This is a genomic window from Kocuria sp. CPCC 205258, assembly GCF_040981005.1.
Taxonomy (GTDB): Bacteria; Actinomycetota; Actinomycetes; order Actinomycetales; family Micrococcaceae; genus Kocuria; species Kocuria rosea.
In genome coordinates, this window is the sequence record NZ_JAVKPS010000003.1 from 280,885 (window position 1) to 334,777 (window position 53,893).

Sequence of the window (53,893 nt, forward strand, 5' to 3'; positions counted from 1 at the left end):
CACCCTGTGGGCCAGAGCCACGGAGAACGCGCCGGGAGGTTCCCGGCCGTCTCCGCGAAAGTTCCGCGCCCAGCAAGAGCAGCCTCTTCCGGCACAAGGACACGATCATGAGCGCATCCACCACCCTCACCTCGGATCGGAGCGATCCAGCCCGATCCCCCGGTCCGCACCGCAGGGTGCGCTCCTGCCTGGGACCTGAGGAGGGGTTCCCCGATGAGCTGGGTGGCCTGAGCCTGGCCGAGCTGCAGGTGCTGCACTCCCGGATCTGCCGCCAGCTCGACAGGGAGTACCTCACCACACCGCACGGACCGCACCCCTGCACCACCGACCGGCTCCACGACGTCCTGGGCGAACTCGACGCCCGCGACAACGCCTGAGCCGGCAGCCGTGCCGCACGGCACGTGTCAGCTGATCTCCTGCGTGCCGAGGACGGAGAGCAGTTGCAGCTTGTCGTAGCTCTCGGTGCCCGGCACCGCGGTGTACACCAGCAGCAGGTGTGACTGCTGCGGGTCCAACAGCGTCTGGCAGTTCAGCTCCAGCGCCCCGACCTGCGGATGGACGAAGCGCTTGACCTCCTCGGGCCGGACACCGACCTCGTGCGCTTCCCACAGGTCCCGCAGCTCCTCGCTGCGCGCCAGGGCCAGCTCGGCCAGCTGCGCCGCCCGGGAGGCGGGCCCGCGCCGGGTGACGAGCGTGCGTAGGTGCGAGGCGTACAGGCGGGAGAGAAACGCATGGTCCTCGGGCGCGTACAGCGCCCGGGCGCCAGGGTCGGTGAACCAGCGGTAGCCCAGACTGCGGGCCGGGCCGGTGTATCCGGTGGCGTCGCCGGTGAGCGCGACGCCCATCGGGGTCTGGCGCAGCGTCTCGCCCAGCTCGGTGACGATCTCGGCAGGGGTGTCGACCAGACGGTCGAGGATGCGCAGCAGGCCAGGGCTGATGTGCTCGCTGAGCGCTCCGCGCGCGGGCGGGTGGTGCCCGGCGAGGCGGAAGAGGTGATCGCGCTCGTCCAGATTCAGGTGCAGGCCCTGCGCGATGGCGGCGATCATCTGCTCGGAGGGGCGCGGGCCGCGCTCACGCTCCAGGCGGGCGTAGTAGTCGGTCGACATGTGGCACAGCGCCGCGACCTCTTCACGGCGCAGGCCGCGGGTCCGCCGGCGCCGCCCCCGCGGCAGACCCACGTCCTCCGGCTGCAGCGCCTCGCGCCGCCGGCGCAGGAACTCCGCCAGCCCCGCCCGATCAATCACTGCTCTGTCGATTCCTGCCCGGTCGGTCATCGGCCCACCTCTCCGTCGACTCAGGGCTCCTCGTCCCTCCCGCTCATTCGTACAGCACAGAACCACCCCTCAGCCACGGCCCGCCGATCCCACCTTGAGCCGGCACAGCGAACGGCACCACCACACCGGGCGCGGCGGGTTCGCGCCAGGGGTGGATCGACAGGCCCTGGTTGGGGTCGGCGCCTCGGCCGAGGCTGGAGGCACATACCGACCCATCCAGGAGGACACCGTGGCCGATCCATCGCCCGTCGACGCCCGCCGGCCTCAGGACCCCCGGCCCGGCAAGGAGCCGTTCAGCCACACCCGTCCCGGCGAGGCAGCGCCCAGTGCCAGCGCGCGAGCGCGCCGCGTGCTCGCGCTGCCGGAGCCCGTGGAGCGCTCCGCGGGACGCGCCGTCGCACACCGGAGCCTGGACCGCTTGGGCGGACCGGTCGGTCTGGCAGTGGCCGCGGCCCCGACCATCGCTTTCGTGGCCGCCGAGGCCGTCGCCGGGCTCGGCACGGCACTCGTCGCACTGGCCGTGACCGCGGTGCTGGCCTGCGCGGTGCGCCTGGCGCGCCGCGAGCCGCCCGGGGTCGCGGTCGCCGGGGTGCTGGTCGCGGCCGTCTGCGCGGGCGTGGCGGCCCTCGCGGGCGAGGCGCGTGCCTTCTTCCTGCCCACCACGCTCCTGCCGGCGGTCTTCGTCGCGGCCCACGTCCTCTCGCTGATCGCGCGGTGGCCGCTGATGGGCATCGTCGTCAACCCGCTGGTCGGCGGGCCCAGGGCTTGGCGCGAGCACCGCGAGCTGCGCCGTGTGTACACCGTGAGCACGCTGGTCATCCTGGTCATGGCCGGCGCGAACCTGCTCGTGCGGGTGCTGTTCTACCTCGAGAACCAGCTCGCGGTCCTGGCCGCGATCCAGGTCGGCGTCCCGGCGCTGTTCGCCGTCCACTTCGCCGTCACCGTGGTCCTCGCCCGCCGCGCGGCGGGCAGGCCCACCACCGGGTCCACGCCGGCACCCTCCGCCCCGCTCGCCCCTGACACCATCCGACCCTGATGCCGTCCACGCCCGCTCACCACGATCACAGGAGCAACGTCATGCCTCGCACACCCCAGTTCACCGTGCCCGATCTGCCCGGGCGGCGCGCCGTCGTCACCGGAGCCAGCGACGGGATCGGCTTCGGCATCGCGCGCCGGCTCGCCGCCGCCGGCTCCGAGGTGGTCCTGCCGGTCCGCAACCGCGCCAAGGGCGAAGCCGCCGTCGCCCGCATCCGTACCGAGCACCCGACCGCCCGGGTGTCACTGCGCGAGATGGACCTGTCCTCGCTGCGCTCGGTGGCCGCCCTGGGCGAGCAGCTGCACGGTGAGGGGCGCCCCATCCACCTGTTGATCAACAACGCGGGGGTGATGACCCCGCCGGAGCGGCAGGTCACCGCGGACGGGATCGAGCTGCAGCTGGGCACCAACCACCTCGGGCACGTTGCGCTGGTGGCGCACCTGCTGCCGCTGCTCGTCGCGGGCCGGGCCCGGGTCACCTCACAGATCAGCATCGCGGCCAGAAGCGGGGAGGTGAACTGGAGCGACCTGAACTGGGAGACCTCCTACGCCGGCATGCGCGCCTACAGCCAGTCGAAGATCGCCCTGGGCCTCTTCGGGCTCGAGCTGGACCGGCGCAGCAGCGCCGGCGGCTGGGGCATCACCAGCAACCTCTCACACCCTGGTGTCGCCCCGACGAGCCTGATGGCGGCGCGGCCGGAGATCGGCAGGGAGCGGGACACCCCCCACATCGCCGTGATCCGCCGCCTGTCCCGCGCGGGGATCCTGGTGGGTACCGTCGACAGTGCGCAGCTGCCGGCGCTGATGGCAGCCACCTCGCCGCTGGCACGCGGCGGGCTGTTGTACGGGCCGAAGGGACCGGGGAACCTCGGCGGCGGCCCGGGCGAGCACGCCCTGTTCCGCCCCCTGCGCGATCTGCAGGCGGCCGAGCGCATCTGGAGGGTCTCCGAGGAGCTCGCCGGGGTCTCGCTCGCCACTTTCGCGCCGGCGTCGTGGTGAGCACTGACGTCGGAGCCGACACCACAGTTGTGGGCATCAATGAGTGATGAGCCCGCCTCGAACCCCGAGCGTGCGTTCTACCGTCCGTGCCCAGAGGATCCTCGGGGAGAGGGAAGGCGGTCCTTCACCCACGTGACGTCGTGCGGCTCATCGAGTAGACGATGGGACCTGCCGGGATCGCAGTGATGGCGGTGGTGGCAAATCCAAGACGTCGGTAGAGGTGCACGTTTCGTTCGTCCGAGGTCTCCAGGGCGACGGGCTCACCGGGCCGGTCAATCATGGACAGGCCCGCCGCGATGACCGCTGTTCCCAGAGCGGCGCCTTGCTGGGCAGGGTGAACGCCGACCGTCTCGAGAGTCCATGAGCCCACCGGGGCGGCAGGCAGGTCCAGGCCTGCGAGGGCAGTCAGACGTGCCCCGAGGAGTTCTGCGATCCGACGCTGTGTCGGTGCAGGTGGGTCCGCCGCATCCGCCGGGGGGAAAGCGGCGACCGCGCTCACCTGCTCGTCCACGAGCACGATGCCGTGCTCGAGGGTGTGCGACAGATACAGTCGCTGGATCTCCTCCAGACGCGTGCGGCAGCCGTCTGCGGGAACGGTCCACCGCGTCCACGAGTACGTCCCGAAGGCTGCGGCGAGGACCCGTGCCGCGGCGTCCAGGTCAGAAGTCGCAGCGGGGCGGATGCGGGGACTCATGGCTGGTTCTTCTGGACGTCGAAGGGTGGTGCCAACAGCCGGCCGACCCCACAGCACAGGTCAGCGGATCTCATGATCGTCACGGGCACATCCGCGGCTGGGCACCCAGGCTCGTCGGCTGCTCCCCTCCCCAGAACCTGGTGACCACCGGTTGTGCCGCGGTCCCCGGCGTCAGTACACGACGCCTTCAAGGAGTTCGGAGAGTCTGCGAGCCGCCCGTCTGAGTTCCGGCACCTGGGCACGCAGGTCTTCCTGGGGGTAGGCCTCGACGGGAGTGGTGAGGGCGATGGATTCGGTGACGACGCTTGTGGGGCGGGGGACAGCCACTGCGGCGGACATCACGCCACTGGCGCGTTCGTCCACGGAGAAGGCGTAGCCCTCCTCAGGGTCAGGCAGTCGGGACTTGAGCACTTCCAGGTCGAAGGAGGCTTCTTCCTGGCGTCGGTCCACGGCGGCTTCGGCGATGTGCTGGAGCTCCTCGTCGGGCAGATCAGCGATCAGGATCTTTCCTGCCGCCCCCCGGGTCAGAGGCAACCGCTTGCCCAGGGGCAGGTCGTAGCGCAGCGGGTTGTCACCGTCGACGCGGGCCACGAGGATGCGCTCCAGCCCCAGGCGGGAGTACAGAGATGCAGTGAGGTGGGTCTGTGTGGCCAGTTGCAGCAGGATCGGCCGGGCCGCCAGGAGCAGCGGGTCGTTCTCGAGGAAACTGCGGGCGGCCGGCAGCACGGCCGGGCCGATCCGGTAGTTCTTCTCGGTCTGGCTGACCAGCCCGTAGTCCTGCAGCACGCGCAGCAATCGCAGGGTGGTGGGCAGGGTGATGCCGCAGCTGCGGGCCAGCTCGCTCAGGCGCTGGGGACGGTCCGAACGCTGCAGCTGCTCGAACACGTCGAGGGCCCTGGACAGGGACCGCATCGTGGTGGCGGCTTTGCCGGCCACAGATCCGGGTGGGGCAGAAGGGTCATCAACCGTCGACATTCTTTCATTGTATGGAAGTCCGGTTCACATCGGAGACCCTTCGCCGGCCCAACCGCACTGATCCCCGACATGAGCGAACCCCTCCCCTGTGGTTGACGTCACTGCGTGAGCCGTGTCACCATTCCTTCTACGCAATAGTCTTCCACACAATGAAACTATATTTCAGCCAATGAAGGAGTGCGGGTATCCGATGACGACCGAGTCACCGACGACCGAGATTGCGCCGACACGGTCCCGCCCACGGCCGGCGCGCTCGGTGCTGATCGCCCAGGCCGCCTTCCTGCTGCTGGGCCTCTACGTGCTGTACAGCTCCCTGGAACTGGGGCTGTGGACCACGCTGGGTCCGGGCGCGGGACTGTTCCCGTTCGCGATGGGCGCCGTGCTGACCCTGATGTCGCTGATCTGGATCCTCCAGGAGCAGCGCGCTCCCTCCACCCCGCGGGAGGAGGTCGAGCTGTCGCAGGTCGCCGCCGTGATCGGCAGCCTCCTGGTGCTGGCCGCGGTGCTGCCCTTCCTGGGGTTCCAGGTCGCGTTGCTGCTGTTCCTGATGTACCACCTGCGGATCCGCGCCCGGCTGGACTGGGTGAAGTCCCTGGTCATCTCGGTGGCCGGCAGCGTCGGGGTCTTCTACCTCTTCACCCTGGGCTTGAAGGTCTCCCTTCCCGTGGCCTCCATCCCGCCCTTCAGCCTGATCGGACTGTGACCATGGATGTTCTCAACGACCTCATGGGTGGCTTTGCCACCGCCCTGACCTGGCAGAACCTGCTCTTCGCGTTCATCGGATGCCTGCTGGGCACCATGATCGGGGTGCTGCCCGGCATCGGCCCGGTGGCCGGAGTGGCCCTGCTGATCCCGCTGACGCTGAACATGGACGCCACCGGCTCGATCATCATGCTCTGCGCGATCTTCTACGGCACCACCTACGGCGGGACGATCACCAGCGTTCTGCTCAACACCCCCGGTGAAGCCGCCTCGGCGGTGACCACCTTCGACGGCTACGCCATGACCAAACTCGGCCGGGCCGGGGCCGCACTGACCATCGCCGCGGTGGGGTCCTTCGTCGGCGGCACCATCGCCACCGTCGGGCTGGTCGCCGCCGCCAGACCCCTCGGCGAACTGGGCCTGCTCATCGGCCCGCCGGAGTTCTTCGCCCTGGTCACCGTGGGCATCACACTGCTGGTCGCCCTGGCGGGCCGCTCCATCGTCCGGGCCCTGATCTCCGGATCGCTGGGCCTGCTCATCGCCATGGTCGGCATCGACCCCGTCGCCGGCGCCCCGCGCTTCACCTTCGGCTCCGAGCGGCTGCTGGACGGGGTCAGCTTCGTGGCCGTGATCGTCGGGGTGTTCGGCCTGTCCGAGATCCTGGCCTACCGCGCCGGCAAGACCCCCGAGGCCATCCACGCCCCGAACCTGCGCTCGCTGCTGCCCAACCGGACCGAATGGCGCCGCAGCGCCCCGGCCATGGCCAGGGGCACCGGCATCGGCTTCGGCCTGGGCCTGATCCCGGGCATGACCGGATCGGTGTCCTCCCTGCTGTCCTACGGGGCGGAGCGGAAGTTCTCCCGCTACCGCAGCGAACTCGGCCACGGCGCCGTGGAAGGCGTGGCCGGACCAGAGACCGCCAACAACGCCCACGCCAACGGTGCCCTGATCCCGCTGTTCACCCTGGGCATCCCCGCCTCCCCGACCATCGCGGTGCTCATGGGAGCGTTCCTGCAGCAGGGCCTGACCCCGGGACCGACCCTGTTCGCGGAGAACTCCGAGATCGCCTGGGCCATCATCGCCAGCCTGTTCATCGGCAACGTGCTGCTGATCATCCTCAACGTGCCCCTGGTGGGGCTGTGGACCTCGATCCTGAAGGTGCCCTACCCGATCCTGGCGGCCCTGATCCTGCTGTTCATGGTCATCGGGGCCTACACCATCCACTTCACCGTCTTCGACGTCTTCGTGATGATCGCCTTCGGCGTGCTCGGCCTGGCCATGCGCCACCTGGACATCCCGCTGGCACCCATGGTCCTGACCCTGGTGCTGGGCCCGCTGATGGAACGGTCCCTGCGCGAGTCCCTGGAGATCTCCCAGGGCAGCTTCGAGGTCTTCTACACCCGACCGATCACCGCGACCCTGCTGGTGATCGCCCTGGTCATCGTCTGCAGCCCGCTGCTGAAGCTGCGCAAGCCCAAGGTCCTCGCCGACGACGACCCCGAGGCCTAGTCCCTCGCTCCTTTCCCTGCCGCCCCGGCCGCATCACCGCACTTTCCCGACCGTCATCACTGATCACCACTGTTCACAGGAGAAAGCCATGAACCGTCGCACCCTCACCGCCAGCCTCACCGTCCTGGGCCTGCTCGCCGCCACCGGCTGCTCCGCCTCCAACGGGAGCACCGCCGAAGGGGGGGAATACCCGGCCAACGGCAAGCCCGTGGAGATGATCGTCGCCTTCGCCCCCGGCGGAGCGGTCGACACCGCCGCCCGCCTCGTCCAGCCGGTGCTGGAGGAAGAGCTGGGCACCAACGTCGAGGTCATCAACGCCCCCGGGGCCGGCGGACAGATCGGCTACACCCAGATCGCCAACGCCGCCCCGGACGGCTACACCATCGGGGCCACCGGCTCCCCCTCGGTGGTCGTCTCCCCGCTGGATCCCAGCCGGGGGGCCTCCTACACCCGTGCGGACTTCCAGCCCCTGGCCCGGCAGGTGGTCGACCCGGCCGTCATCGCCGTCCAGCCCGACAGCCCCTACCAGTCCCTGGAGGAGCTGCTGGAAGCGGCCAAGGAGAACCCTGACTCCATGACCGCCACCACCACCGGTCAGCAGGGCGGGGAGCACTTCGCCCTGGCCCAGATCGCCGAGACGGCCGACGCCTCCTTCGCCCCGGTGCACTTCTCCGAAGGTGCCTCCCAGGCCACCACCGCGTTCCTGGGCCAGCACGTCGACGTGCTGGTCGCCAACGTCAGCGATGTCACCGACCTGGTGGCCCAGGACAAGGCCCGGGTGCTGGGCGTGATGGGTGAGGAGCGAGCCGAGGCCCTGCCGGAGGTCCCGACCTTCACCGAGGAGGGCTACGAGATCGTCTCGGCCACCGCCCGCGGCTACTCCGCCCCGGCCGGGCTGCCCGCGCCGGTGGCCGAGAAGCTCGAGGCGGCCCTGCAGGCTGCCATCGAGGACCCGGAAGTGGTGCAGAAGATGGAGGACCTCGGCCTGGAGACCAGCTACCTGGGTGCTGAGGAGTACGAGCAGTTCTGGGCCCAGCAGGAGACCGACTACAAGGAGGTCCTCCCGATGGTCCAGGCCGACGAGTGACCGTCCCCCGGCCCCTGTCCACCGCATCCCCCGACGTTCTCGCAGAAACGGAGTCCCTCCGATGACGACCATCACCGACGACCCCACGATCGCCGACTTCACCCGCCCCGACCCCGCCCTGGTGGCCCGCCTGGCCGCCCTGCCCGCGGCCAACATCGGCGACGCCATGGACCGGCTCGGGGTCGCCGACTCCGCCATCCAGGCCATCTGGCCCGGGGCCCGCCTGGCGGGACCGGCCTTCCCGGTGTGGGTGCGCGCCGGGGACAACCAGGGCATCCACCGTGCGCTGACCCTGGCCCAGCCCGGCGACGTCATCGTCGTCGCCGGCCAGGGCGACACCACCCGCGCTCTGCTCGGGGAACTCATCGGGGAACGGGCGATCTCCGCCGGGATCGCCGGCTTCGCCCTGGACGGGGCCGCCCGCGACGCCCAGGTGCTCCAGGAGATCGGGATGCCGGTCTTCGCGAAGGCCACCACCCCGGCCGGGCCCTACAAGCACGGGCCCTCCCGCGTCGTGGTGCCGGTGGCCTTCGGCGGGGTGCCGGTGCTGCCCGGTGACATCGTGATCGGTGACTCCGACGGGCTCGTCGTCGTTCCCCAGACCCAGGCCGAGCGGATCGCCCAGGCCGCCGAGGCCGTCTTCGCCGATGAGGAGCAGCGCCGCACCAGCATCGTCGCCTCCCGCACCCACGTTCCCGCCTGAACCCCTTCCAACCCGTCTCCAAGGAGTCATCATGAGCGCATGCACCGTCATCGGCCTCGGCGAGGCCGGCGCCATCTACGCCACCGCCCTGGTCGAGGCCGGGCACACCGTCACCGGCTACGACCCGGTGGCTCCCACCACCCCCACCGGGGTCACCCGGGCCGGCACCGCGGCCGCGGCCTGCGCCGAGGCCGACGTGGTCCTGGTCCTCACCGGAGCCGGTGCCGCCCGGGCCGTGGCCGCCGAGTGCCTGCCGGTGATGCAGGAGGACACCTGCTACGCCGATCTGACCTCTTCCTCCCCGCAGACCATGGAGGAACTCGGCCGCACTCCGTCCCGTGCGCTGTTCGCCGATGTGGCCATCCTCGGCCCCGTCCCGGTGCACGGGGCGCGCACCCCACTGATGGTCAGCGGCCCCGGCGCACAGATGCTCGCCGAGCTGCTGGGCGGGATCGGCGCCCCCGTGGAGGTCGTGGACGGTGCCCCCGGAGCGGCGATGGCCCACAAGCTGCTGCGCAGCGTGGTGATGAAAGGCATGGCCTCGGTGGTGGTGGAAGCCGTCACCGCCGCCCGGGCCGCCGGGCTGGAGGACTGGATCCGGACCCAGATCGCCGACCAGCTGGCCGGGGACGGCCAGGCCGTGATCGACCGGTGGCTCACCGGCACCCCGAAGCACGCCGCGCGCCGCGCCCACGAGATGCGCTCCACCGCCCAGTACCTCACCGACCTCGGAGCACCGGCGGAGATGACCGAGGCCTCGGCCACCGCCATGGAACGGATGGCCGCGCACACCAGCGACCACCGCATCGAAGCCACCGCGTCCTGAACCACCACCCACCGTGGGCCCGGCCCTCCCGTCGGCGCCGGGCCCACGGCCACAATGACAACCAGCGCCCCTGCGAACAGTAGGAGCGCCCCTGGAGGAAGTGAGCACGTCGTGATCGGAGTGTGGGCCCTGCTGGCCTATCTGGCCGTCATCATCGGGTGGACCACCCTGGCCAAACGCAGCGTCGGGGAAGGCATGATCCTGGGGTTCTTCACCGCCCTGATCTTCACCGGCACCCAGGCACTGAGCGTGGGCTGGGCGTCCCTCTACGACGCGCTCACCGACGAGATCGTCTACGCCACCATGGTCTTCGTCTTCATGGGCTACCTGCTGGACCGTGGCGGGGTGCTGGACCGGTTGATCAACCTGCTCAACTCCCTGCTCGGACGCTACCGGGGCGGACCGGCCTACGTCTCCACCCTGTCCTCGGCCGGACTGGGCAGCATCGTGCACAACCAGGCCGCCATCGCCGCCACCGTCGGCTCCGTGACCATCCCCTGGATGGAACGCACCAAGATGGACCGTTCGACCGCGGCCACCCTCGTGGCCGGCAACGCCGGGATGGGCATCACCTTCCCCTTCAGCGCCTCCATGTTCGTCCTCGTCGGCTCCGCCACGGTCGGACCGCTGCTGGACATCCAGGAACTGGTGGTCCCCCTGCTCATCGGCGGGCTCTGGTGCGTGCTGCACCGGCTGATCGTCACCGTGATCCTCGTGCGCAAGTCCGGCATGTCCGCGGTCGCCCCGGAGAACCGGCTCGCGGTGGCCACCGCCTTCCGCCAGGGCGGGGCCACCCTGCTGCTCTTCGTCGCCGTGGCGATCCCCCTGATCCTCACCTCCGGTGCCGCCGCCGAGGCCGCCGCCGCCTGGACCGAGCTCGAGGACATCACCGACGCCGTGAGCATCATCTTCTGGATCCCGGTCGTCCTCACGATCGCCGGCATCCTGCTGGGCCTGTCGAAGCTGCCCCGCACCACCTCAGGCTGGTGGGCTCTGCTGGAAAGCTCCGCCCCCCGCTTCGGGATCGTGGGCATCACCGTGCTCTTCGCCTTCGCCGGCGCCAATGTCCTGGCCACCACCGGACTGCCCGAACAGCTCACCGGCCTGCTCGGCGATCTCAACCTGCCCCTGTGGGCGCTGGCCATCCTCGTCGGACTGATCGTCATCGCCGTGGCCGCCCCCCTGTCTTCGACCGCCACCATGGCCGCCGTGGGCACCGTCGGAGTCGCAGCCCTGGTCGCCGCCGGGGTCCCGCCCACCACCGCCGCCGTGGCCGTGCTCGTGTTCTCCTCCTGCGAAGCCGCCGTCCCACCCGGTGGGGCCCCCCTGTACGTGGCCTGCGGCATCGCCGACGTCGACCCGTTCAAGACCTTCGCCCGCCTCTTCCTCTACTACGCCCTGCCCCTGCTGGCCATCGGGGTGCTCATCGCCCTCGGCATCCTGCCCGTCTGAGACCCGAAAGGCACCCCACATGCTGCACCGCATCGTCCTCAACATCTTCACCCTTACCCTCGGCGTTTCCCTGCTCGGCGGGATCCTGCTGGTCCTGGCCCAGACCGTGGCACTGGTGATCGGCCAGGGCCTCTGGCTGGTCTTCCTCAACGACACCGCCAAGATCCCCGTCGTCATCGCCGCCTCGGTGTGCGCGGTGGCCGGATTCCTGCTCAGCTATCGCACCCACACCCCGGCCCCCACCGCCCCGGAGGCCGCACACCGATGACCACCCCCGACCACGACTACCCCACCTACGGGCAGCTGAGCGTCCGCACCGGCCGGCCGGCCGGCACCTCCTGGGGCCTGTTTCCCGACCCCGACCGGGGCACGCCCACCTTCGCCGGCCTCGAACAGGTCCTGGCTGCCCGCTCCTGCATTCGCACCGGCACTGTGTTCGGTCTCGACCATCCCGTCGACGCCTTCGACCCCGGCATGTCCGCCCGGCGCACCGCCCCGGTGCACACCATCTACTCCGGCCACCCCGCTCACCGCGACGACTACCTCGACGGGTTCTACCTCCAGGGCTCCACCCAGATCGACGGACTGCGCCACCGCCGCTCCGACGAGATCGGCTTCTACGGCGGCACCGACGACGAGCTCATCCGCCCCGGCACCCGCCCGATCGGCATCCAGGCCTGGGCCGAGACCCCGATCGTCTCCCGCGGGCTCCTGCTCGACGTCGCCGGACACCGCCATGCCCAAGGCGATCCCATCGACCACGCCGGCGGCGAACCCCTGCACCTGGACCTGCTCGAGGACACCATCCGCGCCCAGAGCACCGCGCCGGCGCCCGGGGACATCCTGATGATCCGCACCGGCTGGTGCGAGTGGTTCCTCGACCTGGACCACCAGAGCAAGCTCGAGGCCAAGGAGGCTCGCCGCTCCACCGGCATCGCACAGTCCCGGGAGTTCATCGAATGGGTCTGGGACCACCGACTGGCCCTGGTCGCCGCCGACAACTTCGCCGTCGAATGCCTCCCCCCGATCTCCGGTACACCGTTTCTGGAATCGGCTCCTCACGACAAGGGCATGATGCACCAGGAACTGCTGGCCAAACTCGGCATGCCCCTCGGCGAACTGTGGCGCCTGGACCACCTCGCCGCCCACATGCGCGGCAGCGGTTATTGGGACGCCATGATCGTTGTGAAACCCCTCAACATCACCGGTGCCACCGGCTCCCCCGCCAACGCCACTGCCATCTGCTGAACCGTTGCCAGCCGTCAAGGGGCGCATCGGTCCAACACCTGTCCTGTGGGCTCAAGGCGGTTGACCGGCCATGTGCAAACCGGTGGGGAAGAAGCCGCTCTTGGCTCCAATGTCCACGAGTCAATCAGCGGCTGCGCCGACCCTGAAGGTGTGGTGGGGCCCCCGCCCTCAGTGCACGGTGATGTGCCTCAGGGTGTCTCATCCGGACCCAGGCGGCGGTACCGTCCCTGGAAATACAGCAGAGGTTCGAGCGCGTGCCCGCCCGTCGGACTCATCTCGTTGACCCTGCCCAGGACGATGAGGTGGTCACCGGCGTCGTGCTCGGCCCAGATCTCGCAGTCAAGCCACATCAGGGTGTCCTCGAGGACAGGGTTCCCCGCCCGGGTCGGGTGCCAGCGGATGCCCGCCCACTTGTCGGTGCCCTTGCGGGCGAACTGGTTCGAGACCCCCTGCTGGTGGTGCGCGAGGACGTTCACCGCGAACCTCCCGGTCCGCCGGATCCGGGGGTAAGTGGTGGAGGTCTTCAGGACGCTGAAGGAAATCAGCGGCGGGGAGGTGGAGACGCTGTAGAAGGACTGGCAGGTGAATCCGATCGGGCCCTGCTCGTCACGGCCGGTGATGATCGTGATCCCGGAGGCGTAGTGCCCCAGGGCGTCCCGGAAGGCCCGGGCGTCGATGTCCTGCCGGTGGGTGGATGTGCTCATGGCCGGGGTCACCGTGCCGGGTCCGCGAGCCGGGGGTCCAGCCCGTACTGCTCGTGGGCTCCCAGGTTCTCGCGCAGGGTGGGGCCCTCGTAGTCGTGGTGGTAGAGCCCGCGCTCCTGCAGGAGGGGGACGACCTTGTCGACGAAGGTGTCGATCCCGTCCTCGTAGACGTCGATGGAAACCCAGAAGCCGTCGGCAGCTCCGGCCTCGAACCATTCCTGCAGGTGGTCGGCGGTCACCGAGGCAGGACCCACCGGGGTGGGGTGGTAGTCGATGACCCCGTGGGCGAGAACGTCGCGGATGGTCCACCCTTCGCGGGCGACCTCCAGGGCCCGTGGGGAGCGGGGATCGAAGGGACTGGGGCGCGCGGCGGTCAGCTGGGCGGGAGTCAGCGGCCGGTCCAGCTGACCGGCCTCCAGCTCCAGTCCCAGCATGGACCCCAGGTACGGGACACGGGCCGGGAACGTGTGCTCGCCCAGGGCCACGCGGCGGTCCAGGGCGGCGCGCTTGGTGGGGCCGATGGCCGGCATCACCCCGGCGAAGAACTTCACCTCATCGGGGTTCCGTCCGGCCCGTCGTGCAGCGTCCCTGATGGCTTCGCGCTGGGCCCGGGCGTCCTCGATGGTGAACGTCGCCCCGATGACCGCGCTGGCGTACCGGCCGGCTATCTCGAGCCCGTTCTCCCCGCCGCCGGCGGAGAAGATCACCGGCTGGCCCTGCTCCGACGGCGGAATGGGCAGCGGCCCCTGGGAGGCGACGTGCTCCCCGCCCAGGTTGATGGGCTGGATCTTGCCCGGGTCCGCGAAGCGCCCGGTGCTCGTGTCCTTGAGCCAGGCGTCGGGCTGCCAGCTGCCCCACAGGGCCTGGGTGATCTGGATGGTCTCGTGGGCGCGCTGGTAGCGCTGCGGGCGGGGGGCGATCTGGCGGCCGAAGTTGGCCGCGGAGCTGGGGTCGCTGGTGGTCACCGCGTTCCAGCCGGCCCGGCCGTGGCTCATCACGTCCAGGGCCTTGAACTGCCGGGCGAGGTTGTAGGGCTCGTTGAAGGTCGTCGAACCGGTGGCCACCAGCCCGATGCGCTGGGTGCCCCGGGCGATCGCCGCCAGCGTCATCATGGGTTCCAGGGTCAGCATGGGTGCCTCGTGGTCCAGGTCGCCACTCAGGGCCAGGAAGTCGGGGAGGAACAGGAACGCGAACTTCCCGCGTTCGGCGGCCTGGGCGTAGCGGACCTGGGCGTCGAAGTCGGTGTAGTTGGACGGGTCCACCCCGGGGACCCGCCAGGCGGCGGGCTGGGAGCCGTAGCCGTTGCCGAGCTGCATGCCGAGGATCATCTGCGGGCTGGTCATCGAGGAGTCTCCAGTGAGAGGGCACTTAAACGGAGCCTTTCTCCGTCTACTTGCCCCAAAGATACGGAGAGAGTCTCCGGATTGTCAAAGGACCGAGAACCCTGCTCCGGAAGGTGGATGAGCATTGGACAACCGCGAGGACGGATGTCGCGGAGAAAGTAGTGGGTCACCGTGCCAACCTCCGGCCGACGACCCGGCGCTGGGACCGGGTCAGAAGGTGCGCTCGGCCACCCGTACCCGCGGCGCGCCCTCGAGGGCGGAGACCAGCCGGGCGGCCGGCACGGTCCCGGCTGGGGCCTCGAGCAGGCGCTCATCGGGGGTGGTGGGATCGGCGAGGTAAAGGCGGGTGTAGGCGGCGGCCTCGGGCTCGAACCGCCAGCTTTCGGCCAGGGTCCCGGCGTCGATGGTATCGAAGCCCAACCGATCGATCAGTGCCGCCACATGGGTCTTCGCCGCGGCGTCGTTGCCCGCGATGGGCAGTGCGGTGCGGTCGGGCACCCCGGCGGGGCGGGCCAGGGCGGGGATGTGGTGGAAGAGGATGTTGTTGAACGCCTTGACCAGCCGGGCTCCGGCGAAGTGGCGCTGGACGAGTTCGCCGGTGGTGAGCTCCTCCGCGTCGAGGACGGGGATGCGCCCGTCACGGAACGGGTAGTAGTTGCTGGTGTCGATCACCGTCCTGCCAGCCAGGAGGGCCGCCGGGATCGCGGTCGTCGCGGTCAGCGGCACGGACAGCACCACGAGCTCCCCGGCGGCGGCTGCCTGCTCGACGGTACCGGCGGTGGCCAGCGGGCCCAGCTCGGCGACGAGCTCGGTGAGGGTTTCGGGACCGCGGGAGTTGGCGACGACGACCGGGGTGCCGGCCGCTGTCGCCAGGCGGGCGACGGCCGCACCGATGTTGCCGCTGCCGATGATTCCAAGGGTGGGCATGACGAGTCCTCGCTCTGGGATGGGTGGGATGAGGTCGGGGTGGTGACGCCCACTGGGGGCAGGTCCCGTCGTGGGCGGTTCACGACGTGCCGGCGGGCCGATGTCCGGGACTCCCCACGTACTCCGCGGTCGTTGCCGCTTCGTCCCGAGGAACACCGCGCTCGACACCATGCTGCGTGGGCGTCCCCGTGGCTGCCGGTGCCGGTCAGCTCGCCGTGGTGTTGTCGGGTCGCGGCGCGGCCCAGCCGGAGCGGATCATCTCGCGCACGGCCTGGGCCGAGGCCTCGTCGGCCATGGCCGCCCCGCGCACCCAGGCCGTGGCCAGGGCGGCCAGGAACAGGTCCCGCCCACGCACCCACGCCCGGGCGGTGCCCTCGCGCTGGGCCGCGCCGAGGAACTCCTCGGTGGTCGCAATGAAGCCCTGGCAGGTGATCGCCAGCGGGGAGGACTCCTGGGACAGTGCCGCCCGCAGGGGATCGGGCAGTCCGTCGAAGGCGGTCACCCACTCCCCCAGCGCGTCCAGCCAGTGCTCCAGAGCCACCGCCGCATCGGCCTCCTGCCGGAGGGTCTCGAGCTGGGCCTCCAGCTCCTCGTTGCGGGCCTGCAGCAGGGCGGCCAGCAGGGCGTCCCGGTTGGGGAAGTGCCGGTAGAGGGTCCCGGCCCCGACACCGGCCCGCTTGGCCAGCGCGTCCAGGGACCCGGTGATGCCCGCCTCGGCGAAGAACTCCTCCGCGACTTCGAGGATGCGCGTGCGGTTGCGCCGGGCATCGGTGCGCGGCCGGCGCGTGCCAGCCTCTGCCTCGGTCATGGGCCAATTCCTTTCCTCGACTAAATGGAGACTATCTCCGCATGGTCATCGAGGGCAAGCGAGGCCACCTTCCACATCACACCCCGACGTGTCCCGCTCGACGGGATCCGCGCCACGGGCCACTGCCGAACCCATCCAGTTCCAGCCACCGCACTGCAACACCGCCGCAGACTCGTCCTGGGATCCGCGACGGGCACTCCGGGCGCGGCCCGTCCACCAACGCCACGCTGCTGCGCCATCGAGCCCCAGACCCCAGCGGCCACCCCGGCTGTGGTCACGATCACAGGCAGGGCGAGAAGCAGCCACTTGCCAAGGGGAGACACTCTCCGGTTTACTCATGTGGAGACGTCCTCCGCTTGGGGAGGACGCCCCTCCCCGCCGTTGACCACAGGACCCGGCCTGCCCGGAGCCCTCCTCGAGGCTGACCCCATCGCATCAGGAAAGAGAGCCCCCGATGACCACGCGCCAGGCGTCGATCGACCCACAGCCCGATACCGGTCCCCATGGAGCAACCACTGCATCGAGCACCGGTGCGCCCGGCAAGCTCGCCCCCGGTGACGGTCTCGTCCTGGGGCTGCTGATGGCCTCGACCTTCATCGTGCTGCTCAACGAGATGCTGCTGGGGGTCGCGCTGCCCACCCTCATCGAGGAGCTGGCGATCACCGCGACGACCGGGCAGTGGCTGACCACCGGCTACCTGCTCACCCTCGCCGTCCTGATCCCGGCCACCGGCTTCGTGATGCGCAAGTTCCACCTGCGCACCGTCTTCCTGACCGCGATGTCGCTCTTCGCACTGGGGACGGCGCTCGCCGCCCTCGCCCCCGGCTTCGGGGTCCTGTTCACCGGTCGCATCATCCAGGCCATCGGCACCGCTGTCTTCCTGCCGCTGCTGATGACCACCACCATGCGCCTTGTCCCGGTGGCGCGCCAGGGCCGGTTCATGGCGCTGGTCGTGATCGTCTCCTCCGCAGCACCGGCCCTGGGCCCGGCGGTCTCGGGCCTGGTCCTGTCCCAGCTGAGCTGGCGGTGGCTGTTCCTGTTGATGCTGCCGATCGCCCTGACCGGGCTGGTGCTGGGCGCGGTGAAGCTGCGCAACATCACCACCCCGGAGCCGATCACCCTCGACGTGCTCTCCCTCATTCTCTCTGCGGTGGGGTTCGGCGCCCTGGTCTACGGGCTGGCCACCATCGGGGAGTCCACCTCGGGCCACACCCCCGTCGCCCCCTCCCTGCCGATCCTCGTCGGCGTCCTCGGTGTCGCCGCCTTCGTCCTGCGGCAGCGGGCGCTCCAGCGCACCGACGACGCGCTCCTGGACGTGCGGATCTTCGCTGTCAGGGCGTTCACGGTGCCGCTGCTGGTGATGCTGGCCCTGACCATGACGGCCTTCGGCACGGGAGTCGTCTTCCCGCTGCTGCTGAGCAGTGTCAGCGGCTTGGGCACCTTGCAGATCGGGCTCTTCCTCGTGCCCGGTGGCATCACCATCGCCGTCGTCTCGGCCATCGGCGGGCGGCTCTACGACCGCCTCGGCCCCCGGCCCCTGGCGATCCCCGGGGCACTCATCGTGGCCGGATCCCTGTGGTTCCTCAGCCGCCTCGACGCCGGCACGGCCGTCTCGACCCTGCTCATCGCCTACATCACCATGATCATCGGGCAGGCACTGATGTGGAGCCCGCTGACCACGGCCGCACTGTCGGCACTGCCCGCCCATCTCTACCCCCACGGCAGCGCGGCCTTCGGCACCATCCAGCAGCTCGGTGGCGCGGCCGGCACCGCCGTGCTCGTCTCCGCCTACACCCTCGGATCCACCGCACACGGCACCGGCCCCTTGGACCTGGCCCAGTCCGTCTCGGCCGCACAAGCCGCATTCACCGCCGCGGCCGTCATCGCCTCCGCCTCGGCCCTCGCCACCCTGTTCGTGCGCCGCCCCCGATCGGTCGACCCGCACACCCCCGCAGAACCCACATCCACTGCCCCGGCCGCAACGGCCTGACCCACACCCCCTCGCCCCCATCGGGCATCCACCTGCAGCAAAGGAGACAGACCATGAAGATCGGCATTCTGGGCACCGGGCACATCGGCACCACCCTGACCCAGCGGTTGAGCGCAGCCGGACACGACGTGAAGGTCGCCAACTCGCGCGGGCCCGAAACGATCGGGCCGGAGGTGCTGGCCTCAGGCGGACGCGCGGTCCTGGCGGCCGAGGCGGTGATCGATGTCGACGTCGTGATCCTCTCCGTTCCCCTGCACCGTCTTCCGCAGCTCGCGCCGCTGCTCACCGCTCTGCCGTCCGGCACCGTGGTCATCGACACCTCGAACTACTATCCGCAGCGCGACGGCAGGATCGAGGCCATCGAGGCCGGTCAGGTCGAGAGCCTGTGGGTGGCCGAACAGCTGGGGCGACCGGTCGTCAAGGCGTGGAACGCCATCGGCTCCCCCTCCCTCGCCGCCAAGGGCCAACCGGCGGGCAGCCCGGACCGCATCGCCATCCCCGTGGCAGCCGACGACGACAAGCACAGGGGCGTGGCAATGGCCCTCGTCGAGGACACCGGCTTCGACGCCTTCGACGCGGGCCCGTTGGCGCAGTCGTGGCGCCAGCAGCCGGGCACCCCGTGCTACTGCACCGACCTCGCCCTCGAAGAGATGCCGGAGCAGTGGGCGGCAGCGGACGCGAGGCGATCGTCGACGCGGCGCGACCTGGCCGTCGCCGCCATCCAGGAACGAGTCGGGGACGCCACCACCAACCCCGACGCCGAATACGGCGTACGCCTCAACCGCGCCCTCTTCATCTGAACCCGCAAAACCCTGTGGCCCGCTCCCTGGCAAACACGGTGACAACCACCCCATACTGCAACGTCACCCTCACAGGCCGTGACCGGCAGCCAGGCCATGTGCAGAGCGCCCCTTGGCATAGTGGGCACTATGACTCTGCTCGAGCGCGCACTGACCTACCCGGAGATCGGCGCCACGGCCGGGCAGCTGCCCGACGGATACACCCATGTGCGGGTCCAGCGGGTCATCGGCCACGGGGAGTCGACATTCCGCCGCGCCGCCGATCGATTGATGAGCTGGCAGATGCACCGAGCAGCCGGCCTGACCGTCGAGGCCAGCACACCCCGGGTCGAGCAGGGCAGCCGCGTTCGTCTGCGCCTGGGCCGGCACCTGCTGCGGATCTCCTTCGAATGCCTGGTGGTCTACGTGGTGGAGGAGAAGCGCCGGCGGGGCTTCGCCTACGGGACCCTGCAGGGCCACCCGGAGCAGGGCGAGGAAAGGTTCTGCGTCGAATGTCGGGAGGACGACACCGTCGTGTTCACCATCACCGCCTTCTCCCGGCCGGGCACGTGGTGGTCCCGCGCCCTGGCGCCGATCAGCCATCGCCTGCAGCAGCGATACACCCGGCGATACCTCCACGCCCTGTAGCGCCCCGCCGACATCCGGCGAGTATGCGCCGCGAGGGAACGCTTCCTCGGCGCTGAATCCCTCGGCCATCAGCGCGCCGAGGAGACGGTCGTGGTCGTCCTGCTGTTCGCCGGCGTCATCGACCGGTTCGAAGGCCTCGGATGCACCGGTCTGCTCCTCGTCGCCGCGGCCTTCCTGCTCCCCGAAGTGTGGGGATTGACCCTCTCGTCGGTTCGCGCGGTCTTCAGTCGGCACCTGTCCCCGCCTCGACCACCACTTTGCCGAGCGCGTGCCCGTCGCCGACGTAGGTGAGCGCTTCGGGCACCTGCTCGAGCGGGAACACGCGGTCGATGTGGATACGGACATCTCCCGCGATGCATCGGTCGGCAAGAGGCGAGAAATGCGCCGGACCCGGCCTGACGGCGAGAACCCCTAAACGCCGACCCGTCATCATGCCGATCAGTGCGCCCACCGTCGCCATTCGCAGCAGGGCGCGCGTCGTCCCGCCGACGACCAGGCAGGTGCCGCCGGGGGCGAGCGCACGGCGGTACGCGAACACCGACCGCCGGGCGACGAGGTCGATGATGAGGTCGTACGGACCGGTGCGCGTGAAGTCGCCAGTGCGATAGTCGATGACCTCGGCGGCCCCCAGGGATCGCATGAAGTCGAGCTTGCCGACGTTGTCCACGCCGGTGACACGGATGCCGGAGGCAGCGGCGAGCTGGAGCGCGAACGCCCCGGTTCCTCCGCCGGCGCCGTTGATGAGCATCCGCTCACCGCGCTTCGCGCGCGCAACTGCTTGCACCGCGATCGCCCCTGACTGCGGCAGCGTCGACGCCTCGGCGAATGACAGTCCGGCCGGCTTGAGCGCGAGAGCGTGCTCGGGGGCCACCGCGTACTCCGCGAAGCCGCCTTTCAGAGCGAGAATGTCGCCGTAGACATCGTCACCGCGCCGGAACAGCGTGACCCCTGCGCCCACTGCCTGGACTACTCCCGCGATGTCCGAACCGAGCGTGCGGCGGGCGGGTCTGAACAGGCCACCGAATCGGGCATAGGCGGGCGACCCGTGCAGCCCCTCCCAATCGCTCAGATTGACCGAGGTCGCGATCACCCGCACGAGCACCTGGCCTCTCCCCGGCGCCGGCGTGGCGATATCGTCGAGCCGCAGGACATCGGGCGGCCCGTAGCGGTCATGGACGATCGCTCTCATGCCCGTACGGCCATGCGCTAGCGCTCGCCCAGCGCGGGGCTCTCGTCGGCGACCCGGCGCTCCAGGCCCTCCAGCAGCAGCTCCAACCCGTAGTCGAACTCGTCCGCGAACGCGTAGACGCCATCGCCGAACAGCTCGGCGCGCGAGCGCGCAATGTGCGGATACAGTTCCGCCGACGCCGCGACCTTGACGGCGAACGCTTCCTCGGCGCCGTCCCCCGGTTCGAACGGCAGGCTCGTCCAGGTCAGCGCGAACCCGTACACGTAGGCGTCGATCGCGGAGAACGCGTGTGTTGCCAGCGCGGCGCTGAAGCCCTCGGCCATCAGCACGCCGAGGAGACGATCGTGGTGCTGCAGCAGCGCTGGGCCGGGGTTGGGGCGCGATTCCATCATCCCGAGCGCCCACGGATGAGCGGTGAGGACCGACAGTGCCGATCGTGCCCGGCCGGTCAGCGCCTCCCGCCACGTGGCGCCGACCTGGGGCAGTTCGATCCGCTCGAACACCCAGTCGGCGAGGTCGTCGAGCATCTCCTCCTTGCTCGGGACGTGATGGTAGAGCGACATCGCCTCGACGCCGAGCTCCTTCGCGACACTGCGCATGCTCACGGCGGAGACACCCGCGCGGTCGGCGACTGCGGCGGCGGCGTCGATGATCCTCTCCCTGCTCAGTGGTGTGCGTCGCGTCATTTTCCCATCCTTGCGCACTTACGACCGCAAGTCTAAGCTGGTGATCACCCCTTACAGCTGTAAGGCGCACGTTCGACGAAACCCGAGGGCCTAGCGATCCTCGCCACTACAACGGAGCCCACGATGAGAACACGTCGACACACCACCACGCTGGAGAACCTGCGGACCCCGGTGCAGGCCAAGCTCTCGGCAGCCTGGACCAGCTTGATGTTCTTCTACATCTACATCGACTACTTCCACCTCTACCAGCCCGGCGCCATCGACCAGATCCGGGGTGGCGGCATCTTCGAGTTCGACATCACCCCGACGTTGTTGACCATTTTCGTGGTGGTCATCGGGATTCCGGCCCTGATGGTGATGCTCTCCATGGCGCTGCCCGCCCGGCTGAACCGCGCCACGAATATCGTCGTGGCATCGCTCTACATCCCCGTCACGGTGTTCAACGCGGTCGGGACGTCCTGGGACTGGGCCTTCTACTACGTCTTCCACATCGCCATCGAGGTGCTGCTCCTGGCCTTCATCCTGCGCTCCGCCTGGACCTGGCCCCGCACCGCGTCGCCGGCAACCATGGCGACCAGCCCTGACCGGGAAGCCGCTCACATCCAGCAGCAAGCGTGAACCCGAGAACAGTCCCCGTCCTGTCCGGCGCCATCGGCCCCGGTGCCGCGGTGCGGGCCTCCTGGCGGTGGGACACCAACTACCACCGGGACGTCGCGTAGGGGCCTGCCAAGACCCCTACCGGCAGGTCAGGTCATGGGATGCGCACACAGGCCCGCCACCGCCCAGGCAGGTCCCGGTCATGATCGAGGCACACGAGCTCACCCAGCGCTGCGGCGACACCACCGCCGCGGAGCACATCGGTGCGGTCGCCTTCCGGAACGGCCTGCTCGTCCTGCTGCTGCCCGGCATCGTCAGCTTCATCCGTCTGGACTGGGTGGAGACCATCGTCAGCCGCCTACCGCTGCCGGCGTCCTCAGCACTCCTCACCGCCGGAGCAGCCGAGACGCAAGGTGCCTACCTCTCCGCACAGGCGAGCCTGATCTTGATGGCCGTCTATGCTGTCGTCCCTCTCGCGGCGGCCGCCGTCGTGCACTCGGTGCGGCGGCAGAGGGCGCCGGTCACGGCTCACCGATGACTGGAACTGCACCCTCCAACCCTCCGGCGATGCCCAAGAACCGACTGAGACAGGGGAACACCATGAACTCACGCACTCGGCATCCGCGCGGAACGATGAGGGCCATCACCCAGCTGAGATACGGCGGGACCGAGGTACTCTCCCTCGCCGAGGTCGAGACGCCGGTGACTGGAGGCGACGAGGTGCTCATCCGAGTGGGCGCAGTCGGGGTCAGCGCCGGCGACATCCTCTTGATGCATGGCAAGCCGCGGATGGTCCGCCTCGCCCTCGGGCTCCGGCGGCCCAGGCAACCGACCATCGGCCGGGATGTCGCGGGCGTAGTGGAGGCGGTCGGTGCGCAGGTGACCCGCTTCCGCATCGGCGACGCGGTGTACGCGGAGTCGAACCAGGGCGGGTACGTGGAGTTCGCCGCGGTGCAGGAACGGTTCGTCGCACTGCGCCCGACGACCTTGGACGCCGTTCATGCCTCGGCCGTGCCGGTCTCGGGGACAACCGCGCTCCAAGGACTCAGGCTGGCAGGCGTCGCGCCCGGGCAGCACGTCCTCGTGAACGGCGCCTCCGGCGGCGTCGGCGGATTCGCCGTGCAGCTCGCGAAGGCGATGGGCGCCGAGGTGACCGGTGTCTGTCGCGCCGCGAAGGCCGACCACGTGCGTGCGATCGGCGCCGACCACGTCATCGACTACACCAGCGAGGACTTCACCGTCGGCGGAGGTCGCTACGACGTGATCTTCGACCTCGTCGCCGACCACCCCCTCGGACGCGTGCGTCGCTCACTCACCCGGCATGGAACGCTCCTGGTCGCCGCGGGAGAGGGAGGGAAGGTGTTCGGCCCGTTCGGTCGCATCATCCGCGCCTCCACCATGTCGTTGTTCGTGTCGCAACGGCTGCGTCCGCTGGCCACCAGGAGGAACGGCGGCGACCTCGCCGAGCTGGCGCGGCGCATCGACGCAGGCGAGATCGTGCCCGTCATCGACGCGGTGTTCCCACTCGAGCGCGCCGCCGAGGCGATCACCCGACTCGAGTCGGGTGAGGTGCGGGGCAAGGTGGTCATCACGGTCTGAGCACACGTGAGCGAAGGACCCGGTGGACTCGACCGCCCGCAAGCCGGCCCCTCCTCGTGACGCCGCTGATGCAGAGACTCCCATGGGTCTCCGGCCAAGGTCCGGCCATTTGTGAAGCAGCGAGGATTTCCCCTGCTCTTCTCGCACATCACGCGGGTCCGCCCGATGGCCGCGAGGCTTCCCCGTCTTCGCGTTGCCGTGCCACGGCTTCGCCTCGACGCCTCGCCCCGGGCTTGATGCATCCCGAGGGACGCGGGCACAGATGTGGTCGGACAACCCCGCCGAGCGGCTCCACGAGTTCCACCGCCACCTCGGTCTCGAGGTCCTCACCGGCTGCCGGTTCACGCCGTCGACGACACCGGCAGTGCGGTGAGCACTGACCCTCTGACCACGCTCGCGACCCGCCCCGCACAGGAGGGACCGTTCGGAACAGCTCTGGACGAAGGTACAGGTCACTGATCTCCCGACCTCCCGGCAGGAGGTGCGGCTCAAGGGCACCGCCGAGCTCGCCGCCAGGGGATCGGCCGGCGAGCTCGGCGGTGCTCTCGCCCGGTGCCAGTCGGAAGGAGGCGATGTCGACGAGGGCGGTGACGCCGGGGGCGTCGTCGGCGGCCTCGCTCAGCACCGAGCCGCCGTAGGAATGGCCGACGACGACGACCGTCGGAGCCGAGCTCGACGACGAGGTGGTGGTCATGGGTGTTCCTCTCCTGGGGTGGTGGCCCACGGACCGCCGGCATGGTGGAGCCGGGTCAAGGCGCGATGACGAGGTCCTCGATGCCGTCACTGCCGACGCGGAAGCGGAGGCGGAGGTCGGCGACCCCGCCAGGAAAGTCGCCCTCGAGGTGGGCGAGCACGGTCCAGCTGCCGTGGCCGTGCGCGACCTGGCCGACGTACGTGGTCGTATAGGTGTACTGGCTCGCCGCCCTGGCCAGCCAGCGGCGGATCTCGTCCGTGCCCCGGTACTCGGTGTCCTCGTCGACGACGCGTGCGTCGGCGGCGAAAGTCGCAGCGCGTGCCGCGACGTCGCGCGTGAGCAGTTGGTCGTGCAGGTATTGGCTGACGGGTTCGGGCAGCAGCTCGGGCCGGTATGGGTCGGTGCCGGTGGTCATCGGTCTCCACTCCTCGGGTTGCGGATGCCACCACGTTCGGCCTTCCCCCGGGGGGAAGGTCAAGCACCGAGGTCCGGCTACCGGGAGACGCGGAAGACCGGCCAGCCGATCTCCGTCCTCGTCCACTCGTCAATGCCCGGGAAGCCCTCCAGGTACGTCTCCCGGGACGGGGCCTGCACGCCGAGCTCGCGGCGGGCCACGTACTCGCCGAGCGCGCCGTACACCCGTGCGACCTCCTCGTCCGGGCCCTCGCTCGTAGCGACAGCGAGCTCGACCGCGGGGAGCCGGACCGTGGACACGGCCGGCGGCAACGACGCCACGCTCTCCTCGACCGGGGCGTACAGCGTCGCTGTGCCGCGTCCGTCGAGGAACAGCTCGGTGGACCACACCCCGCCGTACGGCCCGGCGACAGCCACGTCACCTGATGCGACGAGCCCGGTGAGCAGGTCAACAGAGCGGCGGAACCACGCCCCGAGCTCGTCGCGGTCGATCGTCGCGTGGACCGCGACGACGTGCATCGGCGGGATGCTGCGGTGGACGACCTCGAAGGTCACGGGGCCGGGGTCGAGCAGGCCCCGGAGCGTGCGCACCGCCGACCGCGTCGCGGCGAGCTGCGTCTCCATCTCGCGCAGGTGGGAGCGGAGCAGGGCCGAGCGCTCCGTGACATCAGTGGTGGCCATGACTCCGCGGATGAGGTCGAGCGGCGCGCCGAGGGCCCGGAGTGAGCGAATGACCTGGGCGTCAGCCACCTGGTCGGGCGTGTAGTGGCGGTAGCCGTTGTGCGGGTCCACGGTCGAAGGTGTGAGCAGACCGGACTCGTGGTAGAGCCGCAACGCCTTCGCGCTGAGCCGGGTGGCGCGCGAGAAGTCACCGATGGTCATCACGCCCATGGCGGTCATGGTAGTGCAGACGCCATGGCCCGGCGCGTCGCACCCGGTCAGTGATCCCGGCGAACCCCTACCGCAGCACCAGCCCGTCCGGGGTGCAAGACAGGCGGCGGCGCACAAAGAGGGGACAGCGCACGCTTTGACGTGCAGGAGCCGCGGTCTTCCTCATCGCGAGTCTGCTGCAACTGTTCCAAGGTTTGTCGCTCGGGTGGGCTGCCGTCATCGCCGCCGTGCTGATAGGCACGGCTCTCGCTCTGACGGTGAAGATCCGCTGGGGCTGGTTGGTCGCCACCTGGGGACTGATGACAGGCATCGTCTCGCTCTTGGCCATGCTGATGGGACTTCTCGGCCGGGGCTACGACTTTTCCTTTGCCGGCTGGGCCGTCCGCATCGCCATGGCCACATGCGTCTTCTGCCAGGACCGCCAAGATGACCGGGCAGGCCAGGCCCGGAACGAGTCCACTGGATCGCAGGACCCGCTCCAGACCCGCGGCCTCGAGCGCACGCGAAGGAACCCCAGCTGCAATGGGGGGCCGGCCCTGAGGCGGACGCACAGGGCGCCGGTCGCGGACGCGGTTCAGTCGGTGCGGATCCAACACCACGCGTGGTCGAAGCGGCGGGACTCCAGATCGGAGCCGCGCATCCACACTTCCAGGCTGCCGGCGTCGCCGAACCACCCCTGCAGGGCCGTCCAGCCCTCCAGATCCAGGACCAGGCGGTGCTCATCCCCGGGCACGCTCAGCGGCAGCACCTTGGCCAGCCGGGCCCGTGCAGAGGGGCGTCGACACTGACGGGTTCCTCGGTCATCCTGTCCTCTCCTCCACGGGCCCTGGTGCCCGAGCGGCCCGGAGATGCGAACACAGCCCCTCGCACCCGCAGGACCCCCACACGACCCGCCGCGGACCCGTATGCCGATCGCTGTGCACCCAAGAAGGAACCGCGCTGCAACGCAGCCCTCCGCTGACCGGGCCATATGCAAAGCGCAAGCGACGGAATCTCCTTGGCTTCCGCTTTTGCGGCAGTCCCGCATCCGCCAGGAGAGTCGGATGCACGAATCAGTCGCGGCTGTGGGATTGAGCTGCTGAACGAGCCAGGCGGCGACCGACGTCGATCGGCGACTGGGGGCAGCCGCGAAGGAAGGCGGTCAGGGTTCCGCTGTAGGCCACCAGCACCTCATCGGCAAGGTCCTGGGCACGCGCCCCGGCCAAGGGGCAGGAGAGGTGCAGGAGGCGGTCCGCCAGCAGCGCGGTGTCTGCGGCCAGGACCTCGCCGATCTGGCCCGTGGCGTCGGGGAACTCGGTGGCCGCAGCCAAGAAAGCGCACCAGCGTGACGGATGGCCCTGCTCGTCCCGGTAGGCGGCCAGCGCGTCGAACACCGCGAGCAGCCGAGCCATGTCGTCGCCGGCCGCGACGATGTGCTGGTCCCAGACCGCCCGCCAGTCGGCCAGCCGGACCCGCAGCATTTCGGCGACCAGCGCGTCCTTGCTGCCGAAATGCGTGTACAAGGTGGCCGCGGAGACCTCAGCCTGGCGCAGCAACTCGTCGACTGGTGTGGTGCGGATTCCGCGGTCGAACAGCACGCGATCGGCGGCCCGGAGCAGCCGGGTGCGCGCGGGAGATCGCTGGACGGAGTTCACCACACCAGTGTAGGGACCACTGATCCAGAACGAGCGTTTTGATGTAGCGTAAAGAGCGTTCTGAAGAGCGAGACGCTGGAAGGGGGGGCGATGCGAGCTCTGATGCTCAGCTGCATGGCGTTGACCGCGGCGACTTACGGACCGGCGCGCTTCGGCCACGGGGTCGTGGTGCCCCGCTTCGCACAGACCTGCAGGTGGGCTCGGTCATCTCCGGGCACATCGAACCTTCGTCTTCAAGGGCCTCGTGCGGCCCGTCGCCACCCCGGAACTCCGATGAGCCGTCGAGGCAGCCTCACGCTGGGACGGACGGTACGAGCGGCTCTCCGGTTTCCCCGCCCCAGTACACCGATGAGCGGTCCGGTCGAGGGCCTCGGGACGCCGGTCCCGCTGCGGCCGGCAGCGGCACCAGTGCACGCCGCAGAATTGAAGGGACATTCATGACACTCTCCGCGGGCAATCGGATCGGCCTGGCCGGAGCGGCTGTGGTCGGGGTCGCCTTCGGCATGGCCCGCTACGCCTACGGCCTGACGCTGCCCGACATCCGGGAAGACCTGGGGCTCTCCGAGCTGGTGCTCGGGCTGGTCTCCAGCGCCACGTTCGCCGGCTACCTGGCCGGCCTGTTGCTTGCAGGCCGGCTCGCCGCTCGGCACGGGTCGCGCGCCCCGACGACCGTGGGCGGGATCTGCGGCGCCGCGGGGGCGCTGCTCGTGACCTTCGCGCAGGCCCCCTGGCTGCTCGCCGTCGGTGTCGTCCTGGCCGGCAGCGCCGGCGGCTTGGTCTGGGCCCCCTACTCCGACATCGTGACCCGTACGGTGCCCTTGCGGCAGCAGCCCAGAGCGCTGGCGATCATCACGACCGGCACCAGCGGCGGGCTGCTGCTGCTGGGCGGCCTGGCCGTGACGGCCGCGCTGGGTTCCTGGCGCCTGGTCTGGGCCGGCATCGCCGTGGCAGCGGTGGCCGCCGCGGTCGTGAACCTCCGCCTGGTGCCGCGCACCCGACCGGCCCCGCGCCCGGGCGGACCGGGCGGCGCCTCCTCCCTGGTCGCAGCGCTGCGCGTCCCGGGCGCCTACTCCGTGGTCTACTTCGCGGTCGTCGTCATCTACTTCACCTACGCCGCCGACGCCCTCGACAGCGGCAGCCTTCCGGCGGCGGCCGTCCCGGCCCTGTACGCGGCCATCGGCCTCACCGGCATGGTGGGCGTGGCCACCGGGGCCCTCGCGCAGCGGATGGGCAGCGGGCGGGTCGCCGCACTGAGTCTCGTGACGGTCGCCGCGGCGCTGGCGCTGCTCGGGCTGGCCAGCAACTCCCTGACCGCCACGATGGCCTCGGCCTGCATCTTCGGTGCCGGGTACATGACCGGCTCCGCGGTGCTCGCCGTCTGGACCGCCGAGCTGGTGCCCGACCGTGCAGGGGCGGCGTTCACCACCTGCCTGGTCGTGGGAGCCATCACCTCGGTCGCCGCACCGGCCCTTGCCGGCGCGGTCATTCCCGGCCTCGGGCTGGGGACGCTGCTGGTCCTCACCGCCGCGGTGTCCCTGCTCAGCGGGGCGGCGCTGATGCTGCACGGGTCCTCACGAGGAGCGGCCGCGGCCCGAACCAGACCATGAACACCAGGGCCCTGCATGCCCTCGACGCACACCCTCCCCCGTGACACGCCCGCCCAGCTCCTTCCCGCCCGACACAGACGTCGTCGCGCTGGAGTTGGTGGCCGGCAGCCGACCATATGTAAAGCGGGAGGGTCGGGCTGCACCTGCACCCGGGGTCCTCGGGCAAGCCAGGTCCAGATTTCGCCTATCGGTGCGGGAGTCCGGGCTTTCCGCGCACGGGATGAGCGTCTTAGAAGCCTGCGCTCAGTCCCCCGTCGACAGGAATGAGTGCTCCTGTCACATAAGTTGCGAGGTCTGAGGCCAACCATGCTGTGGCGGCTGCGATTTCTTCCGGTTCCCCTCCTCGGCCCATCGGGATGCCGTCGGTGAGGGAACCTGCGACGGCTTCTGCGCCGCCGAGCTTTTCGTGGTGGGGGTGGTTGAACGGGGTGTCGATGAAGCCCACGCCGAGGCAGTTCGCGCGGATTCCTTCTGTGGCGTAGTCGACTGCTATCGCACGGGTGAGCATGAGGACGGCCCCCTTGCTCGTGCAGTAGGCGGACAGCTGCTGCTCCGCCATCGTGCTGTTCACCGAGCCGGTGTTGATGATGGAACCGCCGCCGGCCTGTCGCAGGTGAGGGATGGAGTGCTTGGCCATGTAGAACGGGCCGCCGACGTTGACGTCCATGGAGGTTCGGAAGTCCACTGCCGAGACGCTTTCCACGTCGCCGGGCAGGTTCACTGCTGCGTTGTTGCAGATCGTCGTGAGGCCGCCAAATGTCTGCACAGTGAAATCGATGAGACTGCGGACCGCTTCCTGGTCGCTGACGTCGGCGACGAACGTCTCGACGTCGAGCCCTTTCTCTTCGGCCGCTTTTCGCGTCTCCCGCAACGGCTCATCGGCCCGGTCCGCTGCGAGGACCTGTGCGCCGAAGCTCGCCAGGAGCAACACCGTGGCTCGTCCGATGGCTCCCCCGCCACCGGTCACGATGATCTTCTTGTCCTTGAGAAGGTTCGGGATATCGAGTGAGTCGAGCAGTTGCAGATGTTTGGGGGTCGTGTTCATGGAAATGTGTTTGCCTCTCTCATTCTTCATCGCTGCCACTATCTGTCACGCGGTGTCCGCGGTCTGTGCGGGACCCGTCGAGGGTCTGTGCTCGCTCCCGCCGGTCAGCGCGCCTGGACCGTCTCCTCGTTGCGGTCGAAGGTCGCCTCAGAGCTTGACGTTGGCCGTGTCGGCGATCTGCTTGACGACGGCGATGTGGGATTCGCGGCCCAGTCCGTGCGCCATGGCCGTCTGGTACAGCTCCATCGAGAGGGTGTTGAAGAACAGGGGAACGTTGAGTTCCCGTGCCATCTCGCCGGCGAGGCGGTGGTCCTTGTGCTGGAGTTCGACGGGGAATCCATAGCTGTAGTCGCCGTCGAGCAGGTGCGGCTTGAACTCCTCGAGCATGGTGAAGCTCTTGGCGTCTGTGCGGGCGAAGACCTCGAACATCGTCTCGTAGGAGAACCCGGCAGCCTTGCCGAGGACGAAGGCCTCGGCAGCCACGGCGGCATAGACGCCGGCCAACAGGTTGCTGATGAGCTTGAGCTCGTTGCCCTTGCCGACCGAGCCCAGAAGGAAGTTGTGGGACCCGAGGATCTCGAAGACCTCCTGCGCGCGGTCAAAGGCTTCCTGCTCGCCACCGCACAGGAAGGTGATAGTGGCGGCCTCGGCCCCGAACGTACCGGCGCCTCCGGGCTCGCCACCGCTCATCGGCGCCTCCAGGTACTGGACGCCACGGGCACGGGCGGCTTCGTCGACCTCGGTGGCGGTGGCCCGGTCGATGGTGCTGATGTCGATGACCAGACCGCCCTGGGACAGGTGGGCCAGCAGCCCGTCGTCGCCGAGCAGGACCGCGCGCACGGCCTGAGGATTGGGCAGCGAGAGAACCACGACGTCCGCGGCTGCCGCGATGCCGGCAACACCGTCAGCGATCCGGGCACCAGCCTCCTCGGCAAGGGCCCGTCGTTCGGCGGTGGCGTCATAGGCGTGAACGGTCTTGCCGGCCTTGAGAAGGTTCTTCAGATAGCAGTACCCGGCGTTCCCGGTACCGATGAGTCCGATGTTCTCCATCATGGTGTTCCTTCACTTCCTGTCCCTGGTGCGTCCCCGACATGGACGCCCACTGAGGTGTTGGCTCACTCCCAACCCACCCCATCCTCCCGACACCTGACAGGTAATTCCACTTAATGTTTATAATCTAAATCTATAAGTGGTACTTAAAGATTTTTGCGGGGGACGGTCATGCTCAATCTCAAGCACCTGCAGGTGCTGCACGAGCTGGCGCGCCACGGGACATTGACCAAGACGGCGGCGGCACTCCACTTCACGCCTTCGGCCGTGTCCCAGCAGCTGGCGGCGTTGCAGCGTGTGACAGGCGTCGAGCTTCTCGAACATGTGGGTCGAGGGGTGCGGTTGTCGCCGGCGGCAGAACAGTTGGTCGAGCATGCCCGGGCAGTTTTCGACCGCCTGGCCCTGGCCGAGTCGGACTTGGCCGCCTTCCATGGCGGCCCGCGGGGTCGGGTGCGGGTCGCTTCCTTTCACACGGTGCTGCTCGAGATCGCACCGCTGGCCCTGACAAGACTGTCCGGTCTTTACCCGGATCTCGAGGTCCAGTTGATCAACCAGGACGTCGACGAGGGACACACCGGGCTGCTCTCCCATGACTTCGACCTGGTGCTCGGCGAGGACTACCCGGGGTCAGCCATTCCCGATCAACCCGGGGTGCATCGCGAAGACTTCTACACGGACCCGATACGACTCGTCGTGCCTGCACAAGGGCTGAAAGGCGGACGAGTGGACACCGGTGAGCTCGGGAGCCTCTCCGACCTGAAAGACGCCCCCTGGGCGATGGAGCCCCCCGGCACACGGATTCACCGATGGACTGTGAGCCGATGCCGCGAAGCAGGGTTCGAACCGCGCGTCCTGGCAGAGACACCGGACCCTTTGCTGAACTTGCAGCTGGTGCGCCACGGCCATGCCGTAGCGGCTGTTCCGGCTCTTCTGGGTGAACCCCATCTCGCCGGTGTCGTCGCACTCGATCTTCCCGAACTGCCGTGCAGAACTCTCTACACCGAGGTGAGGACCGGTCGCGAACGACACCCGGCACTGGTGGCTGTTCGAGAGGCATTCAGAAACGCCATCGAGTCCATCAACCGCCCCGAGGCCCGACGCACCCTCGTCGGGTGACCGGTAGCCGGGACTGTCGCTTTAACGGTGCAAGAGGCCCAAAGGAGGCGAAGGCTTTAACACCGTGTGGAGTCCACGTCGTCTCAGGTGGGGATCGTGATGATGGGTCGGTTCACCTCGACGACCCCGCCGCCGGCGGCAGTGCCCAGGCTGATCAGGCGTCCCTCCAGGGTGAGCCGCTGGGTGGGGCTTCCGGTGGTGGTGTTGGCCGCGATGCTGCCGCGAGCCAGGTAAGCACCCCGGGCGGTGGTGCTGATGCCCAGGGTGATGCTGCCGGTCGAAGCCCAGTAGACGTTGGCTGCTCTCGCCTGATTGCTCAGGAGCACGCGGCTGCCGTCCGCGGCGGTGAGGGTGGCGGCACGGAAGATGAACTGCGCGCCCGGGTCCCCTTGGGCATCCAGGGTCAGGTCACCGGTGACGGTGAAGGTCCCGGTGGTGCTCGTGTAGATCCCCGGCGTGATCCTGCCCGTCAGCACCGTGGGGCGACTGACAGTCGCCGGGCGGGCGAGCAGGGCGGTCTCGAGGGCACGGGCGTCGGTCATGGCGCCGGCGGCCGCCGTGGTGCCGGGCTCGACCGTCCCGGTGACGTTGCGCCGAGATCCGCTGGACTGCAGATTCTCGATGGCCAGACCGGGGTAGGTGCCCACGCTGCCGCCGACCGAGGTGGGGTGCCCGCCGGGGGTGTGGTCGGTGAGGCGACCGGAGGCCAGGAGCGCGTAGTCCCTGGCTCGCCCCAGGGTGATCGCCGGCATGCCCACGTACCGCCAGGAAGCGCTGGGGCCGGTTCGAGAAGTGAACGCCGCGTTGCTCGGCGGCACCGGCCAGGCCGTCAGCCCGGCCAGGACCGCGGTGCCGGCCACGGCCAGGGCGCCGCGGCGGGCGAGCATCGGAAGCTTCTGAGTGTCTTCTTCTGCTTCCTCGCCCTCCTGGTCATCGTCGTCGTCGCGTGCCCGCGGGACGAAGACGGCCAGAGTAATCAGCAAGGCCGCCACGGTGGCTGCGGCCCACAGGCCCAGGGGCAGGTGCTGGCCGGCACCCAGCCACAATGAGGGGAGCCCGATGAACGGAACCAGAAGGCGGGCCTGGCCGGTGATCTGCTCGCGGACCAGCGGGGTGGAGTCCACCTCGGCATTGGCGTCCCCGGCGGTGGCGTAGGTGCCGTCCTCGTGGTCGACCACGATCCGGTGCAGCACCGAGCGTTCCACCCCGCTGGGCTGGGCTTCGGCGGGGCTGGTGAACTGCACGACCCCACCGAGCGGCACCGGCTGATCATCCGGGAGGTCGGCGAGCACGACGACGTCACCCGGGTCGATGTGCGGTTCCATCGAGCCGGTCTCGATGACGGTGGAGTGCCACCCGAAAACGGCCGGGATCAGGGCGATCGCCGCCAGGGTGGCCAGCAGCACGAGGTAGATCTGGGCGGCGGCGCCGGTGAACAGCCGGGCCCAGCCCCACAGCGCGGCCGTCACCGTGTCAGGTGTCGGCTCGGCAGTGAGGCTGGACTCGTGGTGGGACCGGCTCGTCACGATGAGGGTTCAGGCGTCGTTGCTCTGCAGCTCCCAGACCAGGTCCACGCTCACCCGGGAACCCTGGAGGGCGTCGATCTGGGACTGGGTCAGGCCCTCGGTGTCGAAGGTCCAGGTGCCGCGGTAGGTCGAGGACTCCCCCGCCCGGCCCTCGGTGCCCCAGACGGCGCCGCCGGTGGCGTAGTCGCGGTTCGCCTGCGACAAGGTGGTCAACGACTGGGCGGGCAGCGCACCGGGGACGGGGGCGAAGCCGTCGCAGGACTCGAAGGACCCGCCCGTGCCGCGCTCGACGCGCAGGTCGATGTGGTCCTCGAGCCCGGCGGCGGAGCCGGAGAGGTTCTGGGTGTAGGCGCGCACCTCACCGGCGACGGTGGAGTTGGAGGTCACCTCGATGCACTTCTCACCGGTCGCTCCGGGGACGAGGTTTTCCACGGTGAAGCCGGCGCGGCCTGCGTCGTCGTCGGTCAGGGCGACCTGACCGGTGGCCCAGGAGTTGCCGGCGTTGCGGGTGGTGGCGGTGAAGGCTGCGGTGGAGCCCTGCCAGACCATCACGCCGGCCACGAGGACGGCGATGGGGGCGGCGGACAGACCGGCGATCTTGCGGGCCCGGGGAGAAGGAGCGTGCATGGTGGGTCCTGTTCCGCGACGGAGCCCAAGGGCAGGGGTGTCCTGCGCCGTCGCTGATGGAGGGTGAGGGGGTCCAGTTGCGCCGTGATGGGGGTCGTCGGTCAACTGTGGTCACCTTATGAAGACGTCCCGGTGGATCTCCTGGACCTTCGGCCACTGCTGCTGTCCGCCACCATCACCCCATGTGCGAACGGGAATTAAGGTGTGTAGTGCTGCCGCAACCTTCTATCACATGCCTGACTGTCGTGGCAGGGGTCCTGCGCGGAGGGGATGCCGCCGATTCAGGCCTCACCCTCCAGTAGCCGCACGAGGGTCTGGGTCCCCTCCAAGTCGAGCGCCCCGAGGATCACCCCATAGGCGTCGGAGCCGGAGCCGAACCTCTTGCCGGAATCCGCCGGCACGCACCGCGGCCACAGCACGCCGGCGGCCGTCAGGCCCTCATCGGTCAGCGACAGCTCGCGCCCGGAGGCGTCGATGTAGCCGCGCACGGCCAGCTCGGCCACGACGTCGCTCTCGGGGCGGTCCCAGGGCTCTTGCACCGGGGACCGGCCGGTCCGGAAGACGTGGACCAATACTGAGCGGGCCGGACACCGCCGCGGTGTCCGGCCCACTGGCACGCAGTGGGCCCGGTCAGGCCTTGGCGACCTTGATGGTCACGTCGGGGCAGGCGGCGGCGATCCGGGTCAGGGCGGCCTTTTCCTCGCTGTCGACCTTCAGGCCCCAGCGAATCTTCACCGCCATCCACTCCCCCACATAGCCTCAGCGGTGCTCGGGCGGCATCCACTCCTCCGGGCCGCGGGCCTGCCTGGTGGAGTTCAGCTTGGAGGTCTGGGCGCTGAGCGTGCGGTGATCACCCAGGTCGTTGTAGAACGCCACCCGCTCGGTCTGGCTCCAGCCCCTCACCCCGGAGCCCCAGGCCTCGTGGACCGGCACGGTGTGGTCGATCTGCACCGTGGTGGCCGAGGTTTGCACCTTCCCGTCCCAGGTGGTGACCCACTTGCCGCCCTTGACGGTGCATCGCTTGGTGGTGGTGAAACTGGTCTTCGCCTTGGACACGTTCTGCAGCACCTCGGCCCGGGTGTTCTGGCAGTCGCGGTTGGTGTCATTCCAGTCGCCGAACTGCTTGTCCCGGTTGTAGCCGGCGTTGTTCTCCGCCGCCACCGGCAGAGACTTCACCGCGGTGTGCAACGGAGAGCTGCAAGTGCTCGCCGCCTGCGCCGGCGCTACCCCACCGGTGAAGAGCAGACCCGCCACCACCGTGGAGGCGGCCACGGCACGCCACCCCGCATGAGTGGCGCCCGCAACGGGTGAGGACGAGGTGGAGCGGGGACGTGAGGAAAGAGCGAAGGGCATGAGGAGCCTCCAACATCAAAGGGGCCAGGGCGCCTGGATCGGCGCCCCCCTCCCACAGGACACCTCTCGAGCGACCGTCATATCAGGGAGCGGTGTGGTGCCGGTCAGGTCAGGGGAAACGGACGACCATCCGGCCCCTCCCGCAGGTACCGCAGATCGGCCGGATCCGGCCACTGATCGATGAGCTCCTCGACGACGTCGATCGCGCTCTCATCCTCATAGTGGGTTCCGTCGGCGAAGTCGATGGCGAGGTGGGACAACTTGCCCTCCAGGAGCTGGAGGCTGATCTGCAGCAGCGTGCCATCGGGTGCCTGGTACTCGGCTCGGACGGGGTAGGTCTGGTGATGGGGCACCACGCGCACCACCTCGCGCACCGCCGGGGTGAGCGCACGGGTGCGCACCGACTCCTCCCCCACTTCCAGGGCCTGCGCATCAGTCCGGGCCCCTGCACGGTCAACGACGTAGCCCATCACGACACTGGCCACCGAGGTCGCGGCCAGCCACCGCCGCGGATGACACACGCCGACCGTCTCCAGCCGACCCACGATCCGGGCGTCGAGGGCCTCGGAGGCATCGGAGAGGGCCAGCACCGCCGCCCCGGCGGTGCTGGCCCGGCCACCACATTGGCCGGCACCAGAGTGGTTCGGTTCCGGTCCGTGGTGACACCCGCCCACCACGCCGTGGTCGCAGCCACCCCCGCCCGATAGAGCCGTCGACGTGCCGGGCTCAACCGCGACGGATCGATCAAGCTCAGTGCGCCGAAAGCTGCAGCCGAGCTCGCGCCGAACACCGGGGAGACCGAATCAGTGAACATGCTCGGGGCACGACGCATGAAGGCGTCCTTTCAGGTCAATGGTCTTCACCCTACGCATCACCAGCACCTCCCGGAGCGTGACAGCTGCAGCGGATGTCATCAGAGCTGGCTTGCTGGCCGCCATCTCGCCATATGCAAAGCGGTCCCCCGCCACTGGCGGGCACACCCCGCGCCCCGGAAGGATGGGCACATGAGCACTCCTGACCAGCCGCGCCCCCCGCTTCCGCCCTTCACCCACGAGAGCGCCCTCGCCAAGGTCCAGGCCGCCGAAGACGCCTGGAACAGCCGTGACCCCGAACGCGTCGCCGGCGCCTACTCCCTCAACACCGAATGGCGCAACCGCGACCAACACATCCGCGGGCGTGAAGAGGTCGTCGCCTTTCTCGCCGACAAGTGGGACCACGAGCTCGACTACCGCCTGCGCAAGAACCTCTGGTCCTTCACGGACAACCGGATCGGAGTGCGATTCCAGTACGAGTGGCACGACACCGGCGGGCAGTGGTGGCGCTCCTACGGCAACGAGCTGTGGGAATTCGACGAACTCGGCTACATGCACCGCCGCGAGGCCTCCATCAACGACGTCGCCATCGGAGAGTCCGACCTGCGCATCACTCCCGGCGAGGGCGAGCTTCCCGTCTGGTGACGACGGCGGAAGTCCCACCCCTGCCAGCCACAGAGTCCGCGGATGGCCGCCCTTGTGGCCGGCCATTCCCGGGTCCGGGGAACGACACGTCTCACGCCAATATCGCTGGCCCCGAAACACCGTTTGAACGTTGCCAGCCTGGTCGTCGACGGTGGGTGGCCGAGTAGCAACCCCAACTGCAACGCGGCCGGTCAAATGGTCAGGTGAACCGGGGGTTGTCCCTTGTGCGTACTCCGCGACGTGACCCTCCCGCCGGGTGCAATCGCCAATGTGGGTCTAGTGCTGCCACCTACCTACTAGTAGACACGGCGTATCCGAGGGCTGATTCGGAGACGTCTACCTGCGGAGGGTCACATGGCGAAGAAGAGGTCGGCAAACCCTACGGGATACCTCACTGCTGGCGCGGTTCTGTGCATCCTCGGAGGGCTCTATGTGTTGATCATTCAGGGTAACCAAACCGCGTGGATAGCCCTTCTGGGAGGCGTAGCGATGGCGGCGTGGTTGGTCTACGACAACAAACGCCAACGCTCTGACGACTCCTGAACCTAACGAGGGTTGATGATGAGCAAGCAAAGGCAAGGACTCTCGGCGGGATGGCTAAGATCGCCCGGGCAACAGCTACCCTCATTCCTGCTTGGGCTGCTCGGCGGACTAGCAGGTGGCACCCTCATCTTCCTAGACACACGTCACGTACTCCTGGCGGTGGGTTTTGCCGTAGCCATCGCGGTGTATGTCGTGATCGGGTGGAACGCTTCACGCTCCCCACGAGCACGCAAGCAACACTCCCCGACGTCCGCACAGGACCAAATACTTCTCCGTGATGCGACTCCCGGCACCAAGGCCCTCGCACTTATGGGACTAGTAATTTCAGTTCCCGGTTTTTGGTTGATGAGAGACGCCCATCCTGTCATCGGCATCCCACTGCTCATGGTCGCATTCATGCCTCTATTCGTGGTGCGACGACGACTCACACACGGTGCTACAAAGACCGCTGAAAGTGACCCATAGGGAACCCCAACTGCGACTTCGCAGGCCGCTAGTAGCCCTCCTTGCACACATGTTCGGACAGCCGCTGGGCCCTCGACTGTGCGACGATCCGAAGATGGAATCGTCGAGGGTAAGAAGCCCATGCCGAAACTGCTGCGCTGGTTCATGGGAATATTCGCCATCTTCCTGATCGCTCGATACTTGCCGCTGGCCATCCAGACGGGGGACGTATTGGCATGGGTCACGACGACAGGTGCCGTGCTCATGTTGGTCAGCCTGGTGGTCATGGCATTGGAGTCCCGGAAACGCGACAAGACCCATAGTGAAGGCGAGGAAAACGTTACAAACGATCATTGGAAATGCGCGAACGGGCTTTCATCGCACGCTGAACTGCCACGTCCGCAGGGAACCCCTAGAGCCCACTTGAATGTCTACGCCACAACACGTGTCGCAATCGAAGGAAGGGCCAAATTGGCTACAGGTCCTCGGTGAAAGCGACCACACGGTGGGTCACCGCCTGCACCGGGCTCACGCTGTTTCCGCTCCTCATCATGGCTATCCTGCCGAACTTTGAGGACGCCGACGAGGTTGCTCTGCTTTGCCCAGTCTGGGCTCTTGTGTACATGGTCATGTTCGTCAGCTTGCGCCGTACGGGGCCAAAAGCTCGGCGATCCGCCGAACGCTTTCTCTTCCTCACCTTCCCCGGTGATTCCACAACCCCACAGGAAATGCAGGCACTGATGAGGCGGTCCTCGTGGTGCTTCCTGATTGGGGCCGTCTTGCTCTTGGCCGTGCCGGGGCAGTACCTCCTCTTCGTGAGGTGACCAGACCCCTTAGGAACCCCTGCCGCAACATCGTTTTCGTCGCCTCTGCCAGGTCGAGCGGGGCGGGGTGAAGTGAAACGAATGTGGTGAGCGGCTGAAGTGTGCCGGAATGGATGCTGTTGGCACTAATTCGCAGGATCTGTGACCACAGATGGGCGTCATTCACAGAAGCACACAGGGGTGTGAAGCTGAAGATGATCGGTCTCTTGGAGGGAACACCCGTGATCACTTGGCTTCGCCGCACTGCGGCCCGTTCCGTACTCGCTCTGGGATCCGTGGCGGCGCTGTCCGTCGGCATGGCGGTTCCGGCGGCCGCCGTGAGCAATGAACCCGACTACACGGATCCACTCGCCTACTACAAGTACCCCTTTTGGTTCTTCAACCCGCAGCGCTACTGGGAGAACGGTACGGACTGTGTGCATTTCGCTGAGGCCTTCGACCCGCCGTGGGATCCGCTCCCCGCCGGGTACCCCAATCCGCAGGGGAAGGGCGAGATCACGTACGGCTGGATCTGCGCCAACGAGAACGCCAAGCTCACTGCCTGGGTCAAAGGCAAGCCCTACCCGATGGAGTTCGGCACCTACCGGAAGTACTTCCACGGTGGCGCCTACCACTGGATCGAATACGACTGCCTGGCCGTCGGCACGCCGGTGCTGATCGAAGGCACGGAACCTATCGTCGCGACCGTCGGGGGACCCGATCAAGGCGATGGCACCGAACCGGAGCGCACGGTCAACATCACCAAGAAGATCCACGAATGGGACAACGCCGATGCGTTGTTCAGGTATAAGTCATTGCCGGCCCGGTGCGGCAACCCGTCGGTATTCAACGATATCGGTACCGGCCACGGGTTCTACAAGGCGATCCAGTGGGCTGCGGCCAACGCCATCGCGACCGGTGAGAAGGACGGAAAGATCCGTCACACCCAGGCGGTGACCCGGGAGGAAATGGCCGTTTCCCTGGCTCGTTGGGGCAACATTGGCAACTTTGGTAAGGACGGGGGGGCGTATGACACCAACATCGACCCGCGCCTCATAGATCCGTCCATTCGCCCCAAGTTCCGTGATGTGCCGGCTATCCGTCAGTACTCGGTGGAGATCAGCGTCCTATCGCAGATCGGAGTGATCAGAGGGTGGCCGGACGGTACGTTCCGGCCAGATCAGAAGGTAACTCGCGGGCAGACCGCCGCGTTCCTCTACCGGCTGGCGGGATCCCCGGCCTACACCCCGCCGAAGACCTCCAAGTTCAAGGACGTGACGTCGAGGACCCCGTTCCACAAGGAGATCTCCTGGATGGCCCAGTCCGGCATCACCACCGGATATTCGGACAAGACCTATCGGCCGAACTCCACAATTACCCGGGGTGAGATGCTCGTAATGCTGCACCGCTTCGACAAGAAGTACTCCTGGGGGAACGGTGGCCGGCCAGTGAAATACCGGTGAAGCAGAGACAACCTCGTGAAGTGGATGGAGGCAAGCCCTTCTTACCGATTCACCCGTCTTGCCTCATGTCAAGGTGTCCGGATGGGGGGTGGCGCTTGCCTCACGTGAGATGTCCGGATGAGTTCAGGCTGCGGGGCGGGTGCCGCGGGTGCGCTGGGCGGCCAGGTCGATGAGGTGATTCTGGATCCGGGTGATCTGCCGGGTGATCTCGGCGGGGTTGAGCCGCTCGTGCTCGGCTCGCAGGTTCTCGAGGGTCGTCGCATCGAGGGTCCCGGAGCTGCCAAGCCGCTGGTGGGGGCGCGCGCGGGCGTCATACACGGAGACTGCTTCACGATCACGTGTCATCCCAGCTGGCTTGATGGCCGCTATCTGGGCCAAGTGTAGAGCGCAGGGCGTTCTCCGCTCTGTTCACGGCGGGGACCTCTCCGTCTGAGAGTGCTCTTCGATCTCGACGGGGAGGTCGCCGCCGAGCTGAACGTCTACGCCGACCCCGCCGACACGCACGCCGAAGCGATCATCAAGGTGGTCCAGGCGCATGTGGCTCAGGCCTCCACCATCCTGCGCCTGGTCCGCCACCGCGACACCGTGGCTGACCTGGCCGCGGCCATGGCTTCGCGGACCACCATCGACCTGGCCGTGGGCATCATCATGGAACAGAACCCCTGCCTCCAGCAGGAGGTCGTCGAGATCCTCAAGGCCGTCTCCAGTCACCGCAACAGCAAACTGCGCGGTCTGGCCACGGAGCTCGTGAACACCGTGGGCCGAGGCCTGGCCACCGCCCACTTCGACGCCTGAGCCAAATCCGCCTGCGGTGACCGGACCACCAGGACCCACCGCCGGCCGACAGTTCCCCGGGCGACGGCGCTACTGGAGGTAGCCCGTGTGCCGGATGGTCCGTGCAAGGAGAATATAATCTTCGCTTGGTGGTCAAGCAGCCGGCTGCCGGGCGGCACCTCTGTGCCGCCCAGCCTCATCGCCGCTGTCCCCTCGTGGAATCCAGGCCTGTCGAAGCAGGCCTTGTCAGCGCGGTGAACCGACCCCTGTTGCACTGACGCAGACCCAGGCGCTGATGCGCCCGGTGTGCTGCGCCCTGAACCACCACGGAACACCTCACCCATGACTGATCGCCCAGCCGGCGGACCGGCTCCTTCGGTGATGCACGAGCTGCTGCTGGACAGCCCGGACATGACCGCTTTCCTCACCGAGTTCACCCAGAAGATGGCCACCACCCTGGCCACCGACGGCGAGGAGGTGTGGTGCGCGGTGACCCTGCTACGACCACGCCGCTCCGCCACCGTGGCCTCCAGCAACGACCGGGCCGCAGCCCTGGACGAGATCCAGTACGTCTACGGCGACGGCCCCTGCCTGACCGCCGCCCGAGAGCACACCGTGGTCCACGTCCCCGACGTCGCCACCGATGACCGGTGGCCCGGTTACACCGACGCCGCCGCAGCGGCCGGGGTCGCCTCAGTGCTCGGGGTGCCCTTCGAGCTCAACGGGGAAGCCCGGGCGGCGCTGAACATCTACGCCGACCAACCCCACAGCTACGACCAGGACGCCATCGAGGCCGCCCAGCGCGAGGTGGCCCTGGCCTCCAGCGCCCTGCGCCTGGCGGTGCGCCTGGCCGGCCACCGAGACACCGAGGCGGACCTCCAGGCGGCCATGGCCTCGCGGACCGCCATCGACCTGGCCGCGGGCATCATCATGGGCCAGAACCGCTGCACCCAGCGCGAAGCCGTGGAAATCCTCAAGACCGCCTCCAGCCACCGCAACGTGAAACTGCGGGAACTGGCCGCGGAACTGGTAGCCACCGTGAGCAAAGGACCGGCCAGCACCCACTTCGAGAACTGATCACCTGAAGTGACCCCCGTCAGGCGGACGCCTCGTTCTGTGTCACGAGCTGCTGCTCGTAGTCGGTGGGGCTGAGATTACCCAGCCGGGAGCGGCGGCGGCCAGGGTTGTAGAAGCCTTCGAGGTAAGAGAAGACCTCCATCTCCAGCTCATGTCTCGTCGGCCAGGAGCGGCGGTATACGAGCTCGGTCCTCAGGGTGGCGAAGAACATCGCGGCCATCGCATCATCAAAGGCCGAACCCACCCGACCCATTGAAGCCAGGATGCCCGAGGTGCGCAATGTCCGGCCGAACTCGTACGCCGTGTACTGCCTGGGTTCAACCGGTCGTTGTGGTGGATCAGGCCCGGGTCGGGCTTCCGGGTGAAGATCGCCATCGCGACCGCATCCAGCACGAGTTCGGTGCGGAGGTGGTCTGCCATCGCCCATCCCACGACCCTCCGCGAGCCGGCGTCGATCACCACCGCGACGTACAGGAACCCTCCCAGCTGCGCAGATACGTGATGTCAGCGACCCAGAGCTTGTTTGGCTCCGAGGCCGTGAACTGCCGCTCCACCAGGTCCGGGGCTGTGGCCGTTGTGAGAGACCGCCTGCCGTATGTGCCGCGCCGACGCCGGTGGGCGCCCTCGACGCCGGCCACACGCATCAGTCGAGCCACCTTCTTGCGATTCCACCGGTGCCCGCGGTGGCGTAGCTCCGCGGTGAGTCGGCGGGCCCCATACACGCGGCTGTGCTCGGCCCAGGCCGCCCGGGCTGTGTGGGCGTCATGCGCGTCAGACCAGTCACTCGCCGAGGCGCCACCGTCGCGTCCTCGGTGTTCGTAGTAGGCGGACTTGCTCACGCCCAGTACCCGGCACAGCCGGCGGACCCCGTAGACGGTCTTCTCCGCATCGATGAACTCCAACAGCTCCGCCCGGAAGCTCATCGACTGTCCTTGGCGAAGAAGACCGCGGCTTTTTTCAGGATCTCCTACTCCACCTCGAGCTCGGCGACCTTCCGGCGCAATCGGGCAAGCTCGAGCCGTTCATCGCTGCTCAAGGCAGCTGGGCCGGCAGCACGATCCTGGCGGGCCTTTGTCACCCAGTTCCGCAGCGTCTCATGGTTGATGCCCAGTTCCCGGGCGACATCGCGCACCCCACGATTGCCGTTCAACACCAGTGCGACGGCCTGATCGCGGAACTCCGAAGGGTAATTGCTCACTCGACCCATCAGGGCCTCCTTCCCTGGCTTGTGCCAAGTCCGAAGGAGTCCGGGCAATGGGGGTCACTTCAAGGTGAGTGGCGACCTCTTGGCGATGATCACTCCGTTGTTCCTGTCCATAAAGCGCATCAGCTGACGCACCTCAGACGCGACCCCGAAGTAAGGTCCCACCCATGGGGACTCAGCCGTACGAGTTGATGACAGCCCGGCAGGCCGCCGACGCACTCGATGCTTACCTGGCCGAACGCGCCCCGGCGCTGCAGCGTCTGCGCACGGCCTTGGCCGGTCAGGGCCGGGACCCCGACAGGATGCTCGACGGGTCGGTCTACTCCGTGTCGCCGCTGTGGTCGTGGATCAACACTCGGGCCGGCCGGCTGGGCCTGGACCCGCGCCCCCTCACCGAGGACCCGTCGCGGGTTTCGTGGCCGTCCTGGGCGAGGCACGGCCGGCTGGTGGACCCGCACCCGCCGGCCGAGACGATAGTCCTCGTCGACGGCTTCGCCTCCTACCTCGGCCAGGTCCTCCTCGACGCAGCCCCGCAGGCGATCTGGCAGGTCGGTGAACACATCATGGCCGACCACCCGCTGCTGAACTACCCGGTGCTCGCCTCGGACCACCACCAAATTTTCCTGCCCGCCCTGCCGCTCTACAGCGTCTACCAGTCCGCCCACGGACGGGACCCGATGAGCGGGACCGAGATGCTCACCCACACCCGCCGCACCATCGCGGCCCTGCACGGGCACGGCCCGGAAGCCGCCGCCCTGGAGGAGCCACTGGTGACCGTGGTCGCCGAGCTCGACTGCTTCGACGTGGGATTGCGCGAGGACATCCCAGCCGCCCACCCAGGGTTGGTGGAGCACCTGATCGCTGAGCTGTGCGACCGCGACGGTGTCGCCTCGGTCCACCGCTACGGGCCGGCCGCCCTGGTCGTGGACGTCGCGGACTGGGACGAGCTTCGGCTGAAGATGTGGTGCACGCTGTGGTTGCAGCGTCATCTGCCCCGGTAGCACTGCGCGCACTCTGAGACCGTGGCCGGCCCCGGCTACGGTATGGGAATCTGGATCCCATCTCGCGCGTGTGAATGACTCTGCCTCACCCTGGCCCTGCGTTCGGCGGGCCGCTGCCCGACCCTGACAGGACCCTGCCATGCCGTTCACCCCCTATCGACTGATGACCGTCGAGCAAGCAACGGCTGCCCTCGAGGAGTTCCTCGCCGAACGCCCCGCCGCACTGGAGCGCCTGCGCACCGAGCTCACCGGCCGCGGGATGAACCCGGGCACGCTGCTCGACGCCTCCCCGGCCTCCCTCACCTTGCTGTGGCACTGGATCACCGGCCGGCGCACCGAACTCGCCGCCAACCCCGCTCTCGGGGTGCCGGTGCTGCCCCGGGAGCAGTGGCCCTCCTGGGCGAGGCACTCCGTGACCGGAGTGCGGGTCCCGTCGGCGACGATGGACATCCTGCTCGACGGGCTGGTCTCCTACCTCGCCGTCGTAATCATCACCGGGGCCCCCAACGCCCGGTGGGGCCTGGGCTCCCCGGAGGATCCGCGCCACCACCTGCACCACCACCCCGTGCTCATCGGAGACGGCCACCAGGTCTACGTCCCGACCCTGCCGCTGGGCGGGGTGCTGCGGCTCAAACGCGGGGAGAAGTCACTGCACGCCACCGAACTGGAACAGTACGCGGCCGGAGTCATCACCGATCTGCGCGCGGGCCCGCACCAGCTTTCCGGTCTGCAGGATTCCCCCGTGGAGGTCGTCGCGGCACCGGAGTCTTTTGACGTCGGGGTGCACCCGGCCATCGCCCAGCGCGACTCCCGGCTGGTCGAGCGCATAGCCCACGAGCTCGCCCGTCAGCGCGGGATCGACTCAGTGCTCAAGAGCGCCCCCGACGCGTTGCAAGTCCACGCCCCAGGCTGGCACGCCGATGAACTGGAGCAATGGCTCAATGGCTGGATCAAAGCCAACGGCCCGTTCATCCGGTGAACAAACCCACCCCGCACTGACCCCGCCACGACCCATGCTCCTCGTCCTCGCCATGCACACCCGGTGCCCCCGGCAGAACGGTCGGGCTGCGCGGGGTCATCCGCGCCAAGGGCCCACGGACCACGGTGGCCGGCACCAGTCCGGAGACGCGCCCGGATCTGGTGGAGCGGGCTTTCAACGCCACCGCCCCGGACCGGCTGTGGGTCGCGGACATCACCTATTGCAGAACGTTCGCCGGCCGGGTCTATGCCGCCTTCGTCATCGACGTGTTCTCCCGCCAGGTCGTGGGGTGGCAGCTGTCGACCTCGGTGCGCACGGATCTGGCCTTGGACGCTCTCGAGATGGGGTTGTGGCCCCGGGAACGGGAGGACCACGACACCACTGGCGTCGTGCATCACTCCGACAAGGGCGTTCAGGCAGTATGTCGCGGTGCGCTACACCCAGCGGTTGGCTGAGGCCGGGGCGGTGGCTTCGGTGAGCTCCACCGGGGACTCGCATGACAACGCCCTCGCTGAGGCGTTCAACTCGCTTTTCAAGGCTGAGCTGATCCGCAACAGGGGGCCCTGGAAGAACACCGACGACCTGGAGATCGCGGTGGCCGAGTACGTCGACTGGTTCAATCACCGCCGCCTGCACGGCGAGATCGGCCTAGTGCCACCGGCCGAGTACGAAGGGCCTACTATCGTCACCACACCGCCCCGGCGACCGCCGAAGCGGCATTACCGAGCCTCCACTGAACCCGTCACGGGACAGTGCCGGTCCGGATCCGGGTGTGGCTACCGGTACTGTCGGCGCTGAGTACCAACTCTGCGTGCTGGTATGGGATGGGCACCGGCTCCGCCTCCTACCGGTACCAGGCGTGGACGCGGTGGCCCACCACTGGGGCCAGCGACATCTTGGCAACGGCGCTCCAGGACGACCGGCCGGTGCGGCTCCTGCTGGAGTCCGAGTGCCGCTCGATGACGAGATGGTCTACTTCGACGCCCGGCTCTCGGCCCGTGAGAGGTGACCGGATTACATGGGCTCTATTCAGGCCGGGAGCGGGATGATGCTCCTATTGATGTCAAAGGGTGAGTAGCCATTGTCGGTAGGCGATGGCCAGCTGGGCGTTGGGACGTGTGCCGCGTTCGAGTTCGCTGATGCGTGCGGTGACGGTGCCGAGGTGGTGGGCTGCTTGAGCGAGGGTGAGTCCGCGGGCGTGGCGCATGGGCCGGAGGTCGTCGGTGCGCGGAACGGGGGCTGGGTGGACGAGCAGGTGCCAGGCTTCTCGGGCGATGGCGCGCTTGAGGCAGCGGAGCACGTCCTTGGTGTTCTTTCCGTTCGTGCGGAGCCTTTTGGCATAGGCGCGGGTTCTCGGATCGGTGGCCAGACGCACGAGGGCGATCTGGTGCAGGGCCCAGTTCGCCTGCCGGTTGCCGCCGCGATTGAGCCGATGCCGGTTCGTTCTGCCTGAACTGGCCGGGATGGGGGCGGCGCCGCACAGTGCTGCGAAGGAGGCCTCCGAACGCAGGCGGGCGGGGTTGTCACCGGCCGCAGTGAGCAGGGTGGCGCCGGTCACCACACCGTAGCCCTTGGTGGCCAGCAGCGCGGGGGCGACGTCGGTGAGGAGCTCACGCAGCTCGAGGTCGATGTCGGTGACCTCCGCGGTGAGTGCCTGGTGGCGGCGGGCCAGGCGGCGCAAGGCTTGACCGGTCGTGGTCGTGACGGTCTGGCAGGCGTCACCGGGACGGGTCGCGGCCAGGGCCCTGATCAGGGCGTCGCCGTCGAGGCCGGCCCAGCGGGTGCGGACCGGATCGGGTGCGGTGATCAGCAGCGACTGGATCTGGCGCAGCGCCGCGACGCGGGCTTTCATCGCGCTGCGCCGCACGGTCAGCAGGACCCGGATCTGCTCGACCCTCCCGTCACCGGTCTTGGCCACCGGCAGGCTCTCGGGCTCGGCGAGGGCTTGTCGGGCAGCCGCGTAGGCGTCGATCGGGTCAGATTTCCCACGCCGCCGCTGGGCGCGTTTGGGCCGGATCACCTCGCGTATCGGGACGTCGGCCGCGGTGAGGAACCGCGCGAGGCCGGCGCCGTAGGAGTTCGTGCCCTCGAGGCCGATCAAGGTGATCGGCCCGTATGAGGTCACGAACGCGAGCAGCCGCTCGTAACCTGCCGGTGTTGCCGGGACCTTCAGATCTCCCAGCCGTGCACCGGTCGCGGCGAGCACCGCGACGTGATGGGTGTCTTTGTGCGTGTCGACTCCTGCGACGACGCCGACGGGGGCGACCGTAACGATCGGGGCCGTGCGTTCCGGGGCTGTTGTTGTCATGATGATCCCGTGCCTTCCTCACCAGTGGGCACGCCGGTCAGGGGCCGGGCAGACAGGACGTTGATGGGGCTCTCCAGGCTCATATGAAGTCATGCCCGCCTCTGACCGACGCAGATCGGTCACCCCACCGCCGGGAACGCGGACTGATCAGATCAAAGGCAGACCCGCAAGAGCCGCCAGTCAAGGCCAGAGCCACACGCCCCCGACGACGAGGCACTTCCATCATCAACGTCAACGACGGTCGGAAATTGAGCAGTAGCGTCGCATCTGCTCAGTATTCATCCGGCGTCGACACGGGACCGTATCCTGGGATCAGGTTCAGTAGCGGGCCGGGGCCATTGCACCGCGAAGGAGCCATGCTCGTGAATTCGCAACTGTCGGTCATCACGGACATCGACCCGGATACCCACCGAATACATCTGGCTGTCACCGGGACCCTGACCGAGTCCAACCATCAGCTCCTGCTCCGGGTGCTTCGCCAGAGCCAGGCTCTCACCGCCGGCCTCGAGGTGCTGGTGGAGCTGACCGGGACCACCTCCTGGGAGGCCTCCGCAGTGGATTTCCTGCTCTGGGAGGTCGACCACCACGACCCCCACAAATCCCTCCCCCCGGTGAGGTTCGTGGTTCCGGCACCACCGGCGAGCTCTTCCGCTACTGGCGCCGAGGTGTTCGTCGGCATCGGGCTGGTCGATGACCCCTGACTCGGCAGCGACGACAACGTGCGCACCGACCTGCTGGCCGCCGGGGCCGCCACTCTGGTCCAGCTGCGCAAAGACCCAGGACACAACAGCACCAAGCACATCACTGAATGAGGACTAATAAAGGTCCTCGAGCCGACATCGTGGGAGGAGCCAATGGACGACATCAATGCCGGGTCCACTCAGGCCTGGCTGCTGCTCGAGGCCATGGATCGTGACCGATTCACCCTGCAGACCCTGTGGTCGGGCTACCGGGGGCAGGGCGGGGCCGTGGAGCAGTTCGAGATTGAGGCCTACCTGCATCAGTGCCTGCACCTGCCGGCCTTCCAACGCGATGTGCTCATCCACGCCGCCAACCAACTGCTCGAGCCCCAGTACCAGCCCCTGCTGCCCTACACCCGGGATCTGCTCCACGGCGCGGACACCACACCTGAGCAGTAAGACCCCGGCCCGGGGACTCAGTGCCAACCCCACGCGGGCTCCTCACCGCTAATGCGCCATATGTAAAGCGGGTTGTGCCCTGCTCATGAACCGCAAGTCATACGCTCAGATCACGGGACAGATACCGATGCATCGAGACGATGTCAGCACGGAACAAGGCAGCCCATGCCTTGCGGACACCGTTGAGCGTGCTGGGCATCAAGGACGAGGCATCGGCTGGGAGCCACCGTGGTCACAAGTTACCCGTGCCCTCCGCGCATGAGTCGGTCAGCCATTCCCGGACTGATGCCAATGACGACTCCAGCCCCGCGGCGGCGAACCCGGCAGCAGTGGCACCGGGAGCGACCGTAGCCTCCGAGGCAGTGAGCTCCTCGCCGTAAGAGTCGACCAGCAACTGGATCCGGGAGAACTCCGCGGCCAGCTCCGCTGGGACCGTGGCCACCATCTCGGCCACGTCGTCCTCCACCCGTTGCACGTCCTGCACCCGCTCGGTCACCCTCAGGCTGGACGGGAGCACGGACAGCGTCAGAACATGGCCGGCCACCGCAGCACAGGCCTCCTCCTGGCTGCCGTAGGCTCCCCAACGGTCTGTGACCGGTGCCGCACCCCCGGTGGCCGTAGCAGGGGCGGGGGTCCGGGCCGGTGTTTCCGGCCTTGGGTCCGTCGGGGCGGACCCGCCCGGGGACGCACACCCGACCAGCACCGCGCAGAGCACCGCCAGCAGACAACGTTCGCGCAGATGAACTCGGAGGCTGCGCCGCCTCGGTATCGAAGACGCTCGCATCGGCAGGCCTTCCTCACCGGTAGCACGGACACTGGTTCACGCCAGCCTAGGCGCCGGTCGAACCGGGCGGCACCGCATGTCGTCCGGATTGCCGGTGCTATCACCGGCCACGGCACGCCTGTCTCCGTCTAGGGTGAATCTGGCGGAATGGTGGGCTTGCCGCCACGGGTGGATACCTGCGTGCGCGGTGGTGCAACGGGTTGACCGGGGTGTGCCCCCCCGGTCGGGGAAGGGGTGCCATGGGTTGGATCGTGCTGCTGGTGCGCACGGTGGCACTGGCCGTGGCGATCGGGGCTTTGACCATGCGCGCCGACTGCGCCTTCATCACCCGCACATGTCTGGGCACGAACCTGTTCAGCTACTTCACCGTGCACAGCACCGTCCTGCTGATCCTCGTCCTGGGTCTGGCCCTGGTCCACTACACCCTCTACGGCAAAGAACCGATGTGGCTAACTGTTCTACGGGCTCTAGCCACGACCTACATGGTCGTCTCCGGGATCGTATTCACCATCATGCTCGCCAACGCCGAGCTGTTCGGCTACCTGTTCCTCGTTCCTACCTCCTCGAAGGTGCTGCACTTCGTGCTGCCCGTCTACGCCGTGGCCGACTTCCTGTTCGGGCCGGGGCGGCATCGGCTGGCCGTGTCGACCGCCTGGACGTCGATGGTGTACCCGGTGCTGTGGGCGGCCTACACTCTCGTGCGTGGCCGGCTGGTGGGCTGGTACCCCTACTTCTTCCTGGACCCCGAGCAGGTCGGTGGCTACACCGCCGTCGGCCTGTACTCGCTGGGGGTCTCCGCACTCATCTTGATCACAGCTCTCCTTACCACCGCCGCCACCCGCTTGCCCAGCCTGTCGGCGCCACCACCATCACCAGCACTGAGGTGACACGGTCCACGAAGACACTCCGGTGCGGAGTCCGTCCCTGGCGCTACCCCGCGTGGTGGCCGATGGCCGACCATCTGTCAAGGGACTGGAGCCCGGTAAGCCCCCGGCGCCGTGCCCGTGTGTCACTGTGTGGTGTTCCGCTCCTCGCCGCGGGCGCGGGTGCGTCGGCGTTCCAGTGTCCGGGTCCGGTGGAAGCGTTCCAGCTGTGCCAGGAGCTGCTCGCGGGTGGCCTCGTGGCCGCGGGCGTGGCGGCGGATCTCCCAGGGGTAGTAGAACGGTTGGGAGGCGATCTGCTCGTCGGTGCGCCAGGCCCCGGCGATGAAGTAGCGCACCACCGTGTTGGCGAACGCCAGGGCCGGCACCGCGAACAGCGCCCCGGCGATGCCGTAGAGGATCGACCCGGTGGCCACGGCCAGGAACACCGCCAACGGGTGCAGGGACACCGCCTTACCCAGGATCAGCGGCTGCAGCACGTTGCCCTCCAGCTGCTGAACGAGGATCACCACGCCCAGCATCAGCAGCGCGTTCGTCGTCCCGTTGGCCACCAGCGCCACCAGCACCGCCACCGCCCCGGTGGCCACCGCCCCCACGATGGGAATGAAGGAACCCAGGAACACCAAGATCCCGATCGGCAGAGCCAGCGGCACTCCGAGCAGGGCGGCCCCGGTGCCGATGCCCACCGCGTCGATGGCGGCCACCAGCCCTTGGGCGCGGGCGTACTGGACCAGGGCCTCCCAGCCGTGCCGGCCCGCGCCGTTGACCGCCCGGCGGGCGGGCACCGGGAAGAGCCCGACGACGAACAGCCAGATCCTCTCCCCGTCGGCCAGGAAGAACAGCAGGGTGAAGAGCAGGATGAGGATGCCGGTGAGCAGGTGCCCGGCCGTGGCCCCGAAGGACAGCGCCCCGTCCAGCAAGGCCTGGCTGTTGTCCTGGACGGTGGCCCCGAAGTCGGTGACCCAGTCCTCCAGGTCCGCCGTGCCGAAGTTCAACGGCGTGTCCTGCAACCGATCCAGCAGCTGCCCGGCGCCGACCACCACGCTGCCGGAGAGCTCGGCGAAACCGACCACGATCTGCTGCCCGGCCAGCACCAGCAGCCCCACGACGACGCCGACCAACCCCAGCACGGTGGCCCCGGCGGCCACCCCGGCCGGCACCCGGTGGCTGCGCGCCCACTTCGTGAGAGGGAAGAGCAGACCGGCCAGCAGGCCCGCCAGCAACACCGGGACGACCACCACCGTGACCGTGGAGAGCAGGTAGCCCAGCACCCCCACCCCCGCGGCCACGACCAGCAGCCGCCAGGACCAGGCCGCGGCCACCCGCACCGGCACGGGCACCCCTGCCGCAGCACTGCCGTGCATCAACGGCAGCTCACGATCGGGCCCCGGGTCGGTAGGACGCTGCGCGCCGCGGGCTGTCGAAGGCATGGGCGGATCCTGAAACGATCATCGCTCAGTACGCCCTGGGGGCGCTGAACGGCAATGGGGTGGGCGCGCGAGGCGGTCCCGAACTGGGCACCCGGTGCGGGACCGCCCCCTGGGGGTGGCTGGTCAGCGCCGGCTGCGGGTCACTCCTCTTCGAGGATCTCCCCGCTGGTGGCCATGATGTAGGGCTCGCCCACGTAGTCGGCGTAGAGCTCGTCCTCCAGGTCGATGCCGAGCTCCTCCTCGGTGGCGGCGATGTCGAAGTCCTGGGCGACCGTGCCGGTCACCTCCACCACCTGGCCGTCGTCCAGGGGCGGGATCTCCTGCTCCTCGACGATCAGCAGTGGATCCACCGCTGTGCCGGCGGCACCGGCGATCACGAATGTGTCGGTCGACAGCGTCTCGGTGACCTCGGCCGAGACGGTGACCTCCTGGCCGGCGTAGGTCTCGCTCTCGTCGTAGAAGGCCTGGTCATAGGGCCCGACGTAACCGGCTCCGACCTCCGGATCCGTCTCCTGCGGGGCCGGGGAGGACTCCAGGACCTCACCCTCGGTGACGTCCTCGACGTCGGTGCCCTCCTCGGGGCCCTCGGTGTTGCACCCGGCCAGTCCGAGGCCGGCGACGGCGACGATGCCGGCGGCCATCGCCCGGGTGCTGCGTCGATCTCGTGTCCTCATGATGTGCCTCCTGAGTCGTGATCGTTCTCGCCGAGGGGCTGATCGATCAGCCTCCCCGACCTGATGCCCATCGACCCTAGGAAGGCTGTTCACCCGGATGCAAGGAACATCCCGCCCTTCTGCGCGTCTTCCGACCGCACCGTGAGGAAATCGTTATGCCTAGTCATCGAGCAATGGGCGACGCATTTCCCCGAAAAATGCTTACCCCCGACCTTCGTCGACTGCAGGCCGGCGCCGTCCTTGAGGCCGTTGAGCTGAGGCGGGCCGGTGCGGTTCAGTTGCTGACGGCGGGGGCGTCAGTGACGTGGCGGGTGTCGAGCAGCTGGGTGACGGCGAAGGCGGCGGCGTCGTGAGCCCAGCCTTGATGCCTCGGTGTCCGACAGCACCTGACAGCGGGGCGAACGCCCTGCGGGTGTAGCGGATGTGAAATGACGGTTAGCCGCAATCGGCGGGCACTCACTCCTGCCGACGCCCCCGTCCTGGTGTCAGCGCTGGGCAGTACGAGCACGGTCAGCACGGCCGAACCGGACCGGCCAGAGCACTGCCGTTGATCACTTGGGGCCGCCTGCTCCTTGGCCTCCGAGCTCCGGATGAGCACGGTGGGCGCACCCGATCGGGGATTGGCCTGGCCACGCGGCGCCCGGTCCGGATTTTCCAACGGGTGCCGTGATCTCACATGTCCTATCTCTTGTTTCCCTGAGCGGAGTCTGTCAGTCCCCTGACCTGGGCCGGGAGCGGTTCCCCTGCCCCGCCGCCGCGGGCTACGGTCGGATGTGTGCGGGGTGGCGGGGTCCACCGGCTCGGGCCCAAGGATTGCACCCATGACTACTGGGGCCGGGGCGAAGGAGAGTGATTCTGATGCACGTGGCATCGATGCTCACCCACTACCCGAAGGACCTCGGGACGGTGGACGAGGTGAAGCTGGCGGCCTGTATCGCCGCCTGCTTTGAGTGCGCTCAGACCTGCACGGCGTGTGCCGATGCGTGCCTGTCCGAGGACGCGGTGGCGGAGTTGACCCAGTGCGTGCGCACCACCCTGGACTGCGCGGATCTGTGCGCTGCCACCGGCAAGATCCTCTCCCGGCACACCGGCTACGACGTCAACATCAACCTGGCCGCGCTACGGGCCTGCTGGATGGTGGCCAAGGCCTGCGCCGAGGAGTGCGAAACCCACGCGGGGCGGCACGAGCACTGCCGCATCT

At 68.7% G+C, this 53,893-nt stretch carries 63 protein-coding genes (1 of these 63 cut by a window edge); 33 read left to right on the plus strand and 30 right to left on the minus strand.

All coding sequences use genetic code 11. The features are described 5' to 3' along the window. Positions 1-107 precede the first annotated feature (107 nt). Positions 108-377, plus strand: a complete 270-nt coding sequence (locus tag RF644_RS07225) for a hypothetical protein (protein ID WP_368796001.1) — start codon at positions 108-110, stop codon at positions 375-377. Between the two features lie 27 nt (positions 378-404). Here the strand turns inward: RF644_RS07225 and RF644_RS07230 are convergent, their stop codons facing one another. Beyond that, complete coding sequence (locus tag RF644_RS07230; protein WP_368796002.1) at positions 405-1,244, minus strand: helix-turn-helix transcriptional regulator; 840 nt, start codon at positions 1,242-1,244, stop codon at positions 405-407. 259 nt (positions 1,245-1,503) lie between these two features. On the opposite strand from RF644_RS07230, the gene RF644_RS07235 reads away from it, so the two are divergent. Then, on the plus strand, positions 1,504-2,310 hold the full coding sequence (locus RF644_RS07235) for a DUF3159 domain-containing protein (protein WP_368796003.1): 807 nt from the start codon (positions 1,504-1,506) through the stop codon (positions 2,308-2,310). 41 nt (positions 2,311-2,351) lie between these two features. Further along, complete coding sequence (locus RF644_RS07240; protein WP_368796004.1) at positions 2,352-3,308, plus strand: SDR family oxidoreductase; 957 nt, start codon at positions 2,352-2,354, stop codon at positions 3,306-3,308. A gap of 124 nt (positions 3,309-3,432) precedes the next feature. Here RF644_RS07240 and RF644_RS07245 read toward each other — a convergent pair whose 3' ends face one another. Further along, positions 3,433-4,002, minus strand: coding sequence for a GNAT family N-acetyltransferase (locus RF644_RS07245; protein ID WP_368796005.1), 570 nt, complete (start codon positions 4,000-4,002; stop codon positions 3,433-3,435). 171 nt (positions 4,003-4,173) lie between these two features. After that, entirely contained in the window at positions 4,174-4,914 is a 741-nt protein-coding gene (locus RF644_RS07250) for an IclR family transcriptional regulator (protein WP_368796169.1), read from the minus strand. Positions 4,915-5,167: 253 nt separating this feature from the next. Here RF644_RS07250 and RF644_RS07255 point away from each other — a divergent pair, with 253 nt between their 5' ends. The 8 genes from RF644_RS07255 (at position 5,168) to RF644_RS07290 (ending at position 12,504) form a co-directional block, all read left to right on the plus strand. Further along, a complete protein-coding gene (locus RF644_RS07255) occupies positions 5,168-5,680 on the plus strand; it encodes a tripartite tricarboxylate transporter TctB family protein (protein ID WP_368796006.1) in 513 nt (170 codons plus the stop codon). Between the two features lie 2 nt (positions 5,681-5,682). Next, positions 5,683-7,188 (plus strand): tripartite tricarboxylate transporter permease, encoded by a 1,506-nt coding sequence (locus RF644_RS07260; RefSeq protein ID WP_368796007.1) that lies wholly within the window; start codon positions 5,683-5,685, stop codon positions 7,186-7,188. A gap of 88 nt (positions 7,189-7,276) precedes the next feature. Next, positions 7,277-8,275, plus strand: a complete 999-nt coding sequence (locus RF644_RS07265) for a tripartite tricarboxylate transporter substrate binding protein (protein ID WP_368796008.1) — start codon at positions 7,277-7,279, stop codon at positions 8,273-8,275. A gap of 61 nt (positions 8,276-8,336) precedes the next feature. After that, positions 8,337-8,978 carry a methyltransferase gene (locus RF644_RS07270; RefSeq protein ID WP_368796009.1) on the plus strand — a complete coding sequence of 214 codons (642 nt, stop codon included), beginning with the start codon at positions 8,337-8,339 and terminating at the stop codon, positions 8,976-8,978. Positions 8,979-9,009: 31 nt separating this feature from the next. Next, positions 9,010-9,804, plus strand: coding sequence for a DUF1932 domain-containing protein (locus RF644_RS07275; RefSeq protein ID WP_368796010.1), 795 nt, complete (start codon positions 9,010-9,012; stop codon positions 9,802-9,804). A 111-nt stretch (positions 9,805-9,915) separates the two neighbouring features. Then, entirely contained in the window at positions 9,916-11,256 is a 1,341-nt protein-coding gene (locus tag RF644_RS07280; protein WP_368796011.1) for a TRAP transporter large permease subunit, read from the plus strand. A 19-nt stretch (positions 11,257-11,275) separates the two neighbouring features. Continuing rightward, complete coding sequence (locus RF644_RS07285) at positions 11,276-11,524, plus strand: hypothetical protein (RefSeq protein ID WP_368796012.1); 249 nt, start codon at positions 11,276-11,278, stop codon at positions 11,522-11,524. After that, complete coding sequence (locus tag RF644_RS07290) at positions 11,521-12,504, plus strand: cyclase family protein (protein ID WP_368796013.1); 984 nt, start codon at positions 11,521-11,523, stop codon at positions 12,502-12,504. Before RF644_RS07285 ends, RF644_RS07290 begins: the two co-directional genes overlap by 4 nt. 188 nt (positions 12,505-12,692) lie before the next feature. Here the strand turns inward: RF644_RS07290 and RF644_RS07295 are convergent, their stop codons facing one another. From RF644_RS07295 to RF644_RS07310, 4 genes are all read right to left on the minus strand, one after another. Next, on the minus strand, positions 12,693-13,208 hold the full coding sequence (locus tag RF644_RS07295; RefSeq protein WP_368796014.1) for a flavin reductase family protein: 516 nt from the start codon (positions 13,206-13,208) through the stop codon (positions 12,693-12,695). Positions 13,209-13,216: 8 nt separating this feature from the next. Further along, a complete protein-coding gene (locus tag RF644_RS07300) occupies positions 13,217-14,551 on the minus strand; it encodes an NtaA/DmoA family FMN-dependent monooxygenase (RefSeq protein ID WP_368796015.1) in 1,335 nt (444 codons plus the stop codon). Positions 14,552-14,761: 210 nt separating this feature from the next. Continuing rightward, positions 14,762-15,478, minus strand: coding sequence for an NADPH-dependent F420 reductase (locus tag RF644_RS07305; RefSeq protein ID WP_368796016.1), 717 nt, complete (start codon positions 15,476-15,478; stop codon positions 14,762-14,764). A gap of 205 nt (positions 15,479-15,683) precedes the next feature. Continuing rightward, the gene (locus RF644_RS07310; RefSeq protein ID WP_368796017.1) at positions 15,684-16,286 is read right to left on the minus strand and encodes a TetR/AcrR family transcriptional regulator; all 603 of its coding nucleotides are present in this window, start codon (positions 16,284-16,286) and stop codon (positions 15,684-15,686) included. A gap of 454 nt (positions 16,287-16,740) precedes the next feature. Between RF644_RS07310 and RF644_RS07315 the strand changes: the two genes are divergently transcribed. The 3 genes from RF644_RS07315 to RF644_RS07325 all read left to right on the plus strand — a co-directional run bounded on the left by RF644_RS07315 (position 16,741) and on the right by RF644_RS07325 (position 19,703). Then, the gene (locus RF644_RS07315; RefSeq protein WP_368796018.1) at positions 16,741-18,276 is read left to right on the plus strand and encodes a DHA2 family efflux MFS transporter permease subunit; all 1,536 of its coding nucleotides are present in this window, start codon (positions 16,741-16,743) and stop codon (positions 18,274-18,276) included. A 32-nt stretch (positions 18,277-18,308) separates the two neighbouring features. Then, the gene (locus RF644_RS07320; RefSeq protein ID WP_368796170.1) at positions 18,309-19,076 is read left to right on the plus strand and encodes an NADPH-dependent F420 reductase; all 768 of its coding nucleotides are present in this window, start codon (positions 18,309-18,311) and stop codon (positions 19,074-19,076) included. Positions 19,077-19,205: 129 nt separating this feature from the next. Continuing rightward, positions 19,206-19,703, plus strand: a complete 498-nt coding sequence (locus RF644_RS07325; RefSeq protein ID WP_368796019.1) for a DUF1990 family protein — start codon at positions 19,206-19,208, stop codon at positions 19,701-19,703. A 223-nt stretch (positions 19,704-19,926) separates the two neighbouring features. Here the strand turns inward: RF644_RS07325 and RF644_RS07330 are convergent, their stop codons facing one another. Beyond that, positions 19,927-20,892 carry an NAD(P)-dependent alcohol dehydrogenase gene (locus tag RF644_RS07330; RefSeq protein WP_368796020.1) on the minus strand — a complete coding sequence of 322 codons (966 nt, stop codon included), beginning with the start codon at positions 20,890-20,892 and terminating at the stop codon, positions 19,927-19,929. A gap of 17 nt (positions 20,893-20,909) precedes the next feature. Continuing rightward, the gene (locus tag RF644_RS07335; protein WP_368796021.1) at positions 20,910-21,578 is read right to left on the minus strand and encodes a TetR/AcrR family transcriptional regulator C-terminal domain-containing protein; all 669 of its coding nucleotides are present in this window, start codon (positions 21,576-21,578) and stop codon (positions 20,910-20,912) included. 123 nt (positions 21,579-21,701) lie between these two features. On the opposite strand from RF644_RS07335, the gene RF644_RS07340 reads away from it, so the two are divergent. The 3 genes from RF644_RS07340 (at position 21,702) to RF644_RS07350 (ending at position 23,774) form a co-directional block, all read left to right on the plus strand. Then, complete coding sequence (locus RF644_RS07340) at positions 21,702-22,196, plus strand: DUF6326 family protein (protein WP_368796022.1); 495 nt, start codon at positions 21,702-21,704, stop codon at positions 22,194-22,196. A 181-nt stretch (positions 22,197-22,377) separates the two neighbouring features. Then, positions 22,378-22,713: a hypothetical protein gene (locus RF644_RS07345; protein WP_368796023.1), complete on the plus strand. Its 336-nt coding sequence runs from the start codon at positions 22,378-22,380 to the stop codon at positions 22,711-22,713. 62 nt (positions 22,714-22,775) lie between these two features. After that, complete coding sequence (locus RF644_RS07350) at positions 22,776-23,774, plus strand: NAD(P)-dependent alcohol dehydrogenase (RefSeq protein ID WP_368796024.1); 999 nt, start codon at positions 22,776-22,778, stop codon at positions 23,772-23,774. A 148-nt stretch (positions 23,775-23,922) separates the two neighbouring features. Here the strand turns inward: RF644_RS07350 and RF644_RS07355 are convergent, their stop codons facing one another. From RF644_RS07355 to RF644_RS07375, 5 genes are all read right to left on the minus strand, one after another. After that, a complete protein-coding gene (locus RF644_RS07355; protein ID WP_368796025.1) occupies positions 23,923-24,468 on the minus strand; it encodes a hypothetical protein in 546 nt (181 codons plus the stop codon). 55 nt (positions 24,469-24,523) lie between these two features. Continuing rightward, positions 24,524-24,883: a nuclear transport factor 2 family protein gene (locus tag RF644_RS07360; protein ID WP_368796026.1), complete on the minus strand. Its 360-nt coding sequence runs from the start codon at positions 24,881-24,883 to the stop codon at positions 24,524-24,526. A 77-nt stretch (positions 24,884-24,960) separates the two neighbouring features. Further along, positions 24,961-25,782 carry a MerR family transcriptional regulator gene (locus RF644_RS07365; RefSeq protein ID WP_368796027.1) on the minus strand — a complete coding sequence of 274 codons (822 nt, stop codon included), beginning with the start codon at positions 25,780-25,782 and terminating at the stop codon, positions 24,961-24,963. 565 nt (positions 25,783-26,347) lie between these two features. Beyond that, positions 26,348-26,506 (minus strand): DUF1963 domain-containing protein, encoded by a 159-nt coding sequence (locus RF644_RS07370; protein ID WP_368796028.1) that lies wholly within the window; start codon positions 26,504-26,506, stop codon positions 26,348-26,350. A gap of 319 nt (positions 26,507-26,825) precedes the next feature. Then, positions 26,826-27,407, minus strand: coding sequence for a TetR/AcrR family transcriptional regulator (locus tag RF644_RS07375; protein ID WP_368796029.1), 582 nt, complete (start codon positions 27,405-27,407; stop codon positions 26,826-26,828). Between the two features lie 437 nt (positions 27,408-27,844). Here RF644_RS07375 and RF644_RS07380 point away from each other — a divergent pair, with 437 nt between their 5' ends. Next, positions 27,845-29,014, plus strand: a complete 1,170-nt coding sequence (locus tag RF644_RS07380; RefSeq protein WP_368796030.1) for an MFS transporter — start codon at positions 27,845-27,847, stop codon at positions 29,012-29,014. Between the two features lie 229 nt (positions 29,015-29,243). Here RF644_RS07380 and RF644_RS07385 read toward each other — a convergent pair whose 3' ends face one another. Together RF644_RS07385 and RF644_RS07390 are read right to left on the minus strand one after the other, a co-directional pair. Next, positions 29,244-30,059, minus strand: coding sequence for an SDR family NAD(P)-dependent oxidoreductase (locus RF644_RS07385; protein WP_368796031.1), 816 nt, complete (start codon positions 30,057-30,059; stop codon positions 29,244-29,246). Positions 30,060-30,206: 147 nt separating this feature from the next. Further along, on the minus strand, positions 30,207-31,112 hold the full coding sequence (locus tag RF644_RS07390) for an NAD(P)-dependent oxidoreductase (RefSeq protein WP_368796032.1): 906 nt from the start codon (positions 31,110-31,112) through the stop codon (positions 30,207-30,209). Between the two features lie 168 nt (positions 31,113-31,280). Here RF644_RS07390 and RF644_RS07395 point away from each other — a divergent pair, with 168 nt between their 5' ends. Continuing rightward, positions 31,281-32,225: a LysR family transcriptional regulator gene (locus RF644_RS07395; RefSeq protein WP_368796033.1), complete on the plus strand. Its 945-nt coding sequence runs from the start codon at positions 31,281-31,283 to the stop codon at positions 32,223-32,225. An 83-nt stretch (positions 32,226-32,308) separates the two neighbouring features. Here RF644_RS07395 and RF644_RS07400 read toward each other — a convergent pair whose 3' ends face one another. From RF644_RS07400 to RF644_RS07420, 5 genes are all read right to left on the minus strand, one after another. Further along, on the minus strand, positions 32,309-33,751 hold the full coding sequence (locus RF644_RS07400) for an ice-binding family protein (protein ID WP_368796034.1): 1,443 nt from the start codon (positions 33,749-33,751) through the stop codon (positions 32,309-32,311). A gap of 9 nt (positions 33,752-33,760) precedes the next feature. After that, positions 33,761-34,378 (minus strand): hypothetical protein, encoded by a 618-nt coding sequence (locus RF644_RS07405; RefSeq protein WP_368796035.1) that lies wholly within the window; start codon positions 34,376-34,378, stop codon positions 33,761-33,763. Between the two features lie 281 nt (positions 34,379-34,659). Beyond that, the gene (locus tag RF644_RS07410) at positions 34,660-34,917 is read right to left on the minus strand and encodes a hypothetical protein (RefSeq protein WP_368796036.1); all 258 of its coding nucleotides are present in this window, start codon (positions 34,915-34,917) and stop codon (positions 34,660-34,662) included. Between the two features lie 220 nt (positions 34,918-35,137). Continuing rightward, complete coding sequence (locus tag RF644_RS07415; protein WP_368796037.1) at positions 35,138-35,554, minus strand: hypothetical protein; 417 nt, start codon at positions 35,552-35,554, stop codon at positions 35,138-35,140. Positions 35,555-35,835: 281 nt separating this feature from the next. Further along, positions 35,836-36,321 carry a hypothetical protein gene (locus RF644_RS07420; protein WP_368796038.1) on the minus strand — a complete coding sequence of 162 codons (486 nt, stop codon included), beginning with the start codon at positions 36,319-36,321 and terminating at the stop codon, positions 35,836-35,838. Positions 36,322-36,735: 414 nt separating this feature from the next. Between RF644_RS07420 and RF644_RS07425 the strand changes: the two genes are divergently transcribed. From RF644_RS07425 to RF644_RS07435, 3 genes are all read left to right on the plus strand, one after another. Then, complete coding sequence (locus tag RF644_RS07425) at positions 36,736-37,188, plus strand: nuclear transport factor 2 family protein (protein WP_368796039.1); 453 nt, start codon at positions 36,736-36,738, stop codon at positions 37,186-37,188. Between the two features lie 1,128 nt (positions 37,189-38,316). Further along, on the plus strand, positions 38,317-38,667 hold the full coding sequence (locus RF644_RS07430) for a hypothetical protein (RefSeq protein ID WP_368796040.1): 351 nt from the start codon (positions 38,317-38,319) through the stop codon (positions 38,665-38,667). Between the two features lie 514 nt (positions 38,668-39,181). Next, on the plus strand, positions 39,182-40,441 hold the full coding sequence (locus tag RF644_RS07435) for an S-layer homology domain-containing protein (protein WP_368796041.1): 1,260 nt from the start codon (positions 39,182-39,184) through the stop codon (positions 40,439-40,441). A gap of 123 nt (positions 40,442-40,564) precedes the next feature. Here RF644_RS07435 and RF644_RS07440 read toward each other — a convergent pair whose 3' ends face one another. Continuing rightward, positions 40,565-40,759 (minus strand): hypothetical protein, encoded by a 195-nt coding sequence (locus tag RF644_RS07440; RefSeq protein ID WP_368796042.1) that lies wholly within the window; start codon positions 40,757-40,759, stop codon positions 40,565-40,567. A gap of 117 nt (positions 40,760-40,876) precedes the next feature. Here RF644_RS07440 and RF644_RS07445 point away from each other — a divergent pair, with 117 nt between their 5' ends. Together RF644_RS07445 and RF644_RS07450 are read left to right on the plus strand one after the other, a co-directional pair. Beyond that, the gene (locus RF644_RS07445; RefSeq protein ID WP_368796043.1) at positions 40,877-41,236 is read left to right on the plus strand and encodes an ANTAR domain-containing protein; all 360 of its coding nucleotides are present in this window, start codon (positions 40,877-40,879) and stop codon (positions 41,234-41,236) included. Between the two features lie 321 nt (positions 41,237-41,557). Then, complete coding sequence (locus RF644_RS07450) at positions 41,558-42,292, plus strand: GAF and ANTAR domain-containing protein (protein ID WP_368796044.1); 735 nt, start codon at positions 41,558-41,560, stop codon at positions 42,290-42,292. Positions 42,293-42,311: 19 nt separating this feature from the next. Here the strand turns inward: RF644_RS07450 and RF644_RS07455 are convergent, their stop codons facing one another. Genes RF644_RS07455 through RF644_RS07470 form a run of 4 tightly spaced genes read right to left on the minus strand, consistent with a single transcriptional unit; the run spans position 42,312 to position 43,499 of the window. Next, a complete protein-coding gene (locus RF644_RS07455; RefSeq protein ID WP_368796171.1) occupies positions 42,312-42,545 on the minus strand; it encodes an IS3 family transposase in 234 nt (77 codons plus the stop codon). Further along, entirely contained in the window at positions 42,485-42,778 is a 294-nt protein-coding gene (locus RF644_RS07460) for a DDE-type integrase/transposase/recombinase (protein ID WP_368796172.1), read from the minus strand. Before RF644_RS07460 ends, RF644_RS07455 begins: the two co-directional genes overlap by 61 nt. Continuing rightward, positions 42,748-43,215, minus strand: coding sequence for an IS3 family transposase (locus RF644_RS07465; protein WP_368796045.1), 468 nt, complete (start codon positions 43,213-43,215; stop codon positions 42,748-42,750). Before RF644_RS07465 ends, RF644_RS07460 begins: the two co-directional genes overlap by 31 nt. Positions 43,216-43,259: 44 nt before the next feature. Continuing rightward, entirely contained in the window at positions 43,260-43,499 is a 240-nt protein-coding gene (locus RF644_RS07470; protein ID WP_368796046.1) for a transposase, read from the minus strand. A gap of 164 nt (positions 43,500-43,663) precedes the next feature. Here RF644_RS07470 and RF644_RS07475 point away from each other — a divergent pair, with 164 nt between their 5' ends. The 5 genes from RF644_RS07475 (at position 43,664) to RF644_RS07495 (ending at position 46,525) form a co-directional block, all read left to right on the plus strand. Further along, entirely contained in the window at positions 43,664-44,497 is an 834-nt protein-coding gene (locus RF644_RS07475) for a hypothetical protein (RefSeq protein ID WP_368796047.1), read from the plus strand. Positions 44,498-44,636: 139 nt separating this feature from the next. Further along, positions 44,637-45,476: a hypothetical protein gene (locus RF644_RS07480; RefSeq protein WP_368796048.1), complete on the plus strand. Its 840-nt coding sequence runs from the start codon at positions 44,637-44,639 to the stop codon at positions 45,474-45,476. Positions 45,477-45,601: 125 nt separating this feature from the next. Continuing rightward, positions 45,602-45,931 carry a DDE-type integrase/transposase/recombinase gene (locus tag RF644_RS07485; RefSeq protein ID WP_368796049.1) on the plus strand — a complete coding sequence of 110 codons (330 nt, stop codon included), beginning with the start codon at positions 45,602-45,604 and terminating at the stop codon, positions 45,929-45,931. Next, positions 45,906-46,274: an integrase core domain-containing protein gene (locus tag RF644_RS07490; protein WP_368796050.1), complete on the plus strand. Its 369-nt coding sequence runs from the start codon at positions 45,906-45,908 to the stop codon at positions 46,272-46,274. The genes RF644_RS07485 and RF644_RS07490 overlap by 26 nt, the downstream gene beginning before the upstream one ends. Next, positions 46,247-46,525, plus strand: coding sequence for a glutamate-cysteine ligase family protein (locus tag RF644_RS07495; protein WP_368796051.1), 279 nt, complete (start codon positions 46,247-46,249; stop codon positions 46,523-46,525). The genes RF644_RS07490 and RF644_RS07495 overlap by 28 nt, the downstream gene beginning before the upstream one ends. 14 nt (positions 46,526-46,539) lie before the next feature. On the opposite strand, the gene RF644_RS07500 is transcribed toward RF644_RS07495, so the two are convergent. Next, a complete protein-coding gene (locus tag RF644_RS07500; protein WP_368796052.1) occupies positions 46,540-47,784 on the minus strand; it encodes an IS110 family transposase in 1,245 nt (414 codons plus the stop codon). Between the two features lie 362 nt (positions 47,785-48,146). On the opposite strand from RF644_RS07500, the gene RF644_RS07505 reads away from it, so the two are divergent. Both RF644_RS07505 and RF644_RS07510 read left to right on the plus strand, forming a co-directional pair. Further along, positions 48,147-48,485 carry a hypothetical protein gene (locus tag RF644_RS07505; RefSeq protein WP_368796053.1) on the plus strand — a complete coding sequence of 113 codons (339 nt, stop codon included), beginning with the start codon at positions 48,147-48,149 and terminating at the stop codon, positions 48,483-48,485. Between the two features lie 153 nt (positions 48,486-48,638). Further along, the gene (locus tag RF644_RS07510) at positions 48,639-48,923 is read left to right on the plus strand and encodes a hypothetical protein (protein WP_368796054.1); all 285 of its coding nucleotides are present in this window, start codon (positions 48,639-48,641) and stop codon (positions 48,921-48,923) included. 232 nt (positions 48,924-49,155) lie between these two features. Here RF644_RS07510 and RF644_RS07515 read toward each other — a convergent pair whose 3' ends face one another. After that, positions 49,156-49,467: a hypothetical protein gene (locus tag RF644_RS07515; protein ID WP_368796055.1), complete on the minus strand. Its 312-nt coding sequence runs from the start codon at positions 49,465-49,467 to the stop codon at positions 49,156-49,158. Between the two features lie 479 nt (positions 49,468-49,946). On the opposite strand from RF644_RS07515, the gene RF644_RS07520 reads away from it, so the two are divergent. Then, complete coding sequence (locus tag RF644_RS07520; RefSeq protein WP_368796056.1) at positions 49,947-50,594, plus strand: Pr6Pr family membrane protein; 648 nt, start codon at positions 49,947-49,949, stop codon at positions 50,592-50,594. A 122-nt stretch (positions 50,595-50,716) separates the two neighbouring features. Here the strand turns inward: RF644_RS07520 and RF644_RS07525 are convergent, their stop codons facing one another. Together RF644_RS07525 and RF644_RS07530 are read right to left on the minus strand one after the other, a co-directional pair. Next, positions 50,717-52,018, minus strand: coding sequence for an AI-2E family transporter (locus RF644_RS07525; protein ID WP_368796057.1), 1,302 nt, complete (start codon positions 52,016-52,018; stop codon positions 50,717-50,719). Between the two features lie 140 nt (positions 52,019-52,158). Continuing rightward, positions 52,159-52,692: a hypothetical protein gene (locus RF644_RS07530; RefSeq protein WP_368796058.1), complete on the minus strand. Its 534-nt coding sequence runs from the start codon at positions 52,690-52,692 to the stop codon at positions 52,159-52,161. Between the two features lie 852 nt (positions 52,693-53,544). Between RF644_RS07530 and RF644_RS07535 the strand changes: the two genes are divergently transcribed. Further along, a protein-coding gene (locus tag RF644_RS07535; RefSeq protein ID WP_368796173.1) for a four-helix bundle copper-binding protein crosses the window boundary here: on the plus strand, positions 53,545-53,893 show its 5' portion. 62 nt of this gene lie beyond the right edge of the window; only the first 349 of its 411 coding nucleotides appear in the window; its start codon is at positions 53,545-53,547; the stop codon falls past the right edge of the window.

Excerpts from the sequence above, each read along its gene's own strand:
- RF644_RS07305 (WP_368796016.1), bottom strand. The coding sequence starts at position 15,478 with ATGCCCACCCTTGGAATCATCGGCAGCGGCAACATCGGTGCGGCCGTC.
- RF644_RS07345 (WP_368796023.1), top strand. The coding sequence starts at position 22,378 with ATGATCGAGGCACACGAGCTCACCCAGCGCTGCGGCGACACCACCGCC.
- RF644_RS07275 (WP_368796010.1), top strand. The coding sequence starts at position 9,010 with ATGAGCGCATGCACCGTCATCGGCCTCGGCGAGGCCGGCGCCATCTAC.
- RF644_RS07295 (WP_368796014.1), bottom strand. The coding sequence starts at position 13,208 with ATGAGCACATCCACCCACCGGCAGGACATCGACGCCCGGGCCTTCCGG.
- RF644_RS07240 (WP_368796004.1), top strand. The coding sequence starts at position 2,352 with ATGCCTCGCACACCCCAGTTCACCGTGCCCGATCTGCCCGGGCGGCGC.
- RF644_RS07350 (WP_368796024.1), top strand. The coding sequence starts at position 22,776 with ATGAACTCACGCACTCGGCATCCGCGCGGAACGATGAGGGCCATCACC.
- RF644_RS07290 (WP_368796013.1), top strand. The coding sequence starts at position 11,521 with ATGACCACCCCCGACCACGACTACCCCACCTACGGGCAGCTGAGCGTC.
- RF644_RS07480 (WP_368796048.1), top strand. The coding sequence starts at position 44,637 with ATGCCGTTCACCCCCTATCGACTGATGACCGTCGAGCAAGCAACGGCT.
- RF644_RS07335 (WP_368796021.1), bottom strand. The coding sequence starts at position 21,578 with ATGACGCGACGCACACCACTGAGCAGGGAGAGGATCATCGACGCCGCC.
- RF644_RS07360 (WP_368796026.1), bottom strand. The coding sequence starts at position 24,883 with ATGACCACCGGCACCGACCCATACCGGCCCGAGCTGCTGCCCGAACCC.
- RF644_RS07250 (WP_368796169.1), bottom strand. The coding sequence starts at position 4,914 with ATGCGGTCCCTGTCCAGGGCCCTCGACGTGTTCGAGCAGCTGCAGCGT.
- RF644_RS07325 (WP_368796019.1), top strand. The coding sequence starts at position 19,206 with ATGACTCTGCTCGAGCGCGCACTGACCTACCCGGAGATCGGCGCCACG.
- RF644_RS07260 (WP_368796007.1), top strand. The coding sequence starts at position 5,683 with ATGGATGTTCTCAACGACCTCATGGGTGGCTTTGCCACCGCCCTGACC.
- RF644_RS07405 (WP_368796035.1), bottom strand. The coding sequence starts at position 34,378 with ATGCACGCTCCTTCTCCCCGGGCCCGCAAGATCGCCGGTCTGTCCGCC.
- RF644_RS07310 (WP_368796017.1), bottom strand. The coding sequence starts at position 16,286 with ATGACCGAGGCAGAGGCTGGCACGCGCCGGCCGCGCACCGATGCCCGG.
- RF644_RS07465 (WP_368796045.1), bottom strand. The coding sequence starts at position 43,215 with ATGAGCTTCCGGGCGGAGCTGTTGGAGTTCATCGATGCGGAGAAGACC.
- RF644_RS07340 (WP_368796022.1), top strand. The coding sequence starts at position 21,702 with ATGAGAACACGTCGACACACCACCACGCTGGAGAACCTGCGGACCCCG.
- RF644_RS07500 (WP_368796052.1), bottom strand. The coding sequence starts at position 47,784 with ATGACAACAACAGCCCCGGAACGCACGGCCCCGATCGTTACGGTCGCC.
- RF644_RS07470 (WP_368796046.1), bottom strand. The coding sequence starts at position 43,499 with ATGGGTCGAGTGAGCAATTACCCTTCGGAGTTCCGCGATCAGGCCGTC.
- RF644_RS07365 (WP_368796027.1), bottom strand. The coding sequence starts at position 25,782 with ATGACCGCCATGGGCGTGATGACCATCGGTGACTTCTCGCGCGCCACC.
- RF644_RS07355 (WP_368796025.1), bottom strand. The coding sequence starts at position 24,468 with ATGACCACCACCTCGTCGTCGAGCTCGGCTCCGACGGTCGTCGTCGTC.
- RF644_RS07425 (WP_368796039.1), top strand. The coding sequence starts at position 36,736 with ATGAGCACTCCTGACCAGCCGCGCCCCCCGCTTCCGCCCTTCACCCAC.
- RF644_RS07265 (WP_368796008.1), top strand. The coding sequence starts at position 7,277 with ATGAACCGTCGCACCCTCACCGCCAGCCTCACCGTCCTGGGCCTGCTC.
- RF644_RS07510 (WP_368796054.1), top strand. The coding sequence starts at position 48,639 with ATGGACGACATCAATGCCGGGTCCACTCAGGCCTGGCTGCTGCTCGAG.
- RF644_RS07475 (WP_368796047.1), top strand. The coding sequence starts at position 43,664 with ATGGGGACTCAGCCGTACGAGTTGATGACAGCCCGGCAGGCCGCCGAC.
- RF644_RS07395 (WP_368796033.1), top strand. The coding sequence starts at position 31,281 with ATGCTCAATCTCAAGCACCTGCAGGTGCTGCACGAGCTGGCGCGCCAC.
- RF644_RS07525 (WP_368796057.1), bottom strand. The coding sequence starts at position 52,018 with ATGCCTTCGACAGCCCGCGGCGCGCAGCGTCCTACCGACCCGGGGCCC.
- RF644_RS07390 (WP_368796032.1), bottom strand. The coding sequence starts at position 31,112 with ATGATGGAGAACATCGGACTCATCGGTACCGGGAACGCCGGGTACTGC.
- RF644_RS07385 (WP_368796031.1), bottom strand. The coding sequence starts at position 30,059 with ATGAACACGACCCCCAAACATCTGCAACTGCTCGACTCACTCGATATC.
- RF644_RS07300 (WP_368796015.1), bottom strand. The coding sequence starts at position 14,551 with ATGACCAGCCCGCAGATGATCCTCGGCATGCAGCTCGGCAACGGCTAC.
- RF644_RS07330 (WP_368796020.1), bottom strand. The coding sequence starts at position 20,892 with ATGAGAGCGATCGTCCATGACCGCTACGGGCCGCCCGATGTCCTGCGG.
- RF644_RS07455 (WP_368796171.1), bottom strand. The coding sequence starts at position 42,545 with ATGGGTCGGGTGGGTTCGGCCTTTGATGATGCGATGGCCGCGATGTTC.
- RF644_RS07245 (WP_368796005.1), bottom strand. The coding sequence starts at position 4,002 with ATGAGTCCCCGCATCCGCCCCGCTGCGACTTCTGACCTGGACGCCGCG.
- RF644_RS07450 (WP_368796044.1), top strand. The coding sequence starts at position 41,558 with ATGACTGATCGCCCAGCCGGCGGACCGGCTCCTTCGGTGATGCACGAG.
- RF644_RS07430 (WP_368796040.1), top strand. The coding sequence starts at position 38,317 with ATGCCGAAACTGCTGCGCTGGTTCATGGGAATATTCGCCATCTTCCTG.
- RF644_RS07315 (WP_368796018.1), top strand. The coding sequence starts at position 16,741 with ATGACCACGCGCCAGGCGTCGATCGACCCACAGCCCGATACCGGTCCC.
- RF644_RS07530 (WP_368796058.1), bottom strand. The coding sequence starts at position 52,692 with ATGAGGACACGAGATCGACGCAGCACCCGGGCGATGGCCGCCGGCATC.
- RF644_RS07380 (WP_368796030.1), top strand. The coding sequence starts at position 27,845 with ATGACACTCTCCGCGGGCAATCGGATCGGCCTGGCCGGAGCGGCTGTG.
- RF644_RS07270 (WP_368796009.1), top strand. The coding sequence starts at position 8,337 with ATGACGACCATCACCGACGACCCCACGATCGCCGACTTCACCCGCCCC.
- RF644_RS07255 (WP_368796006.1), top strand. The coding sequence starts at position 5,168 with ATGACGACCGAGTCACCGACGACCGAGATTGCGCCGACACGGTCCCGC.
- RF644_RS07285 (WP_368796012.1), top strand. The coding sequence starts at position 11,276 with ATGCTGCACCGCATCGTCCTCAACATCTTCACCCTTACCCTCGGCGTT.
- RF644_RS07225 (WP_368796001.1), top strand. The coding sequence starts at position 108 with ATGAGCGCATCCACCACCCTCACCTCGGATCGGAGCGATCCAGCCCGA.
- RF644_RS07520 (WP_368796056.1), top strand. The coding sequence starts at position 49,947 with ATGGGTTGGATCGTGCTGCTGGTGCGCACGGTGGCACTGGCCGTGGCG.